52 protein-coding genes (1 of these 52 only partly in view) are annotated in these 56,157 nt (G+C 68.1%); 15 read left to right on the top strand and 37 right to left on the bottom strand.

The window, feature by feature from the left end:
• Positions 1-375: the 3' portion of an enoyl-CoA hydratase/isomerase family protein gene (locus tag KY572_RS44275; protein ID WP_224249828.1), read on the top strand. It extends 696 nt beyond the left edge of the window; only the last 375 of its 1,071 coding nucleotides appear in the window; the start codon falls outside the window, past its left edge; it ends in the stop codon at positions 373-375.
• Positions 376-381: 6 nt separating this feature from the next.
• On the opposite strand, the gene KY572_RS44270 is transcribed toward KY572_RS44275, so the two are convergent.
• Positions 382-1,326 carry a hypothetical protein gene (locus KY572_RS44270; protein WP_224249827.1) on the bottom strand — a complete coding sequence of 315 codons (945 nt, stop codon included), beginning with the start codon at positions 1,324-1,326 and terminating at the stop codon, positions 382-384.
• 243 nt (positions 1,327-1,569) lie between these two features.
• The gene (guaA, locus tag KY572_RS44265; protein WP_317987982.1) at positions 1,570-3,123 is read right to left on the bottom strand and encodes a glutamine-hydrolyzing GMP synthase; all 1,554 of its coding nucleotides are present in this window, start codon (positions 3,121-3,123) and stop codon (positions 1,570-1,572) included.
• 108 nt (positions 3,124-3,231) lie between these two features.
• Between guaA and KY572_RS44260 the strand changes: the two genes are divergently transcribed.
• Positions 3,232-3,849 (top strand): hypothetical protein, encoded by a 618-nt coding sequence (locus KY572_RS44260; protein WP_224249825.1) that lies wholly within the window; start codon positions 3,232-3,234, stop codon positions 3,847-3,849.
• A 48-nt stretch (positions 3,850-3,897) separates the two neighbouring features.
• Here KY572_RS44260 and guaB read toward each other — a convergent pair whose 3' ends face one another.
• A complete protein-coding gene (gene guaB, locus KY572_RS44255) occupies positions 3,898-5,355 on the bottom strand; it encodes an IMP dehydrogenase (protein WP_224249824.1) in 1,458 nt (485 codons plus the stop codon).
• Between the two features lie 170 nt (positions 5,356-5,525).
• Here guaB and KY572_RS44250 point away from each other — a divergent pair, with 170 nt between their 5' ends.
• Positions 5,526-8,162 (top strand): TIGR02266 family protein, encoded by a 2,637-nt coding sequence (locus KY572_RS44250; protein WP_224249823.1) that lies wholly within the window; start codon positions 5,526-5,528, stop codon positions 8,160-8,162.
• Between the two features lie 39 nt (positions 8,163-8,201).
• On the opposite strand, the gene KY572_RS44245 is transcribed toward KY572_RS44250, so the two are convergent.
• The 4 genes from KY572_RS44245 to miaB form a co-directional block, all read right to left on the bottom strand.
• A complete protein-coding gene (locus tag KY572_RS44245; protein ID WP_224249822.1) occupies positions 8,202-8,954 on the bottom strand; it encodes a DedA family protein in 753 nt (250 codons plus the stop codon).
• A gap of 20 nt (positions 8,955-8,974) precedes the next feature.
• A complete protein-coding gene (locus KY572_RS44240) occupies positions 8,975-9,967 on the bottom strand; it encodes a hypothetical protein (RefSeq protein ID WP_224249821.1) in 993 nt (330 codons plus the stop codon).
• Between the two features lie 28 nt (positions 9,968-9,995).
• The gene (locus tag KY572_RS44235) at positions 9,996-10,466 is read right to left on the bottom strand and encodes a Crp/Fnr family transcriptional regulator (RefSeq protein WP_224249820.1); all 471 of its coding nucleotides are present in this window, start codon (positions 10,464-10,466) and stop codon (positions 9,996-9,998) included.
• A gap of 73 nt (positions 10,467-10,539) precedes the next feature.
• The gene (miaB, locus tag KY572_RS44230; protein WP_224249819.1) at positions 10,540-11,937 is read right to left on the bottom strand and encodes a tRNA (N6-isopentenyl adenosine(37)-C2)-methylthiotransferase MiaB; all 1,398 of its coding nucleotides are present in this window, start codon (positions 11,935-11,937) and stop codon (positions 10,540-10,542) included.
• 327 nt (positions 11,938-12,264) lie between these two features.
• Between miaB and KY572_RS44225 the strand changes: the two genes are divergently transcribed.
• Entirely contained in the window at positions 12,265-13,539 is a 1,275-nt protein-coding gene (locus tag KY572_RS44225) for an alpha/beta fold hydrolase (RefSeq protein ID WP_224249818.1), read from the top strand.
• Between the two features lie 641 nt (positions 13,540-14,180).
• Here the strand turns inward: KY572_RS44225 and KY572_RS44220 are convergent.
• Genes KY572_RS44220 through KY572_RS44205 form a run of 4 tightly spaced genes read right to left on the bottom strand, consistent with a single transcriptional unit; the run spans position 14,181 to position 18,122 of the window.
• Positions 14,181-14,873 (bottom strand): hypothetical protein, encoded by a 693-nt coding sequence (locus tag KY572_RS44220; RefSeq protein ID WP_224249817.1) that lies wholly within the window; start codon positions 14,871-14,873, stop codon positions 14,181-14,183.
• Between the two features lie 45 nt (positions 14,874-14,918).
• The gene (locus KY572_RS44215) at positions 14,919-15,416 is read right to left on the bottom strand and encodes a hypothetical protein (protein ID WP_224249816.1); all 498 of its coding nucleotides are present in this window, start codon (positions 15,414-15,416) and stop codon (positions 14,919-14,921) included.
• Positions 15,417-15,427: 11 nt separating this feature from the next.
• Positions 15,428-16,825, bottom strand: coding sequence for a vWA domain-containing protein (locus tag KY572_RS44210; protein WP_224249815.1), 1,398 nt, complete (start codon positions 16,823-16,825; stop codon positions 15,428-15,430).
• A 10-nt stretch (positions 16,826-16,835) separates the two neighbouring features.
• The gene (locus KY572_RS44205) at positions 16,836-18,122 is read right to left on the bottom strand and encodes a class I SAM-dependent RNA methyltransferase (protein WP_224249814.1); all 1,287 of its coding nucleotides are present in this window, start codon (positions 18,120-18,122) and stop codon (positions 16,836-16,838) included.
• 121 nt (positions 18,123-18,243) lie between these two features.
• On the opposite strand from KY572_RS44205, the gene KY572_RS44200 reads away from it, so the two are divergent.
• The gene (locus tag KY572_RS44200; protein ID WP_224249813.1) at positions 18,244-19,398 is read left to right on the top strand and encodes a DUF4185 domain-containing protein; all 1,155 of its coding nucleotides are present in this window, start codon (positions 18,244-18,246) and stop codon (positions 19,396-19,398) included.
• A gap of 1 nt (position 19,399) precedes the next feature.
• On the opposite strand, the gene KY572_RS44195 is transcribed toward KY572_RS44200, so the two are convergent.
• The 9 genes from KY572_RS44195 to KY572_RS44155 all read right to left on the bottom strand — a co-directional run bounded on the left by KY572_RS44195 (position 19,400) and on the right by KY572_RS44155 (position 30,209).
• Positions 19,400-21,355 (bottom strand): DUF7151 family protein, encoded by a 1,956-nt coding sequence (locus KY572_RS44195; RefSeq protein WP_224249812.1) that lies wholly within the window; start codon positions 21,353-21,355, stop codon positions 19,400-19,402.
• A 382-nt stretch (positions 21,356-21,737) separates the two neighbouring features.
• Positions 21,738-22,130, bottom strand: a complete 393-nt coding sequence (locus KY572_RS44190) for a DUF2379 family protein (RefSeq protein WP_224249811.1) — start codon at positions 22,128-22,130, stop codon at positions 21,738-21,740.
• Positions 22,131-22,737: 607 nt separating this feature from the next.
• Positions 22,738-23,118 carry a TIGR02266 family protein gene (locus tag KY572_RS44185; RefSeq protein WP_224249810.1) on the bottom strand — a complete coding sequence of 127 codons (381 nt, stop codon included), beginning with the start codon at positions 23,116-23,118 and terminating at the stop codon, positions 22,738-22,740.
• A gap of 58 nt (positions 23,119-23,176) precedes the next feature.
• Complete coding sequence (locus KY572_RS44180; RefSeq protein WP_224249809.1) at positions 23,177-23,833, bottom strand: CoA transferase subunit B; 657 nt, start codon at positions 23,831-23,833, stop codon at positions 23,177-23,179.
• Positions 23,834-23,841: 8 nt separating this feature from the next.
• On the bottom strand, positions 23,842-24,540 hold the full coding sequence (locus KY572_RS44175) for a CoA transferase subunit A (protein WP_224249808.1): 699 nt from the start codon (positions 24,538-24,540) through the stop codon (positions 23,842-23,844).
• Between the two features lie 77 nt (positions 24,541-24,617).
• Entirely contained in the window at positions 24,618-25,799 is a 1,182-nt protein-coding gene (locus tag KY572_RS44170; RefSeq protein ID WP_224249807.1) for a thiolase family protein, read from the bottom strand.
• A 210-nt stretch (positions 25,800-26,009) separates the two neighbouring features.
• Positions 26,010-26,774, bottom strand: coding sequence for a VOC family protein (locus tag KY572_RS44165; protein WP_224249806.1), 765 nt, complete (start codon positions 26,772-26,774; stop codon positions 26,010-26,012).
• A gap of 83 nt (positions 26,775-26,857) precedes the next feature.
• Complete coding sequence (locus KY572_RS44160) at positions 26,858-28,573, bottom strand: 30S ribosomal protein S1 (protein WP_224249805.1); 1,716 nt, start codon at positions 28,571-28,573, stop codon at positions 26,858-26,860.
• A 367-nt stretch (positions 28,574-28,940) separates the two neighbouring features.
• Complete coding sequence (locus KY572_RS44155) at positions 28,941-30,209, bottom strand: carbohydrate porin (RefSeq protein WP_224249804.1); 1,269 nt, start codon at positions 30,207-30,209, stop codon at positions 28,941-28,943.
• A 383-nt stretch (positions 30,210-30,592) separates the two neighbouring features.
• Here KY572_RS44155 and KY572_RS44150 point away from each other — a divergent pair, with 383 nt between their 5' ends.
• Genes KY572_RS44150 through KY572_RS44140 form a run of 3 tightly spaced genes read left to right on the top strand, consistent with a single transcriptional unit; the run spans position 30,593 to position 33,642 of the window.
• Positions 30,593-31,858 carry an ABC transporter substrate-binding protein gene (locus KY572_RS44150; protein ID WP_224249803.1) on the top strand — a complete coding sequence of 422 codons (1,266 nt, stop codon included), beginning with the start codon at positions 30,593-30,595 and terminating at the stop codon, positions 31,856-31,858.
• A gap of 11 nt (positions 31,859-31,869) precedes the next feature.
• Positions 31,870-32,814 carry a carbohydrate ABC transporter permease gene (locus KY572_RS44145; RefSeq protein ID WP_224249802.1) on the top strand — a complete coding sequence of 315 codons (945 nt, stop codon included), beginning with the start codon at positions 31,870-31,872 and terminating at the stop codon, positions 32,812-32,814.
• A gap of 3 nt (positions 32,815-32,817) precedes the next feature.
• Positions 32,818-33,642 carry a carbohydrate ABC transporter permease gene (locus tag KY572_RS44140; protein WP_224249801.1) on the top strand — a complete coding sequence of 275 codons (825 nt, stop codon included), beginning with the start codon at positions 32,818-32,820 and terminating at the stop codon, positions 33,640-33,642.
• A gap of 9 nt (positions 33,643-33,651) precedes the next feature.
• Here KY572_RS44140 and KY572_RS44135 read toward each other — a convergent pair whose 3' ends face one another.
• The 13 genes from KY572_RS44135 to KY572_RS44075 form a co-directional block, all read right to left on the bottom strand.
• Entirely contained in the window at positions 33,652-34,797 is a 1,146-nt protein-coding gene (locus KY572_RS44135; protein ID WP_224249800.1) for an acyl-CoA dehydrogenase family protein, read from the bottom strand.
• A gap of 10 nt (positions 34,798-34,807) precedes the next feature.
• Positions 34,808-35,245, bottom strand: a complete 438-nt coding sequence (locus KY572_RS44130) for an AgmX/PglI C-terminal domain-containing protein (RefSeq protein WP_224249799.1) — start codon at positions 35,243-35,245, stop codon at positions 34,808-34,810.
• 2 nt (positions 35,246-35,247) lie between these two features.
• Complete coding sequence (locus KY572_RS44125) at positions 35,248-36,390, bottom strand: acyl-CoA dehydrogenase (protein ID WP_224249798.1); 1,143 nt, start codon at positions 36,388-36,390, stop codon at positions 35,248-35,250.
• A gap of 160 nt (positions 36,391-36,550) precedes the next feature.
• Positions 36,551-37,324, bottom strand: coding sequence for an enoyl-CoA hydratase/isomerase family protein (locus tag KY572_RS44120; RefSeq protein WP_224249860.1), 774 nt, complete (start codon positions 37,322-37,324; stop codon positions 36,551-36,553).
• Between the two features lie 103 nt (positions 37,325-37,427).
• Positions 37,428-38,108, bottom strand: coding sequence for a Fe2+-dependent dioxygenase (locus KY572_RS44115; RefSeq protein WP_224249797.1), 681 nt, complete (start codon positions 38,106-38,108; stop codon positions 37,428-37,430).
• A 2-nt stretch (positions 38,109-38,110) separates the two neighbouring features.
• Complete coding sequence (locus tag KY572_RS44110; RefSeq protein WP_224249796.1) at positions 38,111-40,468, bottom strand: TonB-dependent receptor; 2,358 nt, start codon at positions 40,466-40,468, stop codon at positions 38,111-38,113.
• A 154-nt stretch (positions 40,469-40,622) separates the two neighbouring features.
• The gene (locus KY572_RS44105; protein WP_224249795.1) at positions 40,623-41,939 is read right to left on the bottom strand and encodes a PepSY-associated TM helix domain-containing protein; all 1,317 of its coding nucleotides are present in this window, start codon (positions 41,937-41,939) and stop codon (positions 40,623-40,625) included.
• A 23-nt stretch (positions 41,940-41,962) separates the two neighbouring features.
• Complete coding sequence (locus KY572_RS44100) at positions 41,963-42,730, bottom strand: energy transducer TonB (protein ID WP_224249794.1); 768 nt, start codon at positions 42,728-42,730, stop codon at positions 41,963-41,965.
• 186 nt (positions 42,731-42,916) lie between these two features.
• The gene (locus KY572_RS44095; protein ID WP_224249793.1) at positions 42,917-43,765 is read right to left on the bottom strand and encodes a 3-hydroxyacyl-CoA dehydrogenase family protein; all 849 of its coding nucleotides are present in this window, start codon (positions 43,763-43,765) and stop codon (positions 42,917-42,919) included.
• 61 nt (positions 43,766-43,826) lie between these two features.
• Complete coding sequence (locus tag KY572_RS44090; protein ID WP_224249792.1) at positions 43,827-44,189, bottom strand: hypothetical protein; 363 nt, start codon at positions 44,187-44,189, stop codon at positions 43,827-43,829.
• A gap of 41 nt (positions 44,190-44,230) precedes the next feature.
• Complete coding sequence (locus KY572_RS44085; RefSeq protein WP_224249791.1) at positions 44,231-44,719, bottom strand: hypothetical protein; 489 nt, start codon at positions 44,717-44,719, stop codon at positions 44,231-44,233.
• Positions 44,720-44,742: 23 nt separating this feature from the next.
• Positions 44,743-45,831 (bottom strand): iron-sulfur cluster carrier protein ApbC, encoded by a 1,089-nt coding sequence (apbC, locus tag KY572_RS44080; RefSeq protein WP_224249790.1) that lies wholly within the window; start codon positions 45,829-45,831, stop codon positions 44,743-44,745.
• A gap of 162 nt (positions 45,832-45,993) precedes the next feature.
• Positions 45,994-46,596: a hypothetical protein gene (locus KY572_RS44075; RefSeq protein WP_224249789.1), complete on the bottom strand. Its 603-nt coding sequence runs from the start codon at positions 46,594-46,596 to the stop codon at positions 45,994-45,996.
• 180 nt (positions 46,597-46,776) lie between these two features.
• Here KY572_RS44075 and KY572_RS44070 point away from each other — a divergent pair, with 180 nt between their 5' ends.
• Complete coding sequence (locus KY572_RS44070; protein ID WP_224249788.1) at positions 46,777-47,550, top strand: alpha/beta hydrolase; 774 nt, start codon at positions 46,777-46,779, stop codon at positions 47,548-47,550.
• A 3-nt stretch (positions 47,551-47,553) separates the two neighbouring features.
• Here the strand turns inward: KY572_RS44070 and KY572_RS44065 are convergent, their stop codons facing one another.
• Positions 47,554-48,714 (bottom strand): ATP-grasp domain-containing protein, encoded by a 1,161-nt coding sequence (locus tag KY572_RS44065; protein ID WP_224249787.1) that lies wholly within the window; start codon positions 48,712-48,714, stop codon positions 47,554-47,556.
• A 119-nt stretch (positions 48,715-48,833) separates the two neighbouring features.
• Positions 48,834-50,543, bottom strand: a complete 1,710-nt coding sequence (sppA, locus tag KY572_RS44060; protein ID WP_224249859.1) for a signal peptide peptidase SppA — start codon at positions 50,541-50,543, stop codon at positions 48,834-48,836.
• 215 nt (positions 50,544-50,758) lie between these two features.
• Here sppA and KY572_RS44055 point away from each other — a divergent pair, with 215 nt between their 5' ends.
• Entirely contained in the window at positions 50,759-51,100 is a 342-nt protein-coding gene (locus tag KY572_RS44055; protein WP_224249786.1) for a hypothetical protein, read from the top strand.
• A gap of 12 nt (positions 51,101-51,112) precedes the next feature.
• On the opposite strand, the gene rtcA is transcribed toward KY572_RS44055, so the two are convergent.
• Complete coding sequence (gene rtcA / locus KY572_RS44050) at positions 51,113-52,189, bottom strand: RNA 3'-terminal phosphate cyclase (RefSeq protein ID WP_224249785.1); 1,077 nt, start codon at positions 52,187-52,189, stop codon at positions 51,113-51,115.
• Between the two features lie 69 nt (positions 52,190-52,258).
• Here rtcA and KY572_RS44045 point away from each other — a divergent pair, with 69 nt between their 5' ends.
• The 3 genes from KY572_RS44045 to KY572_RS44035 are packed head-to-tail and all read left to right on the top strand — an operon-like array spanning position 52,259 to position 54,137.
• Complete coding sequence (locus KY572_RS44045) at positions 52,259-53,506, top strand: ArsB/NhaD family transporter (RefSeq protein WP_224249858.1); 1,248 nt, start codon at positions 52,259-52,261, stop codon at positions 53,504-53,506.
• Positions 53,493-53,774, top strand: coding sequence for a carboxymuconolactone decarboxylase family protein (locus KY572_RS44040; protein ID WP_224249784.1), 282 nt, complete (start codon positions 53,493-53,495; stop codon positions 53,772-53,774). Before KY572_RS44045 ends, KY572_RS44040 begins: the two co-directional genes overlap by 14 nt.
• 42 nt (positions 53,775-53,816) lie before the next feature.
• Complete coding sequence (locus KY572_RS44035; RefSeq protein WP_224249783.1) at positions 53,817-54,137, top strand: carboxymuconolactone decarboxylase family protein; 321 nt, start codon at positions 53,817-53,819, stop codon at positions 54,135-54,137.
• Positions 54,138-54,149: 12 nt separating this feature from the next.
• Here the strand turns inward: KY572_RS44035 and KY572_RS44030 are convergent, their stop codons facing one another.
• On the bottom strand, positions 54,150-54,980 hold the full coding sequence (locus tag KY572_RS44030) for a hypothetical protein (RefSeq protein WP_224249782.1): 831 nt from the start codon (positions 54,978-54,980) through the stop codon (positions 54,150-54,152).
• An 86-nt stretch (positions 54,981-55,066) separates the two neighbouring features.
• Here KY572_RS44030 and KY572_RS44025 point away from each other — a divergent pair, with 86 nt between their 5' ends.
• Positions 55,067-55,801 (top strand): GspE/PulE/PilB domain-containing protein, encoded by a 735-nt coding sequence (locus KY572_RS44025; protein ID WP_224249781.1) that lies wholly within the window; start codon positions 55,067-55,069, stop codon positions 55,799-55,801.
• A gap of 162 nt (positions 55,802-55,963) precedes the next feature.
• Positions 55,964-56,157 (top strand): hypothetical protein (locus KY572_RS44020; protein WP_224249780.1); only part of this gene is annotated, 194 nt, incomplete at its 3' end.

The following is a 56,157-nucleotide window of genomic DNA, read 5'->3' as shown; positions in this document are numbered from 1 at the left end:
GCCCAACAGGAGGCCATCGATCGCTGCTTCGCGGCGGACCGGATGGAGGACATCCTCTCCGCCCTGGCCGCCGAGGGTACCGCGTGGGCCGAGGAGACCCGGGCCACCCTGGCGCGCATGTCTCCCACCAGCCTGAAGGTGACGCTGCGCCAGCTGCGGCGGTGCCGCTCCCTTCCTTATACGGAGGTCGCCGCGCTCGAGTACCGGCTCAGCCAGTCCGTCACCGCGCACCCGGACTTCCGCGAGGGCATCCGGGCGGTGCTCGTGGACAAGGACCAGCGCCCCCGCTGGAACCCCGCCACCCTGGCCGGGCTCCGCGACGAGGACGTGGAGGCGTTCTTCGCTCCCCTCCCCTTCGGCGAGTGGAGCCCCTGAAGCGCCTCACCTCGCCGCGACTTCGCGGCCCCACTGGTGGAGGGCGAGCTCGATCTCCACGATGCCCGAGTGGGTGTAGCGCTGCTTGAACTCGGTGAAGAGCCCGTCCACCGCCTCGGAGAAGCGCTCCGGGTTGCCGCGATAGTCCGTGTAGCGGGGCAGCGTGGTGGCGAAGGTGAACGCCCTCACCGTCTCCAGGAAGGCCTCGTGGAAGGTGAGCCCCCTCGGGTTCCGGTCCGTCTCCTCCAGGATCGCGAGCAGCGCGGAGTAGGACCGGAGCTCTCGCCCCACCGCCTCCGTGCCCTCGGCATCGGCGAGCCGCGAGCGCAGCTTCGGCATCCACTCCAGGGTGAGGTGGCTGTAGAGCCGGGTCGCCCAGTAGAGCTTGCGCGTCAGCGCCCAGTCCCGGAGCCCCTCGAGCTTCGACAGGAGCGCATCGAACCTCACGGTGCGCTCGGAGTCACGCGCCGCCTCCTGCTGCGCGCGCAGGTGCACCTGGAGCCGATCGAAGGCGGCGTAGAGCTCCTGGGAGCGATCGACGGCGCGCTGATCCTCGAGGTAGCTGTTGAGCACGGGCCACTTCTTCTTCCAGTGCAGCGCATGAAGGGCTCGGGCGTGGCGCCGGAAGACGTCGCTGCTCGCGCAGAGCTCCTCGAGCTGCTTGCGCGCCGTCGCCCCATCCAGCAGCTTCGCCGAGGGCTGCCGGGCCCCAGAGAGGACCGCCGTCAGGTAGGGCACCTGCAGTTCCTGGTAGAACGCCGCGTTCTCCAGCGGCTGATCCTGGGCAATCCGGCGCACCTCGGGCTGCAGCTCCCCCGAGGCCGTGGGAGTGAAGGTGGCTCGCAGCTCCGGATCCATGTAGCTGATGAGGATCTTGTAGAAGTCCTCCACCGCCGAGGCGGCGACCACATCGCGCGATCCACCGCTCGCGTCCTGAACCAAGGCATTCATGCCAAGCAGCGCTGGGATGTCCAAGCTGGCCCCCTCCTGAGGACTCGTGACAGGGGAAGGCCAGCAAGGCATGTACCAGACCGGCTTCCCAGGAGCGCTCGTGAGGAGCGCTCGGGGGGCCAAGCTGCGTGTCCCCCCCCACCCCGGCAAGCCACCCGCGCAAGGATTGCGTCCGAGTGCGCATTCCTTGCATTCATGTGCAAACACTTGCACGGCGGCCGGGCGCGGGCCGCGTTCTCTTCTCTACTCCCACTCGATGGTGGCGGGAGGCTTCGAGGAGATGTCGTAGACCACGCGGTTGATGCCGCGCACCTCGTTGGTGATGCGCGTGGAGATGCGCTCCAGCACCGGGAAGGGCAGCCGCGCCCAGTCCGCCGTCATCCCGTCCACACTCGTGACGGCGCGCAGCACGCACGTGGACTCATAGGTGCGCTCGTCTCCCATCACCCCCACGCTCTGCACCGGCAGCAGCACCGCGAAGGCCTGCCACAGCTCCGTGTAGAGCCCCGCCTGGCGGATCTCCTCCTGGACGATGGCATCCGCGCGGCGCACCAGCTCCAGCCGAGCATCCGTCACCTCGCCCAGCACGCGGATGGCCAGCCCTGGCCCCGGGAACGGCTGCCGGCTCACCATCTCGTCCGGCAGGCCCAGCTCGCGGCCCAGCACGCGCACCTCGTCCTTGAAGAGCTCGCGCAACGGCTCCACCAGCTTGAGCTTCATCTGCTCCGGCAGGCCGCCCACGTTGTGGTGGCTCTTGATGGTGACGGACGGGCCCTTGTACGAGACGGACTCGATCACGTCCGGGTAGAGCGTGCCCTGCGCCAGGAACTCGGCGTCGTGCACCTCGCGCGCCGCCTCCTCGAACACCGCGATGAACTCGCGGCCGATGATCTTCCGCTTCTTCTCCGGGTCCGTGACACCGGCCAGCTTCTCCAGGAAGCGCGCCCGGGCATCCACCGTCTTCAGCGGCACGTGGAAGCGATCCACGAAGAGCGCCTCCACCTGCGCGCGCTCGCCCTGCCGCAGCAGCCCGTTGTCCACGAAGATGCACTGCAGCCGCGGCCCGATCGCCCGGTGCAGCAGCAGCGCCGCCACCGAGCTGTCCACCCCGCCCGACAGGCCGCAGATGACGCGCCCGTGCTCGCCCACCTGCTGGCGGATGGCCGCCTCGGCCTCCTGGATGAAGCCCTTCATCGTCCACGAGCCGCTCACCTTGCAGTCGCCGAACATGAAGGCCCGCAACATCTGCTTGCCCGCCGGGGTGTGCACCACCTCCGGGTGGAACTGCAGCCCGTACACCGGCTTGGAGGTGTGCGCCGCCGCCGCGAAGGGCGAGTTGCCGCTGCGCCCGATGGCCTCGAACCCCGGCGGCAGCGCGTCCACGCGATCGCCGTGGCTCATCCACACCTTCACCCGATCGCCCGGGTTGAACTCCAGCAGCGGTCCTCGCGCGGCCAGCACCTCCACCTCCGCCGGGCCGTACTCGCGATGGGCCGACCGGTCCACACGGCCTCCCAGCAGCTTGGCCAGCAGTTGCAGGCCATAGCAGATGCCGAGCACTGGCACGCCCGCCTGGAAGACGTAGGGATCGCACCGGGGCGAGCCCTCCGCCTCCACCGAGGCCGGACCGCCCGAGAGGACAATGCCGCGCGGAGCGAAGCGGCGGATGTGTTCCTCGGACAGGTCGGGTCGGTGGATCTCGCAGTACACACCCAGCTCGCGCACGCGTCGGGCGATGAGCTGCGTGTACTGGCTGCCGAAGTCGAGGATCAGGATCTTCTCAGCATGGATATCCACGAGGTTCTCCCCGGGCGTCGTTGACGGAGGCCGGCCCATACCGCTACAAACTTTGGAAGATCAACCGTTAAAACCCCACCTGTTCGTTCCGCCCCTGTCGAGGTCCTGATGCATCGCCTGTCCGCCGCCGCCACTGTTTTCTTCCTGTCCGTCACCGGTTGTGCGGCACGGGAAATCACCTCGGATGAACGGCTCGACCGCGAGACCACCAGCGTCGCGGTGAAGGACACTCCGAACGCGGGCGAGCTGGGCAAGCTCACCTGCGACAACACCGCCGAGGAGCTCAACAAGGCGCGCAACGTCAACCGTCCCGAGACGGACCGGCTCCAGGACTACATCAACCTGTACGAGACGCTGCGCCAGCGCACGCAGACCTTCGAGGAGGCCATGACGCGCAACCCGGACCTGCAGTACCGGGAGGGCGCCGACGCCATCGTCAGCGCCAAGGAGGCCTGCATCCAGCAGACCGCCGATGTGCGCGTGGAGTTCGAGACCTACATGCGCGAGCTGGTGAGCGTACCCACCGTGCAGGAGATCAAGGGCGGCAACACCGTCACCATCGCCCGCCTGGACTTCAACACCCTGCGGCAGGCCATCGAGACGCTGGCTCCGGACGACAAGGACGCGTTGCTCAGCCGCGTGGCCACCGCGGAGAAGAAGGTGGCGGACGTCGGCGCTCCGGCCGAGGACTCCGGCACCGGCGGCGGCAAGCGCCGCGGCAAGTAGCACCTCTGGGAAGTCGGGGAGCGCTCCGCCGACTTCTCCCCCGGCGCCCTACTCCACCCGGTAGTTGGGCGCCTCCTCGGTGATGATGACGTCGTGCACGTGGCTCTCCTTGAGCCCCGCCGAGGTGATGCGCACGAACTGGGCCTTGGTCCTCAGCTCCTCGATGGTGCGGCAGCCCACGTAGCCCATGCCGCTGCGGATGCCGCCCAGCATCTGGTGGATGTTCATCGCCAGGGTGCCCTTGTACGGCACGCGGCCCTCGATGCCTTCGGGCACCAGCTTCACCGCGTCCACGTCCGCCTGGAAGTAGCGGTCCTTGGCGCCCTGCTTCATCGCTCCCAGCGAGCCCATGCCCCGGTAGCTCTTGTAGCTGCGGCCCTGGTACAGGATGACGTCGCCCGGCGCCTCCTCGGTGCCCGCGAAGAGCGAGCCGATCATCACCGAGCTGGCCCCTGCGGCGATCGCCTTCACGATGTCGCCCGAGTACTTGATGCCGCCATCCGAGATGATGGGGATGTCGTGCTTGGCGGCCTCGCGGGCGCAGTCATCCACGGCGGTGACCTGCGGCACGCCCACGCCGGCCACCACGCGCGTGGTGCAGATGGAGCCCGGCCCGATGCCCACCTTCACCGCGTCCACCCCGGCCTCGATCAGCGCGCGGGTGCCCTCGGCGGTGGCCACGTTGCCGGCGATCAGCTCGAAGCCCTTGAAGTTCTTGCGCGTGTCGCGCACCCCGTCGAGCACGCCTCGGGAGTGGCCGTGCGCCGTGTCCACGACGATCACGTCCACGCCGGCCTTCACCAGCGCGTCGATGCGGGCCTCGCGGTCCGCGGAGACACCCACGGCGGCGGCGCACAGCAGGCGCCCCTTGGCGTCCTTGGCCGCGTTGGGGTGCGTGCGCCGCTTCTCGATGTCCTTGATGGTGATGAGCCCCTTGAGCTCGAACTCCTCGTTGACGATGAGGAGCTTCTCGATGCGGTGCTGGTGCAGCAGCTGCTGGGCCTCGGCCTGGTGGATGCCCTCGCGCCCGGTGACCAGCTTGCGCGTCATCACCTGCTCCACCTTCTGGGACAGGTTCGTCTCGAAGCGTACGTCCCGGCTGGTGACGATGCCCACCAGCCGCTTGCCCTTCACCACGGGGATGCCGGACACGCCGTGCTGGCGCATCAGCTCGATGGCGCGAGCCAGCGGCGCCTCGGGCTCGGTGGTGACGGGGTCCACCACCATGCCGCTCTCGAACTTCTTCACCTTGAGCACCTCGAGCGCCTGCTGCTCGGGGGTCATGTTCTTGTGGATGACGCCGATACCGCCTTCCTGCGCCATCGCGATGGCCGTGCGGGCCTCGGTGACGGTGTCCATGGCCGCCGACAAGAGCGGCATGTTCAGGCGCAGGTTGCGGGTCAGCCGCGTGGACAGCTCGACATCCCGGGGGATGACGGCGCTCTCGGCGGGCTGCAGCAGGACGTCATCGAAGGTGAGCGCGAGCCGGATTTCGGGGTTCAGCATGAGGGCTCCCGGAGCGCCGCGGGGCATCATCGCCCGGCGGGGCCGCTTCCATACGCGCCTGGACGCGGGCTCGCAACGGTCCAGAGCGCCCTTCTGTCGGCTGTTTTGATGCCCGTTCCCCGTGGGTTCAGGCGATACTCTCCCCTACCCCTCACGTTCGGGATGAGGCTTTGACGGAATCCAATCAGGGACCGATCGGGCTGGCGGTCAAGCTGCCCTTCGCCACCCCGGAAGAGTTCCTCGCGAAGTACGGCGCCAACATCACTCGGGGCGGCATCTACCTGCGCTCCAGGACGGTGAAGCCGCCGGGTACGCCTGTCACCCTGGATCTCAAGCTCTCCACCGGAGCGCGCATCATCTATGCGTCCGCGGTGGTGCACTTCGTCACCGGGCAGCAGGGCCACGGTGTCTCCGGCATGGGGTTGCGCTTCCTCACCCTGGATCCGGAGACCAAGCGCTTCCTCGAGACGGCTGTCGCTCCCCTGCCTCATGGGCAGGCGCTGACGCCGCCCGTGCCCCTGGGTGTCGGAGAGGCTGACTACACCATCCCTCCTACGCCTACAATCGCGCAGCCGGCGGCTCCTCCGGCTCCTGCCCCCGGGCAGCCCGAGGCGCCAGTCTCGGCGGCGCCTCCCCCTGCCCCGCCCGCGACGCCTGCTCCAACGCCTCCCCTGCGGCTCAGCCCGGCGACTCCTGTCCCGGTGGCGGCCTCCGCCGCGAGGCCCGCGGCTCCCATCCCGACGGCACCTGTCCCCGCGCAACCTGCGCCCCCGGAGCCGGTGGCTGCTGCCCCGGCGCAGCCCGCGCCTCAGGCTCCAGTGGCTGCTGCCTCGGAGGCAGAGGTCGCGGAAGAGGCCATCCTGGACGCGGAGGAGCTCGCTCCCGAGCCCCCGGAGCCTCCCGCCCCCGCTCCGCCCGAGCCTCCGGCGTCGGCAGCTCAGCCGCCCGAGCCGCCCGAGCCCCCAGCCCCGCCTCCTGCTCCTCCCGAGGCTCCCGCCCCGGCTGCTCCCCCGCCTCCGGCTCCGCCAGCCCCGCCGGCCTCGCAGCGCCCCAGCGGCAGCTTCGCTCCGGTTGTCACGGCCAATGCCTCCACGGTCCCCAACGCGCCTCCCTTCGAGCCTCCCAAGGAGGAGCCGAAGCGCGAAGGGCCGATCATCGGCATCGATCTGGGTACGACGAACTCGTGCGCCGGCTACGTGCGCCACGGCAAGCCCGAGGTGCTGCGCAGCCGCGAGGGCCACAACACCGTGCCCTCCATCCTGGCGCTCAACACGCGCGGGAAGATGATCATCGGGCACCCGGCCAAGGGGCAGATGCTCACCAACCCCCGGCAGACGGTGTACGGGGCCAAGCGGCTGGTGGGCCGCGCGTACGACTCGCCCATCGTCCAGCACATCAAGGATCGCTTCCACTACGAGGTCGCCGAGGGAGAGAACGGCGAGGCGGCGGTGAAGCTGGGCAACCGCGTCTTCTCGCTGCAGCAGATCTCCGCGCTGATCCTGCGCGAGGTGCGCGAGGTGGCGCAGAACCACATCGGGCACGCGGTGTCGCGGGCGGTGATCACCGTGCCCGCGTACTACAACGACAACCAGCGCCAGGCGGTGCGCGAGGCCGGGCGGCTGGCCGGGCTCCACGTGGAGCGCATCCTCAACGAGCCCACCGCGGCGGCGCTCGCGTACGGCTACGGGCGCAAGCTCACCCAGCGCATCCTCGTCTACGATCTGGGCGGCGGCACCTTCGACGCGTCCGTGCTGGAGCTGCACGACACCGTCTACGAGGTGATCTCCACCGGCGGCGACACCTTCCTGGGCGGCATCGACTTCGACAACGCCATCGTCGAGTACCTGCTGGAGGAGTTCCAGAAGCAGACGGGCAAGGTGTTCCAGGGCGACCGGGTGGCGATGCAGCGCATCCACGACGCGGCCGAGCGGGCCAAGTGCGCGCTGTCGGAGCGCTCGGACATCCGCATCCACGTGGCGTTCGTGACGATGATCGACAACACGCCGTACGACATCGACGTCACGCTCACGCGCAAGAAGCTCATCGAGCTGACCGAGTCGCTGGTGGATCGCACCCTGGAGGTCTGCGACGAGGTGCTCAAGGCCAAGGGCCTGACGCCGCAGGACATCCAGGAGGTGGTGCTGGTGGGAGGCCAGAGCCGCTTCCCGCTGGTGCACGAGAAGATCACGAAGTTCTTCGGCAAGCCGCCCACCAAGAACGTGCACCCGGACGAGGCGGTGGCGCTGGGCGCGGCGCTGCTGGCGCACAGCCTGGGGCAGAAGGAGGGTGTCACCCTCATCGACGTGCTGCCGATGGCCATCGGCGTGGGGCTGCCGGGTGGACGCTTCAAGGCGGTGATGGAGCGGAACTCGGCGCTGCCGGCGTCCAAGTCGTACACGCTGTCCACCAGCCGCGATCAACAGGCGGAGCTCGAGCTGAGCATCTTCCAGGGAGACTCGGATCGCACGCTGGAGAACGAGTTCCTGGGCACGCTGAAGCTCACGGGCCTGCCCAAGCGCCCCCGCGGCGAGGTGAAGGTGACGATCACCTTCGAGGTGAACAGCGAGTCGCTGCTGACGGTGACGGCGAAGGAGAACTCCACGGGGCGCGAGGTCTCCAGCTCCTTCAACACCCGCGACACGCCCGAGGCCGTGAAGGCGCGGATGCAGGAGCACTCCGCGGCCAACCCTCCGCCCGCGGCGGCGGGCTCGGCGCGGGGTGGGCCCGCGGCGGCCATGGCCGCTCCCCCGCCCGAGAAGAAGGCGGGAGTGGTGGGCTGGCTCAAGGGCCTGTTCGGGCGACGCTGAGCACGGGGCGTGGGGCGCGCAGGTGATGCGCCCCGGGGCCTACTGCTCGGAGGTGCGGGAGGCGACGACCTGGTTCTCCCCGGCGTCCAGGAACGGCGCGCGGGCCCCGGCCGAGCCGCCCTCCTGGGGAATGACGGGAACCACCGCGGCCTGCTGCAGGGCCTGCGCCGCCGCCGCTCGAGCGGCCGCCGTCTTCCGGCGGTGCCACACGAACCAGATGGCGCCGATGACGGCCAGGGCAATGAGCACCGCGGTCTGGCTCCGCTTGAGCTGGCCGATCAGGTAGTCCAGCTCGCTGCCGAAGTGGAAGCCCAGGAAGACGAACACCGGCGCGGACAGCAGCGCGGCCAGGCCGTCCCAGAAGATGAAGCGCCAGTAGGACATGCCCACCGAGCCCGCGGTGAAGTACGTCACCGCGCGCACGCCCGGCATGAAGCGGGCGATCATGACGATCTTCTGCCCGTGCTTCTGGAACAGGCCCTCGACCTTGGCGCGCTTCTCGGGGGTGATGATGCGGGCGAAGAAGCCGCCGGGTTTGCGCCCCACGTTCTTCCCCAGCTTGCGGCCGAAGTAGAAGATGAGGCTGTCTCCCGCGAGGATGCCCGCGAAGCCGACCACCATCATCACCGGCAGGCTGGCGGCGCCCTTGTGCGCCAGGAAGCCGCCGAGGATGAGCGAGATGTCCTCGGGAAGCGGAACACCGAGCCCACAGGCCAGCAGGATCAAGAAGACCGTTGCGTAGGCAAAGATGCCCTGGGTGTCGCTCAGCAGATGGGTGAGTAAATCTTCCACGCTTCGTCCTTGGCTCTCGTTCACTTCCGGAGGGGACGGCCGGTACCTACCCGAGCCAGCCCCTCCAGCGCCCACGCATCAACCGGGCGCGCGTCTCCAAAACTCCCCGCCAACGCCTTCAGCCCGAAGTACCCCTGCCGGCCGGCCGCTTCGTAGGCCGAGTCCGGGGCCTCCAGGGCAGCGAGCGCCAGCGCACGGCTGAGCAGCGCCACCGCGTACTCCCCCACCGTCGCCTCCCGAGCCCCCAGGCCCTGCGCCTCCTTCAAGAGCGCTGGCCCGGCCGTCCACCGAGCCTGGGCCTGCTCGCCCACCCGGGCGGGGAGCATCAGTCGGGCGTACTCCCACATCAGGAGTTCCAACTCAGGGGCCTTACCTGGACCTACCACCACCACCACACCCTTCCCGGTGCGAAAACCGCGCACCCACCCTTCCTCGGCGAGCAGATTAACCACAACCCGGACGCCCGGCCCGCTTTCCGGCAGCCGCAGCAGACGCGAGGCACGTTGGAGCGGCGCGTCCAGAACGGCAAGGTAGGAACGCATGACCGATCGGTAGTCGTCGAAGGTCTCCGTCCTGAGGACAGGCAGTGGCCACCGCTCCTCGACGAGATCGAGCAGGGTCTCGAGCCCCTCCAGCTCCCGGAACTCGGCGGGGATGTCCGTCTCGTCCTCGATGCGGACGGTGAGGGCCAGGTAGCGCTCCAGGGGCAGCGGATGGGCGTCGAAGAACGCCTGGGCGCGCTGGAGCACGGCGGGGTCGGCGCTGGCCAGGGCCTCGCGGACGCGCACGCGGGCCGGGGGATAGCGGTAGGCGGGAACGGGGTGCTCGCGCCGCAGCGGGCCCGCGTCGTAGCCGGCGCGGTTGAGCAGGCAGAAGAGCGCGAAGACGCGGGCGTCGGCTCGAACTTCGACGCCAGCGGGCGTGTAGACGCTGGCGAACCAGTCGGTCTCGGCGCGCGCCAGGGGGGCCCCGAGGGCCAGCAGCACCGCTATCACCGGAGCGCACGCACGCATGAGCGGCGAGCAGGCTACCACGCGCCACTCAGGCGGCAGGCGCCTTTCCGACGAGCGTGCGGAGCATCTCTCGGTTGTCGCGGGCCTTCTGGCCGAAGTACGTGACGATGCCCATCAGCAGCTTCACGCAGGCCTGGGGCTTCTGGATGAGGAGCTTCTGGAAGTCCGCGTGGCGGATCTCCAGCGCGGACACGTCGTTCATGGCCGTGGCGGTGCACAGCCGCTCGCCGATCTGCACGAGGGCCAGCTCACCCAGCGGCTCTCCGGAGCCCACATCCCCGAGAGAGATCTCCTCGCCCGCCTGGTTCTTCGCGCTGAGACGCACGGTGCCCTCGCCGACGATGAGCAGCGACTCGCCCTTCTTGCCCTCGGCGAAGAGCTGGGTGCCCTTGGGGAAGGCGCGCGGGACGGCGATGCTGGCGAAGATCGCGATGCCAGTGTCGGTGAACCCCTTGAAGATGGGGCACGCCTTCAGCACTGTCTCGGGCACGATGGCCATGGGAGTGCTCCTACCACGTCCTACCGCCTCGCGTCAGTTTTGGAACGGCCCCCCGGCGGCGAAACCGCCCCCCTTACGACACCACGAGAGGAAACCGGTCAGGTTGGACCCCCGCCAGGGCCTCGGCCGGAGGGGGGACGACGGTAGGAGCCATCACCACCCGGGTCTGCTTGCCCATGAGCTGGTTGGGGGTGGCGCGCTCGATGAGGACCCTCACCAGGGCGCCGGCGGGGGCATCCCCGTCGAAGTTGACGGTGCGGTTCTCGGGGGTGCGACCGAAGCGCTTGGCGGCGTCGTACTTGGAGTGTCCCTCCACGAGCACCTCCACCTCGAGGCCCACCTGGGTGGCGGCGATCTCGCCGCAGATCTTCCGCTGGAGCTTCTGCAGGCGCTCCAGGCGGGCGATCTTCACCTCGTGGGGCACCGGGCCCCAGTCCTTCTCGCGCAGGGCGGCGCCCGTCTTGGGCCGAGGGCTGTAGATGAAGGAGAACTGGTTCTCGTAGCGGACCTTCTCGGTGAGCTGCAGGGTCAGCTCGAACTCCTCGTCCGTCTCGCCGGGGAAGCCGACGATGATGTCGGTGGTGACGGCGATGCCGGGCCGGGCCGCGCGCAGCTTCTCGAGTCGCTCCAGGTACTGCTCCACGGTGTAGTCGCGGCGCATCATCTTGAGGATGCGGTCGGCGCCGCTCTGCACGGGCAGGTGGAAGTGGGGAGCGATCTTCGGCTGGGTGCGGAAGGCTTCGATCAGCTCGTCGGAGAGATCGTGCGGGTGGCTGGTGGTGAAGCGCACGCGCTCGATACCGGGCACCTCGGCGGTGCGCAGCAGGAGCTGGGCGAAGCTGATGCCGCCCTTGTACGAGTTGACGTTCTGGCCGATGAGGGTGACTTCGCGCAGGCCGACGCTGGCCAGCTCCGCCACCTCGGTGAGCACGTCCGGGAAGGCGCGGCTGACCTCGCGGCCGCGGGTGTGGGGCACCACGCAGAAGGAGCAGACGTTGTCGCAGCCCTTCATGACGGTGACGAACTCGGTCACCTTGCCGCGTGAGGTCTCGGCGCTGGCGCGGGGGAAGACGTACTCCTCGGAGTCGACGAAGGCGGTCTCGACGACGCGCTCGCGCTCCTGCTCCACGCGGGAGATGATCTCCGGCAGCTTGCCGATGTTGTCGGGGCCGAAGACGAAGTCCACGTAGGGGACCTTCTTGATGAGGCGGTCCTTCTCCTGCTGGGCCACGCAGCCGCCCACGCCGATGAGGGCGCCGCGGCTGACCTTGACGGGCCGGTAGCGCCCCAGGGCCGACAGCATCTTGTCCTCGGCCTTCTCGCGGATGGCGCAGGTGTTGAGGATGATGAGGTCGGCATCATCCGGCGTCGGCGTCGGCGTGTACGAGAGCTTCGCCAGCACCTCGCTCATGCGGAGCGAGTCGTTGACGTTCATCTGGCAGCCGAAGGTGTGGATGAAGTAGCGCTTCATGAACTTTTCCCGTTGAAAAACAGATTCTTATGCGACGCCGGGCGCCGGAATGCAATCCGCAATCGGCGGGAGGGGGTTCGTTGCCGAGGTACGGTGCGACTCATGCCTCGCAAGCCCGCCCGCCTACCCCTCGCCTTCCCTGCCCTGCTGCTCCTGCTCTCCAGCGCCTGGGGGTGCGGAGACGATGACGCACCGAGCAAACCCGGCTTTACGCCGGTCTTCGAGGGGGCGGACTGCTCCTTTCCGCTGCAAGGCGTCCGCTGTGGCTGGGTGGAGGTTCCCGAGCGCCATGCTCAGCCCGAGGGCCAGAGGATCCGCCTTTCCGTCATGCATGTGCTCAGTACGGGCGCGGAGCCGGCTGCTGATCCGCTGCTGATGCTGACGGGGGGAGCCGGCGCCTCGGCCATCGGCGCCTTCCGGGAGCTGATGCTGGGGCCGGCGGGAGCGGCCATCCGGGCCCGGCGGGACATCATCCTGTTCGACCAGCGCGGGGCGGGAGCCTCGACGCCGTCCCTGAAGTGCCCGGAGCTGGGGGCGATGGTGGCGCAGCAGCTCGGCAAGCCCCTGAGCACCGAGCAGCAGCGGGCGCTGACGGCGCAGGCGCTCCAGCAGTGCCACGATCGGTGGGTGGCCGCGGGAGTGGAGCTGTCGGCGTACAACAGCGTCGAGAGCGCCTCGGACGTGGCCGCCGTGATGAAGGCGCTCGGGTTCGGCACCTACAACATCTACGCGCTCTCGTACGGGACGTACCTGACGCAGCACGTGCTGAGGGACCACCCGGAGGGGATCCGCGGCGTCACGCTGGACAGCACCGGGCCGCTGGAGCGGAACATCCTCGCGAGCGCGCCGAAGAGCGGTGACCGGGCCCTGCGCTTGCTGTTCTCCACCTGTGCCGCGGACCCGGCCTGCGCCCAGGCCTACCCGGGCCTGGAGGCGACCACGCTGCAGCTGATGCAGACGCTGGCGGTCACTCCGGCGACCATCCAGGCCACGCACCCCACCACGGGACAGCCGATCACCTGGGCGCTCACGCAGGAGGAGCTGATCGGTGGGCTGTTGAACTCGTTCAGCGCCTCGTCGATCCCGATCCTGCCCCTGCTCATCAGCTCGATGACGAAGGGGGACTTCACGCCGCTGAACGGCCTCCTGCCCACGTGGGCGCAGCGGGATGATTCATTCGCGGACCTTCGGGAGTACACCTTCCGGTGCACGGAGGCGGCGGGCTTCTCCGTGGACGAGGTGGGGCAGCAGGGGCTCTACCCTCCTGTCGCGGCGTTCTTCACCCAGGTGCTGGAGGACATCCGGGACACATGCGCGGCCTGGGCCCTGGAGCCCGTGGACGAGTCGGCCCTGGAGCCGGTGAGGCGGGACACGCCGGCCCTGGTGATGTCGGGGCAGTTCGACATCACGACGCCGCCCGAGCTGGGGATGCAGGTGCACCAGAACCTGGCGAATAGCTTCTTCATCGAGTTTCCCGCCACGGGCCACGTGGTGCTGGGGCCCTGCGCGCTGGGTCTGCTGGGAGCCTTCCTGGAGGATCCAGCGGCGAAGCCGGATGACGCCTGTGTCCGGGCGCTCGAGCTCACGTTCGTGACGCCGTAGCCGTTTGCGGACCTTCATTCAAGACTATGGTGCTCCGCCTCCATCAGTAGAGAGGGGACTCCCCCCGTCAGCCCAGAGGCTCACCCCGCCATCTTCTTCTCCTTGGGGCACGGAGTGTGACGGTTTGTTCCAGATGGAATCGTAGGCAGGAGTCACCCCGGGTCTGGAGGGAACCCTCCGGGGGCCAGCATCCACTGCTTCCAAGCTTGCGTTCCCCTCGGGTTGACCATCCAGCACACGCCGAAGGATGCGACCATCGATGCTGATCGCGTACTTCGCACCTGAGTCCAGAGCGAGATACGAGGCGCCACAATACGCCTCATTCTCGTAGATGTAGACAAAGATGATGTTCCCTTGACGAGTGACCCGATAGGACTGTGCTTCGGGCCTATCGGGACAGGACGCCTTGGCGCTGTAAGGCAGGAAATCATTGACGGCGATCATGACGGCGCGAAGCATCACTCCATCCACGTCATACAATTCGCCTTCGACCCCTACCACTCCAGCAGGCCGGTCAAAGAAATGGGGAAACACGATCGTCTTGTCATCCTCCACCGGCACCACGGGAGGAGAAGGAGGCCGGACACAGCCCGTGAGAATAATAACGAGCGCCAGTGGGACGACTCTCAATTGGCGACTCATTATTCCGCCCGATAGATCGTGCCATTCAACTTGTAGGTCGTTTGATCGATCCAAGTGATGAGCCCCATGTCTTCCCGAAACCACTCCCCTTGGGTCTTGGTGAACTTGATCAACTCGCGGCTCTCCGGTGTGTACTGAAAGAAGCCATCACATCTGGCGTTCTCTCCGCCCGAGTTCGAGAAGAATGCCACCATGGACAGAGGAACCTTTCCGTCCCTCGTGTCCACGACCCACTCATGAGTCTTGGCGAACGCAATGATTTGCTTCAGGTCGGAAAAGGAAAGCGGCCCGCCAAATGGGTGGTTGTGAAGAGCAAAGATGTACTTGATGCTCCAAGCGGGGAAGCGTGGGTCATCCACGAAGGCAGGCAGCCTGCATGTCTTCCTAGGCGTCAGGACTTCATCACCGTCCGACTGGTTCGTCAGCATGCTCATGTGGTACTTCTCATCCGGGGCGTAATAGAGCCAGGCGCAATATTCATCCGCGACTCGCAGAGCCAGCACAGGGTCTGGGATGTCGACGACGCTTGCGTGTGGCTTTGAGAGGATCAAGTCACAAGCCCTGTCCACCGCATCCATGAAGGTGTCGTACGGGCCGAAATCCCCCAAAGGAGGAAGACTCTCCAGGAAGCCTTCATTGGGCTTGGGGAGGACATCCTTGATGGGAGCAGGAGTGCACGCCACTCCCATCATCAGCGCAACAGCGACGTTTCTAGAACTCCATTGCGGGAGCAAGAATCAACCCCGGCTGAGGGCCCGGGTCATCCGGGTGTGGAGCTCCAGCAGCTTCTGCTCGTGCTTCATGAGGAGCGCGATGGGCTCCTCGCCGTAGCGCCGGGCGAAGGTGTCGGTCCGCTCCAGCCGGACCAGCTCGTCGCGAATCCGGCCGCGCAGCTCGTCCGCCTCGGGACCACGGGATTCGATCTGCTTGAGCTTGTCCCGGAGCTTGCTCACGGCCCAGCGCTGGCCGCAGAAGGCTCGAAGGAGCGCACTGCCCTGCTCCACGAACTTGGAGTCCTCCAGTCCTGCCGCCTTCATCGCCTCCGAGTGGGCGCGAGCGAGCACCTCGGTGCCCGGCGAGGCCTCGGCGATGGCCAGGAAGGCGTCCTGGTAGCGGATGAGCGAGGTGAGCTCCTGCTCGGTCAGGGGATGCGCGGCGAGCCGCAGGGTCCTGTCGTCGGCGGCCTGGACGCCCGGGTCCGCGGAGCCGTTGGTGAGATCGAAGATGGAAGGCATGGGTGTCTCCTTCAGGCGGGAACGAGCTGGTCGGCGATGCGGGCGAGATCGTTGACGGAGTTGACCACCACGGACTGGTGGCAGTGCTTCTCGTAGGTGAGCATCTCGCTGTCGCCGATGCCCCAGTTGCCACGGTCCTCGGGGCAGATCCACAGCACACGCTTCGCCTTGCGCTGGAGGTCCTTCAGCGCCCAGGCGTTGTTCGGGTTGTAGTTGTTGCGGCCGTCTCCAATGATCATGACCGTGGTGCGCCGCGTGATGCTGCCCAGGTGGTCGCGGACGAACTCGGCCAGCGCCCGGCCGTAGTTGGAGTTGGCGCTGAGGGACACGGCCTTGCCGGCGGTGGCCAGATCGATGGCCTGGTCCACGTCCAGGTCCTTGAAGTACGGGGTCACCTCGCCCACGTCCGAGACGAAGACGAAGGAGCGCACGCGCACGAACAGCTCCTGCAGCGTGTACGTGAAGAGGAGCATCATCCGAGCCGCGTTGCGGACCGAGTCCGAGACATCGCAGAGGACGACGACCTCGGGGCGCTCGGGGCGGCGGGTGCGGAACTGGGGCACCATGGGCACCCCACCCCACGGGAGGTTGCGGCGCAGGGTGCGGCGGACGTGGAGGGCTCCGCGCCGGTGGGAGCGCTGCTTGCGGATGAGCCGGCTCTTGAGCTTCTCGGCCAGGGTGCGCACGGCGGCCTGCATCTGATCCACCTCGGCCTGGGTGAGCAGGTGCAGCGGCTTCTCGGTGACGGAATCCGTGCGGCGGCGGATGCGAGCCTCTGCCTGGCGCTTCACCTCCTGGCGGGCGGCGTCCTCGATCTTGCGCATCGCGTCCGCGACGTACCGGGAGACGATCTCGATGCCATCGGGAGACAGCCCTCGAGCGGCCAGCTCCGCCTCCAGGGACTTCAGGTCCGAGCGAGCCCGCTCCATGCCGGCGCCCGCGAGCAGCCGGCGGGCGAAGAACCCGGCCTGGAGGCCAGTCTCCATCCGGGACAGATCGAGCTGGAGCATGGCGGACCGGAAGATCTGCGCCAGCCGGGCCCGGTCTCCGTCCACGATGGCCTTGGCCAGCGGCGACATCTCGGGGAAGAGCAGGTTCATCTGGTACAGCACCATCTTGAGCTCGTCGCCCTGGAGGTAGCCCTCCTCCTCGATCTGCTTCGCGAGCGACTTGTCGAGGGCCTCGAACGTGCTGGCCGCACCCGAGAAGTAGAAGTCGAACGCGCGGTTGAACACGTCCACGTCCAGCTCGCGCTTGACGAGGGTGGTGCGCAGGACGGACCGGAAGACGGTGCGCTCCTTCAGACCCACCTCCGAGGCGGCGCGCAGGGCGTCCTGCACTTCGGACGTGCTCACGCGAACGCCGTTCTGGCGGAGTACCTCGGCGAACTCGACGATGCGGGCGTCCACGGGGTCTCCTTCAGCGCTCGAACGACATCACGGCTTCCACGTGATGGGTCTGCGGGAACATGTCCACCACCTGGAGCGCCAGGGGCATGTACCCCTCCTCCACCAGCCCCGCCGCATCCCGAGCGAGCGAGGCCGGGTCGCATGCCACATAAACGACTCTCTTCACTCCCAGTGATGATACCTGGAGTGCGAGTCCGGGAGCCCCCGCTCGGGGTGGGTCGGCCAGGCAGAGGTCGAACCGCTTCCCCTCTCCGAGGAGCCCCTGGCACACCTTGCGGGCATCGCCCTGGATGAAGCGGACATTGGCCACCCCGCCCTCCCGGGCGCTGCGCTGGGCCAACTCCACCCCCACGGGGGAGGACTCCACGCCCAGAACGGAGCCCGCGGTGGCGGCCAGCGGGAAGGTGAAGTTGCCGTTGCCCGAGTACAGCTCCAGCACGGAGTCCGTCTCACGGGGGGCCAGCTCATAGAGGGCGGCGGTGACGAGACCCACGTTGGCCTCGGCATGAGCCTGGGCGAAGGAGTCCGGGCGCAGGAACAGGGGCACCTCGGGGCGCAGCGGGGACAGCGACCGCAGCGCGGGTTTGCCGAGGACGCGAGGCGAACCCTCCTTCGGTACCAGCACGGCCCCCTCGAGCCGCAGCGTCCGCACCGCAGCCTCGGTGGCCTCGACATGCCGGGCCGTCACGGGCCCCGTCAGCATGACGGCAAAGGCGGCCTTGCCTCCCTCGGCCAGCAGGTGGACCTCCTCGGCGTCCTTGGAGAGCGGCTTGAGCAGCGGCGAGAGCTTTCCGGGGAGCGTGGCGAGCACGGGGGTGAGCGCGCCACACTCGGACACTGGCACCTTCTCGTGGCTCCGCCGACCAAAGTAGGCCAGCGAGCCCTTGGCGAAGTGCAGCACCGCCCGTCGACGGTACCCGAAGTCCCTAGGCGCTACGAGCAGCGGCCGGACGGTGAACCGATCCCTCGGCAGGCGGCCCAGGTGCTCCAGGGTGGAGAGGACGATCTCCTGCTTCGCGGCACGCTGGGCGGGCTCGGCCAGCTCCAGCCAGTCACAGCCGCCGCACTCGAGGCTGAGGGTGCATGGCGAGGGGCGTCGATCCTTGCTGGGGGTCACCACCTGCCGCAGCAGTCCTCGGAGCACCTTGCCCTGCTGCTCCAGGCTGACGCTGACGACATCCCCCGGGAACGCCCCTGGAACGAAGACGGTGCGCCCCTGCCAGGAGGCCACGCCCTCGCCCAGCTGCCCGAGGCGTTCGATGTTCAGTTCGATGGGGTTCTCAGGGAGCGGAAGCATGAAAGGTTCGGAGGGGGTGGCCAGCCGCGAAGGAAACTAACAAGCTCCCGCCAGGAAAGCGTGGAGACAGCGACGGGGCGTGTCCCGTCCAGGCCTGGCTCCATATTCGGGAGGGGCTTTCATGCACCGGTCTTCACGTCCATCGCGGCTCGTGCCGCTCCTGCTCGCGGCAGGCTGCATGCTCGGGCTTCCAGCAGGCTGCGGAGGAGATCCCGCTTCCGAGATCTCGGGCAGCGGAGCCTCGTACCCCGAGGCCGACGGGCTCTTTCACCAGGATGCCCGGTGGCTCGGAGCTGACGGGGCCTACTCGATCGATCTCGGCGCCGAGCGCACCCTCTGGCTCTTTGGCGACACGTTCGTCGCGAAGACGCCCGCGAACGTCCGTAACCAGTCGGAGATGGTGCGCAACACCGTGGCCGTGCAGACCGGCAGGGATCCGCGCACCGCGACGATGACTTCCCACTGGCGGATGGACGCGGAGAACACCCCGGCGTCGTACTTTGGCGAGATCGGTGACACGTGGCACTGGCCAGGCCACGGGGTGCTCCTGCCGAATGGCCATCTCGTCGTGTTCCTGTCCGTGCTCGAGAGGAAGTCAGGCGGCCTGGGCTTCGATCATGCCGGGTGGCGCGTCGCGTTCATCACGAACCCCAGCGGCTCGCCAGACACATGGGACGTCCAGCTGGAGACGCCGGCGCGGACACCCTTCGACGCGGTCCCAGGGGCGGCGGTCGTGCTGAACGAGGGGTTCGTCGTCGCGGTCGCGCCACGCACGTCGAGGGATCATGACGCGTACCTCGTGCGCTGGCCCGTGGAGGCCTTCGAGAACGGCGAGCTCAGGGGAGCCCAATGGTGGGTGGGCGAGCAGCGGGGCTGGGTCTCCGAGGAGGCTCTCGACGACGAGCCGAGCGTGGTCATCCCGGAGGCCGGAACCGAGTGCTCGGTCCACTGGGACGCCCGCCTGGAACGCTGGATCCACGTGACGAGCCAGGGGTTCGGAGCAACGAAGATCGCCGTGCGAACGGCGAAGCGGCTCGAAGGACCGTGGACGGAGGCGGAGGCACTGTTCACTCCGCCCGAGTCAAAGGAGCGCGACGATCCGTTCGTCTATGCCGCGAAGGCGCACCCTCAACTCACTTCCGATGAGGAGGGGGCGCTGCTCGTCACGTACGCGACGAACAGCTTCGAGTTCAAGGATCTCTTCGAGCCACAGGGAGCGGACCTCTACTGGCCGCGTTTCGTGCGCCTCAGGCTCGAGCCCAAGGCCGAGCCGTAGCTCAAGGGAGTTCTTCCACCAGCAGCAGATTCTGGCCCCGGTTCCACCCGAAGTAGTTGGAACCACAAGTCGTGCCATCCCAGGTGTGTCTCGTCGAGGACCAGATAGCGAAGGTATGAGGGCTAGCTGTCAGTCCCTTCACCAAGCATACCTGATTGGTGGGGTGGTGGTGATCGTGAGCGCTGCTCCCAACGTTGTGCGCGTACTGGCCAGTGGTGCACCATGTGGGCTGTCCATCGACATACAGCTGAAAGTATCCCCAGCGGCCATTGCAATTGCCTGTCGCGCGGAATGTGTCCGAATAGGTCACACGTATCGTCTTCCCGATAGCACTGACCGTGTGCTGCACCTGGCGTGTGCCTACACCAGCCCAGTCTCCGCTGAGTTCGCCACTCGCGGAACGCCCGTTCGTGTAGGCGAGGTTCTGATTGGCGATCTCTTCGATCAGCAGCAGTGGATAAGAGCGCTCCCATCCCAGATAGGCTTGCGCACTGGTGCTGCTGGAGCGGATCCAGACATCAAAGGAGTGGGTTCCTGCGGGAACTCCTGGCAACACACAGGTCATGACGAAGGGATGATGAAAATTCCCACTGGTGCCTTGGGCATCATACTGTCCCGTGAAGCAGGATGTATCGCTGCCATCCATCCGGATCATGATGGTGCCTGCCTGCCCGTTGGAGTCGATCCGGAACGTATCCGCGAGCGTCACCTTGAGCAGTGTGCTCGCCGCCTGCTTCGTATAGCTGACGGTTCGTCCCGCAGCTTTCTGGAACGTCGTGCTCGTCGTCCCCGAGGGCCCACCCGCCATGGAGAACCCATACTTTGCGGTTGCGGGTATCTCCTCTACCAGCAGAAGCGGTTGCGACGAGGCTGAACCAACATTCGCCGTGCCTGCTGCCGAATATACCCAGGTCTCGAATTCATAAAGGCCTGGGGGCAACACATCCGTGAGGCACACCGTCGCGAAGGGGAAGTAGAAGCTATTGGCCCAACCGCTTGCATTCGAGATGTACTGCTGCTGCAGGCAATCGGGCGAAACATAGCCCCCGTTCATCCTGACCCTGTAGTAGGCATAGCCGCCATTCACGCCCGCGCCCGCTGCCAGGTTATCGGAGATGGTGATCTTGATCCTTGAAGAGGCGCTGGTCTTGACGATCCTCGCCTTCCGACCGGAGTTGAACCACAGAGAGGCAGGCACCTCCCCAGAATTGTCGGTTGGCGCGGAAGCGGCCCAACCTGTTGCGAAGACAGACAGGGTCGAGCAGACATACCGGGTCTGGGTGATTTCATTCGCCTCCAGGGTGCCATTGCGATTGATGTCCAATCCACTGAGCACCGCAGTGCCGCCCTGGGCGCAGTTGGCACCTGCGGGTTCCGGGTCCAACCGCACCAGCGCCTGGGCTCCCGGACTCCCCGCGGCTCCGTTGCAGATGTACGCGTTACTCGTCACCTCTCCCGCCTCCAGCGTGCCGTTGCCACTGGTGTCGAGCCCGCTCTGCACTCTCGTTCCTCCCTGGGCGCAATTGCTGCCCACGGGTTCGGGGACCGTCCGCACCAGAGCCTGCGCGCCCGTTGAATTGCCCGGTGCTCCATTGCAGATGTAGGAGGTACTCGTCACCTCGCCGGAGTCGAGCGTGCCGTTGCCGTTGCCGTCCAGCCCACTGCTCACCCGTGTGCCACCCTGGGCGCAGTTGGCACCGGCCTGTTCGGGGTCCAGTCTCACCAGCGCTCGCGAGGTCTCTCCACCAGTGGAGCCGTTGCATACATACGCCGTGCTCGTCACCTCGCCGTCATCCAGGTTCCTGTTGTTGTTGGTGTCGAGCCCGGATTTGACTCGAATGCCCCCATTCACGCAGTGAGGGCCTGGGGGTTCCTGTTCGGACCGCATCAGCGAATTCAGCCCGCTTTGACCATCACTCCCATCCGCTCCAGTCGAACCACACGCGACGAGCAGCATGCCCAGCATGCTCGCGCAGAACCGCACTCCTACTGTCATGGCTGAAAGCCCTCCCTGGACGCTCGCGCGTCCCCTGGGCCCCGAGCGGAGTTGCTCGAAAGGCCCGCACGCACCGAAGCGTCAGTACCCGCTCAAGGTACGCGGCGAGGGGAAGGAACCTCTGTACCGCTCAGGGAGTAAGAACGACGGGAGCCCGAGGGGCTCAGCCCCGCTCTTCCGGCGGGAGCGCCTTGCGCAGCCGCTCCACGAAGTCCTCGAGCCGGATGCGCTTGTCCTCATCCACGCCCACGAACTCGAAAGAGCGCCGTGCGAACGACAAAGTGGCTCGTAGGCCCGTGGAACCAAGGCGGAGGCCCGCTTCTGGAGCAGCGCTGCGAAGTCCCTATGACAGCTCGTTGAGCTTCTCGATCTCGCCCTCGGCAATCTCCCGATAGAGCGGCACAACCTCGATGGCGAGTACGTCGTGCATCTGCTGCCGTGCTCCCTTGAGATCCCCGGCATCCTGGAGTGCATACATTCGCACAAGCGCATCGTTGATTCGGTTCGAGCCCTCGCGGATCCGTTTCCGAATCTCCAGCAGAAGGGCGGTGGCACTCTCGGTCGTGGCGAGGGCTGCTTCCGCTTCGGCACTTCTGATCGCCACAGTGGGAGCGGCAGAGAGCAGGAGATCGCGCATCCTCGCGGAGAGTTCCAGGGTCTCGCCGTGGTTGATCCGGTCTTCGAGTCCCCACAGATGATCCCAGAGCGCATCCAGCTCCGCATCCTGGAATGTCATGACGTCACCTCGCGCGGGGGCGGGGTCTACACATGGACGTAGGCCATTCTCGTTGCCCTTCGCAACGCCGCAGACAGTCGTCGCATTTGCCCGTCCAACCCTTGTCCTTGCACGCATAATAGGACTTGATGCATCGCTGCTTCCACTCTGGAAGGTCGGCAATGCTGGTCCAGTCTTCCGCCTGCTCTACCTCGGTTACGTCTGCGTCCGCTGCTTCCTTCGCCTCGGGATGCGCAGTCGTGTACAGCACCTCCAAGGTCCTGAGGATCTTCGCCGCTTCCAGCGGGTCAGCTCCGCAACTCTGCACCGGGGTGAGGGGATGGTTCTGGATACAGCAACTCATCGTGCTCCAGCAGGTCCCAGCAGCTTGGGCCACGGAGGTCGGCGGATTCGGGGCGCTCGTGGGGAGCAAGTTCGCGTCAGCCACGGAGAGCGGCGCGAGAGCACGAACAGTCGTCACGTGGGCTCCCGTGGAACAGCCCCCCATCAGACCCGCGAGGATGACCGGCAACCAGAGAGTCAGGACCCGATGCGGCGATTTCATCAATTCCACGATAGGGCGGTGAAGGACGACTGGAAGACCGACTCGTCGGGAGCCCCGAGGGGCTCAGCCCCGCTCGTCCGGCGGGAGCGCCTTGCGCAGCCGCTCCACGAAGTCCTCGAGCCGGATGCGCTTGTCCTCATCCACGCCCACGAACTCGATCGCCATGCCCGGCACCTGGTTCGGCGCCGAGTGCGTCTCGTTGATGCGCGTGACGCGCCCCGTCAAATCGAACGGAAACTCCGTCCCCGGCAGCGAGACGATGAGCTTCACGTGCGTGCCCACCGGCAGGGGCTTCTGCGTGTTGATGAAGAGCCCCCCGCGGGAGATGTTCACCGCCCAGTCCGTGACGAAGCCGGACACCGTCCGGTACGCCACGGGCAGCTCGTACTCGAGCCGGGGGGCGGTTCGCGGCCCAGGGCTGGGCTTCTGAGGGGGTTCGGCCATGAGCGCTCCGCTGCGAGAGGTGGGAATGCTCGCAGCGGACTGGCGGACCGTCAACCCTTCAGACCTTCATCTCCCGCACGTCCGGGGCCACCTTCAGCTTCGGCTCCGTGATGCGCTGCACCTGCTCCACTGTCACTCCGGGTGCAAGCTCGCGCAGGACGAGCCCCTCGGGCGTCACGTCCAGGAACGCGTGGTCCGTGACGATGTGGTGCACGCACTTGAGGCCCGTGATCGGCAGCGCGCACTTCTTCAGGATCTTCGGCTGCCCTTCCTTGTTGGCGTGCTCCATGGCCACGTAGATGCGCTTGGCACCCACCGCCAGGTCCATCGCCCCGCCCGGGCCCTTCATCATCTTCCCGGGAATGGTCCAGTTGGCCAGGTCGCCCTGCTCGCTCACCTCCATGGCTCCCAGCACCGCCATGTCGATGTGGCCGCCGCGGATCATCCCAAACGACAGCGCCGAGTCGAAGAACGCCGAGCCCTTCAGCGCCGTCACCGTCTCCTTGCCGGCGTTGATGAGATCCGGATCCTCCTGCCCCTCCACCGGCCAGGGCCCGATGCCCAGTAGCCCGTTCTCCGACTGGAGGATGATGTCGATCCCCGGCGGAACGTAGTTGGCCACCAGGGTGGGCATGCCGATACCCAGGTTCACGTAGAAGCCGTCCTTCAGCTCCTGGGCGATGCGCTGCGCGATCTGCTCACGGGTCAATGGCATGGGAGTCCTCAGGCCTGCTTGCGGACGGTGCGCCGCTCGATCCACTTCTTGAGGTTCTTCGCCTGGACGATGCGGTGCACGAAGATGCTCGGCACGTGGACGAGGTCGCCGTCGATCTCCCCCGGCTCCACGATGTGCTCGGCCTCGACGATCGTCACCTTCGCCGCCATGCACATCATCGGCGAGAAGTTCCGCGCCGTCTTGCGGAACACCAGGTTGCCCCACCGGTCCGCCTTCCACGCGTGGATGATGGCGAAGTCCGCCTTGAGCGGCGTCTCCAGCACGTGCAGGCGCCCGTCGATCATCCGCGTCTCCTTGCCCTCGGTGAGCTGCGTGCCCGCACCGGTGGGGGTGAAGAAGCCGCCAATGCCGCAGCCGCCCGCGCGGATGCGCTCGGCCAGCGTGCCCTGCGGGTTGAGCTCCACCTGCAGCTCGCCCGAGAAGATCTGCCGCTCGAACTCCTTGTTCTCTCCCACGTAGCTGGACACCATCTTCTTCACCTGCTTGTTGGCCAGCAGGATCCCCAGCCCCAGCTCGGTGGTGCCGCAGTTGTTGGAGATGATCGTGAGGTTCTTCACGTTCTTGCGGTGAAGCGCCTCGATCAGGTTCTCCGGGTTGCCGCACAGCCCGAAGCCGCCGCTCATCAGCGTGCAGCCGTCCGGGATGTCGGCGACCGCCTCGTCCGCGCTCGCGTAGACCTTGTTCATCCGCCCTCCACTACATGGAAAAGGGGCGAGGGAACCGCTCTCCCCCACCCCTGCGCTCCCCACTCAGGACAGGACGCTCAGCGCTCCACCATCAGCGCGATGCCCTCGCCGCCGCCGATGCACAGCGACGCCACGCCCCGCTTCTTGTCCTGGTCCTTCATGGTGTGCAGCAGCGTCACCAGCACGCGCGCGCCCGAGGCGCCGATCGGGTGCCCCAGCACCACCGCGCCGCCGCGCACGTTCACCTTGGACGGGTCCAGCTTGAGGATGCGGTTGTTGGCGATGGACACCACCGCGAACGCCTCGTTGATCTCCCAGAGATCCACCGCCTCCGTCTTCAGGCCCTTCTTCTCCAGCAGCTTGTTGATGGCGTCCGCCGGGGCGATGGTGAACTCCACCGGCTTGCGCGCCGCCTGGGCATAACCAGTAATCCGGCCCAGGATGGTGCGGCCCTCCGCCTTGGCGCGCTCCTCGCTCATGAGCACCAGCGCCGCGGCGCCGTCGTTGATGGACGAGGCGTTGGCCGCCGTCACCGTGCCGTCCTTCTTGAACACCGGCTTCAGGCCCTGGATCTTCTCCGGCTTCGCGTTCCGGGGGCCCTCGTCCTCGGCGACGATGATGGTGTCCTCCGGCTTCTTGCCGGGGATGGGCACCGGGACGATCTCCGCGGTGAACAGGCCCTCCTTCTGGGCCCGGATGGCGCGGTGCGTGGACTCGAGCGCGTACTCATCCTGCTGCGAGCGGCTCACGCTCTGCGAGGTGGCGCACTCCTCGGCGCAGATGCCCATGTGGACGTTGTCGTAGGGATCCCACAGGCCGTCGAGGATCATCGCGTCCTTGAACTCGACGTTGCCCATGCGGGCGCCGCCGCGCATGGAGTGGCTCACGTAGGGCGCGTTGGACATGGACTCCATGCCGCCCACCACCACCACGTCAGCGTCGCCCAGCGCGATGGCCTGCGCGCCGGCGATGACGGCCTTCAGGCCCGAGCCGCACACCTTGTTCACGGTGGTGGCCGGCACGGCGTCCGGGACGCCCGCGGCCCGCATGGCCTGCCGCGCCGGGGCCTGGCCCACGCCGGCCTGCAGCACGCAGCCCATGATGACCTCCTGCACCGCCTCCGGCTTCACGCCCGCCCGCTCCAGCGCCGCCTTGATGGCGATGGCGCCGAGCTGGGGCGCGGTGAGCTTGGACAGAGAGCCCTGGAAGGCCCCGATGGGAGTACGGGCCGCGCCCACGATGACGACTTCACGAGCCATGAAAACTGCCTCCTTGGAGACCGGGGATACGAACAGGTGAGCCCTTATCACCACCCCTTCCGTAGGGGTCAAGCGTGTCTGGCTCCCCCCCGCCCCAGCCCCCCGGAGGCATGAGTTCTGCGGTGGGATCCCAACACTTGGGCTGACAATGGATAACACCCTGCCCACCCCCCGGCATGCCCACATGGGCACACCGCGCGCCCCGTGCGCTCACTTCCGGGCGGGCTCGAAGAGGGCCAGGTGGCCGCCCGTGGGGTCCCCGATCACCGCGATGCGCCCCACCCCCGGCACCGCGATGAGCGGCGCGGGGATCTGCCCGCCCAGCTCGCCCACCCGATCGCAGGTGGGCATGAGCTTCTCCACCATGACGTGGGGGAGCCAGGCCGGGGTGAACTCCTTGTTCTCCTGGATGTCGGCCACCTGGCCGCGCGCGCTGTCGTCCGTGGTGAACACCGGGGCGGTGCCGCCCAGGCCCTTGATCGTCGTCCACCCGAAGAGCTTCCCGTAGAAGGCCTTGGCCCCGGCCAGGTCCGGCGTGCCCAGCGTCTCCCAGCAGAACTCGCCGGGCTTCGCTGGCTCCACCGGCGGATCTCCCCTCGAGTCCCGGTACGCGACGATCACCGCCCCCGAGGCGTCCTGCACCGCCACGAAGCGCCCGATGTCGGGGATGTCCGTCGGCGTCTTCGCCAGCCGGCCGCCCAGCTCCGTCGCGAGCCGCGCCGTGGCGTCCACATCCGGCACCGACACGTAGCTCAGCCAGAAGGACGGCGCGCGCTGGCCCGCCTGGAACTGCATGAGCCCGCCGATCTGCTTCCCGCCGGCGTTGATGAGCGTGTAGCTGCTCCCGGACAGGTGGGGAGCGTCCTCGAACGTCCAGCCGAAGAGCGCGCCATAGAACGCGCGGGCCTTCGCCGCGTCCGTGGTCATCAGCTCGCGCCACACCACCCTGCCATGCGTGTATCCGTTCGTGCTCATCTGCCCTCCGCTTGAATGCGAACGGCCGGGCCCCCCGAAGGGAACCCGGCCGCCGAGACATGCCTCCCTCAGGAGGAACGAGCCTACTTCTTCAGCTTGCTCGCCATCACGTCGCCGAGGCGCGCCTTGCTGCCCTCGGCCTGCTTGCGGAGGTACTCGCGGTAGTCATCCGAGCCCTCGCCGATGAGCGCCTTGATCGACAGCGCCACCTTCCGGTCCTGGGTGTTGATGTCGATGATCTTCACATCGACCTCCTGGGCCTCCTGCACGACGTCGCGCGGGTTCTCCACGCGCTCCTCGCGCAGCTCGGACACGTGCACCAGACCCTCGATGCCCGGCTCGATCTCCACGAACGCGCCGAAGTCGGTGACCTTGGTGACCTTGCCCTTCACGCGGCTGCCCACCGGGGTGCGCTCGGACAGCGTCTCCCAGGGATCCGGCGTGAGCTGCTTGATGCCCAGGCTGAAGCGCTCGTTCTCGACGTCGATGTTGAGCACCACCGCCTCGACCTCGTCGCCCTTCTTGTAGAGCTCGCCCGGGTGCTTGATGCGCTGGGTCCAGGAGATGTCGGACACGTGCACCAGGCCGTCCACGCCCTCCTCGACGCCGACGAAGATGCCGAAGTCGGTGACGTTGCGGATCTGGCCCTTGATGACGGAGCCGATCGGGTACTTGTCCTCCAGCAGCGTCCAGGGGTTCTGCTCGATCTGCTTCATGCCGAGCGCGATGCGCTTGGCCTTCGGATCGATGTCCAGGACGACGGCCTCCACCTCCTGGCCGACCTCCAGGATCTTGGACGGGTGCTTGAGGCGCTTGGTCCAGGACATCTCGGACACGTGCACCAGACCCTCGACGCCCTGCTCGATCTCGATGAAGGCGCCGTAGTCCGTGATGGAGACGACCTTGCCGCGCACGCGGGTGCCGACCGGGTACTTCTCGTCGGCGCGGTGCCACGGATCCTCCTGGATCTGCTTGAGGCCCAGGCTGACGCGCTCCTGCGTCGGGTCGAACTTGAGGACGACGACGCGGACCTCGTCACCCACATTGAACATCTCGCTGGGGTGACCGATGCGGCCCCAGGACATGTCGGTGATGTGGAGCAGGCCGTCGATGCCGCCCAGGTCGATGAAGGCGCCGTAGTCGGTGAGGTTCTTGACCACGCCCTTGAGGACCGCACCCTCCTTGAGGTTCTTGAGGGTCTCCTTCTTCATCTCCTCGCGCTGCTTCTCCAGCAGCACGCGGCGGCTCAGCACGATGTTGCCGCGCTTCTTGTTGAACTTGATGACCTTGAACTCGAACTCCTTCGAGATGTACTGGTCCAAGTTCCGAACGGGGCGGATGTCCACCTGGGAGCCGGGCAGGAACGCCTTCACGCCGATATCGACGGAGAGGCCACCCTTCACGCGGCCCACGATGGTGCCCTTGACGATCTCGTCGCGCTCGCAGGCGGCGCTGATCTCGTCCCAGATGCGCATCTTGTCGGCCTTCTCCTTGGAGAGGACGACCATGCCGGTGTCGTTCTCGCGGCTCTCCAGGAGCACTTCCACGGCGTCACCGGCCTTGACGGTGAGCTCGCCGCGCGGGCTGGTGAACTCGGCGATCGGAACCTGGCCCTCGGACTTGTAGCCGATGTCGACGATTGCGAAGTCCTTCGTCACCTGAACGACGGTGCCCTTGACGATCTCACCCTCCTTGAGGATGCCGTCACCACCGCGCTCCTTGAGCGACGCCTCGAACATCGCGGCAAAATCCTCGTCGCCTGCCTCCGGTCCGATCTGCTGGTTCACATTCTGCTGCATGAATTGAAAGTCCTTGGATAACGGTACAGCTGCCCCTGTTCGTCACGAGAGCCGTCCGCGGGGCGCGACGGAAGCCTCGTGTGTCCCCACCTTGGGGACGCTGAAGCCGCGCACCCTAGACACCGGTTATTCCGGCAGTCAAGCGAGCACGCGGTTCATGTGCTGAAAGGCCGATAGGGCACGCCCGAAGCCAGGCTGGCTCCCGAGGTGCCCGAGGGCCACTCCTCGTCGGGTCGGACGCACTTCCCGGCCCGTACCAAGGGGTCTCCTCCTGTTTATGAACGCCTGCCCCCGGGCGCAACATCTCCGGGGGAATGAACCGGACAGGTGGGATGCTCACCCGCCCGCCCGGGAGGCGTGAGGGCGGCTAGAACCACCACTCGGAGCGCACGCCCAGGTAGTGGCCGAAGGTGCGCGGGCCGAACTGGTTGAAGTAGGTGGTGCGGCCGGCCAGCGGGCCGGAGGTGTAGGCCTCGCGAGCCCCCTCGCTGTAGTACGCCAGGGTGTAGATGAAGCGCAGGTGCGGGCGCGCCCACGCCGAGCGCTCGCCCGAGGGCACCAGCGTGGGGGCGATGGAGAACTTGGCCTGCCAGGGCAGCGGCGGCGTCTCGGCGTCCTCGGGCAGGCCGAAGGTGACGGCCTGGAACGAGGCCTCGTTGATGAGGTGGAAGCGGTCGGTGAAGTACACGAAGCTGCGCACGCCGGTGGCGAAGTTCGCGGACCAGTCGGTGGACTCGCCGCTGGCGCCCGCGCTGCGCTGGAAGAGCGCGTAGGCGTTGAGGGTGAGCATCGGGTTCACGTTGTAGAGGAAGTGATCGACGAACTCGAGGCCCAGCGCGCCGCCGTACTTGCCGTCCTCGTCGGGCCGGCCCTGGGTGTCCCAGGTGGAAGAGGCGCCGAAGGCGCCGTTGGCGATGCCGCCGCCCACGCGCGCCGACAGCTCGTTGAAGCTGCCGTTGCCCAGATCGAGGCGGCCCTTGACGCCCGCCACGTAGCCGATGTCGGACGGCTGGAGCGCCTCGCCGCCGATGTTGGCGCGGTTGGCCGGCAGCAGGTGGAACTCACCCAGGAAGTGCACCGAGTGCTTCTCCATCACCGGCAGCACGTACTGGCCGACGAGCACCGTGCGCTGGCGCGCGACGGTCCGGTTCGAGTCGTCCACGGTGGTGGAGTACTGCCCGCCGCCCGTCTTCAGCAGCACGGCGACATCCAGCGCCTTGTACTTGAGTCCAAAGCCCTGCGAGTTGAGCTGGTTGAAGAAGAAGTAGTCCGCGATGTGCACGTCGCTGCCGCGGTAGAAGCGCTGGCCCACCCAGAGCTTCAGATCCGGCAGCAGGTTGCCCGTCTCCAGGTACGCCTGGAACAGCTCGATGCGCAGCTGGTTGGTGAAGTTGTTGGCGAAGGCGCCGATGAACGAGCCGTTGTTGGAGAACATCGACGGCGTGATCACGAACTGGAACCACGGCTTGGTGGGATCCTCCGCCGAGGGCTTGACGATGTTCAGCTTGAGCGTGGGCTCGAGGTAGTCACCCTCCTCGAGACGGCCGCCGAGCGCGTTGCCCAGCAGGTTGAGGTACTGGCCGTGCACGTAGCGGCCATTCTGCGGATTCCAGGCCACGCCAACGCGGCCGTACATACCGAATTCGAACGGCCCGGCCTCGAGACCTGCCAGCGCCGTGGAGGGGACCGCGAACAGCGCCAGCACAGCAATGCATGACGAGACACACGACCGCATTCTTCGAGCAAATCGCACGATGCAGCTCCCAGGTGAACAGGATGTGATGTGAGAAGTTCTCCGAGGAGAGGAGGCTCCCCTCGGTAGGGCCCCGACCGAGCCGCGCCCCTCATACGGTCTGATAGTTGTTAGAATCAAGCCTCCTGATCTGAGGGAAAACGTGCTACGGATGCGCCGCCCACGCGCGAGTGGCGGACGCCCGCGAGGTTGACTGGTTGCGTCATGCCGCATGGCTCGTGGGGACGCGTCCCAAGCACGGGACGCCTCCAGGGAGGAGACACGCAATGAAGAAGGTACTGGCAGGTCTCGCGGCCGCGGCGACGTTCATCGCTCCGAGCCTCGCGCTGGCTGAGAAGCTCGTCATCGCATGCGGCTCCGTGGGTCAGGAGGCGGATGTCTGCAAGCAGGGCGCGGAGGCCTGGGCGAAGAAGACCGGGAACACCGTGGAGCTGATGAGCGTGCCGCAGGACGCTGGGCAGCAGCTGGCGCAGTTCCAGCAACTGCTGGCGGCGGGCTCGGCGGACGTGGATGTGATCCGTATCGACGTGGTGTGGCCGGGTTTGATGGCCAACAATTTCATCGATCTGAAGCCTTACTTCGGCGACGACGTGCTCAAGGAGCACTTCCAGCCCATCGTGAAGAACAACACGGTGAACGGCAAGCTGATCGCCATCCCCTGGTTCACCGACGCGGGCCTGCTCTACTACCGCCAGGATCTGCTGGAGAAGCACGGCCAGAAGCCGCCCACCACGTGGCAGGAGCTGGCGCAGTCGGCCAAGGTGGTGCTGGAGGCCGAGAAGAAGGCGGGCGACAGCAAGCTGGTGGGCTTCGTCTTCCAGGGCAAGGCGTACGAGGGCCTGACGTGCAACGCGCTGGAGTGGATCGACTCGTTCAACGGCGGGACGATCGTGGACTCCACGGGCAAGGTGACGGTGAACAACCCGAAGGCGGTCGAGGCGGTCGACTTCTTCGCGGGGCTGGTGGGCAACGTGGTGCCCAAGGGCGTGCTGAACTACCAGGAGGAGGAGGCGCGCAATGCCTTCCAGGCGGGCAACGCGGTGTTCATGCGCAACTGGCCGTACGCCTGGGCGCTGGTGAATGGCAAGGACAGCCCGGTGGCCGGCAAGGTGGGCGTGATGGCGCTGCCCAAGGGCGGCGCGGACGGCAAGGCCACCGGTACGCTGGGCGGCTGGCAGCTGGGGGTGTCGAAGTTCTCCAAGAACCAGAAGCTGGCGGCGGACCTGGTGAAGTACCTGACGAGCCCCGAGGAGCAGAAGCGCCGCGCGCTGGTGGCCTCGTTCAACCCCACCATCATGAGCCTCTACAAGGACGCGGAGCTGCTCAAGGCCAACCCCTTCATGGGCAAGCTCTACGAGACGTTCGTGAACGCGGTGCCGCGTCCGACGATCACCGGCACCAAGTACAACCAGGTGAGCACGGAGTTCCGCAACGCCGTGTACTCCACGCTCACGGGCAAGGGGAAGGCGGCCGACAACCTGAAGAAGGTCGAGGGCAAGCTCAACAACCTGGGCAAGGGCGGTAAGTGGTGAGGGAGGCCTGAATGACCAGCCCCACGACTCCGATTGCCGCCAGTGCGGTCACGGGTGCTCCCGAGCCCCCTCCTTCCGCGCTGATTCGCCAGCGCACCCGCGCGGCCTGGATCTTCCTGACGCCCACGCTCATCGCGATGGCGTTGGTGGCGGGCTGGCCCCTGGCTCGCACCTTCTGGTTCGCGTTCACGGACGCGAACCTGACGGACCTGGGGGCCTCGCAGTTCGTGGGGCTGGAGAGCCTCAAGTACGTGCTGGAGGATCCGGACTGGTGGACCACGGTGTGGACCACCTTCCGGTTCGCCTTCGTCTCCGTGTTCCTGGAGACGCTGCTGGGGCTGATCATCGCCCTGTCGCTCAACGCCCACTTCCGCGGCCGGGCGGTGCTCCGCGCCGCGGTGCTGGTGCCGTGGGCCATTCCCACCGTCGTGTCCGCCAGGATGTGGGCGTGGATGTTCAATGACATCTACGGCGTCATCAACGCCATCTTCCTGAAGCTGGGCCTCATCAACGAGGCGCTGGCGTGGACGGCGGAGCCGGGGCTGTCGTTCGTGGCGGTGGTCGCCGTGGACGTCTGGAAGACGACGCCCTTCATGGCGCTGCTCATCCTGGCGGCGCTGCAGATGCTGCCAGGCGACATCTACGAGGCGGCGAAGATCGACGGGGCGGGGCCCATCCGCTCCTTCTTCCAGGTGACGCTGCCGCTGCTGCGGGGGCCGCTGATGGTGGCCATCATCTTCCGCATGCTGGACGCGCTGCGCGTGTTCGACGTGTTCTTCGTCCTGACGGGCGGGAGCACGGACACCATGCCCATGGCCGGCTACGCGCGCCAGCGCATGTTCGAGTACCAGGAGATCGGGGTGGGCTCGGCCTCCGCGTCACTGCTGTTCGCGATCATCGCCTTGTTCACCGCCGTCTACATGGTGGTGGGCCGGGTGAAGCTGACGGGAGACTAGACCATGCGCTGGATCAAGAAGATCGCGTTCTGGCTGCTGCTGGCGGTCATCACCGTCTACACGCTGTTCCCGTTCTACTGGGCGATCGTCTCGTCGCTGAAGACGGGCAGCTCGCTGTTCGAGGTGGACCCGTGGCCCAAGGAGGCCGCGTGGAGCAACTACTCGGCCGTCTTCACGGCGCAGCCCTTCGGGCAGAACATCCTCAACTCGGTCATCGTCGCCACGGCGGTGGTGGTGCTGTCGCTGCTGCTGGGGCTGACGGCGTCCTTCGCGCTGGCGCGCATCGAGTTCCGCGGCCGCAGCCTGCTGCTGCTGATGGTGCTCGGCGTGTCCATGTTCCCGCAGATCGCCGTGCTGTCGGGCATGTTCGAGCTGGTGCGGTGGCTGGGCTTCTACAACAAGCTGCCGGCGCTCATCGTCTCCAACCTGATCCTCACCCTGCCCTTCACCGTCTGGGTGTTGACGACGTTCATGCGCGAGCTGCCCAAGGAGCTGGAGGAGGCGGCCATCGTGGACGGGGCCACGCCGGCGACGATCGTCTTCCGCGTGTTCCTGCCGCTGCTGGGGCCCGCCATGGCGACGACGGGCCTGCTGGCCTTCATCTCCGCGTGGAACGAGTTCCTCTTCGCGCTCACGTTCACCCAGTCCGACAGCGTGCGGACGGTGCCGGTGGCCATCGCCCTGTTCAGCGGTGGCAGTGCGTTCGAGACGCCCTGGGGCCTCATCATGGCCGCCTCGGTGATCGTCACCGTGCCGCTGGTGGTGCTGGTGCTGATCTTCCAGCGGAAGATCGTCTCGGGCCTCACCGCTGGCGCGGTGAAGGGCTGAGCGGACGGGCTAGCTGAAGAGCTTGAACGTCTCGCGGGCGATGACCATCCGCTGCACCTCGCTGGTGCCCTCGTAGATGGTCTGGACCCGCGCGTCGCGGAAGTAGCGCTCCACGGGGAACTCGTCGATGTAGCCGTAGCCTCCGTGGAGCTGCACCGCCTTGTCACACACGCGGTTGGACATCTCGCTGGCGTACAGCTTCGCCATGGAGGCCTCGCGGGTGAAGGGCTTGCCCGTCTCCTTCAGGGAGGCCGCCCGCAGCGTCAGCAGCTCCGCCGCCGCGAGCTGCACCTTCATGTCCGCCATCATGAAGCGCGGCCCCTGGAACTCGGCGACAGGCTGCTGGAAGGCCTTGCGGTCCTTCGTGTAGCGCACCGAGGCCTCCAGCGCCGCCCGCGCCACGCCACACGCCTGCGAGGCGATGCCGATGCGCCCGCCGTCCAGCGCCGTCATGGCCAGCTTGAACCCCTCCCCTTCCTTGCCCAGGAGGTGGTCGGCCGGAACGACGCAGTCCTCGAAGGTGAGGCTCACCGTGTTCGAGGAGCGCAGGCCCATCTTGTCCTCGTGCTTGCCGATGATGAGGCCCTGGGTGCCGCCCTCGACGATGAAGCAGGACAGGCCCTTGTTGCCCGCCTGGGACGTGCGCGCCCACACCACCATCACCCCCGCGTGCGCGCCCGAGGTGATCCACTGCTTGCTGCCGTTGAGCACCCAGGTGTCGCCCTTGCGCACCGCCGTGGTGCGCATGGCGCCCGGATCCGAGCCCGCGTGCGGCTCGGACAGCGCGAACGAGCCCACCACCGCCTCGCCGGAGGTCAGCTTCGTGACGAACCGCTCCCGCTGGGCCTCCGTGCCGAAGGTGTGGATCAGCTCCGCGCACATGTTCGTCACGGACATGGCCACCGAGGTGGAGGCGCACGCCGCGGCGATCTCCATCATCGCCAGCGCGTAGGCCACCACGCCCGCCTCGGCCCCGCCGTAGCGCGCCGGGAGGTTCACCCCCATCAGCCCCAGCTCCGCCAGCTCCTTGAAGAGCGCGGTGGGGAACGTCTCCTGGCGATCGAGGGTGCGCGCCTGCGGGGCGACCCGCTCCCTGGCGAACTTGCGCGCGGTGTCGCGGATGAGCGTCTGGGTCTCGGTGAGCTCGAGGTTCACGGGCGGCGTCCTACTCGATGGCCTTGAGGTTGAACGGGTACTCGATGGGGTGATCCTTGCCATCCGGCGGCTTGGGGAAGCTCATCGCCGTCAGCACCGCCACCACGCAGTCATGCAGCCCCTCGTCCTTCAGCGTGGTGCCCTTCTTCATCACCCGCGCGTCTCGCACCAGGCCCTGGTCGGTGATGACGAAGGACGTCATCAGCTTGCCCTCCACCTTCTTCGACCTGGTGGCCATGGTGTCCTCGTAGCACTCCTGGATCTTCCCCTTGTGGTGGAGGATCACCTGCTGCACGGAGTCCGGGGTGAAGGGCAGCCGGCTCACGTCCAGCTCCGCCGGGGCCTGCTTCCCTCCCGCCGGAGCCTTGGAGGACTTCCCGGCCGGCACGCCCTGCGCGAGCGCCACCGTGGAGGCCAGGAACATCATCGCGACGAAGGTCCGCTTCATGCCTACTCCTTCAGCACGTTGGCCGAGATGACGATGCGCTGGATCTCGCTCGTCCCCTCGTAGATCTCGGTGATGCGCGCGTCGCGCACGTGGCGCTCGGCGTCCATCTCCTTGCTGTAGCCCATGCCGCCGTGGATCTGCAGGGCCTTGTTGGCCACGCGGCTGGCCATCTCGCTGGCGAACAGCTTCGCCATGGCGCTCTCCATGGAGTGGCGCACGCCCTTGTCCTTGAGCAGGGCCGCCTGGTGCACCAGCAGCCGGGCCGCGTCGATCTCCGTGGCCATGTCCGCCAGCATGAACTGGATGGCCTGGTGGTCGCGGATGGGCTTGCCGAACGTCTTGCGCTCGCCCGAGTAGCGCACCGCCTCCTCGAAGGCCGCCCGGGCGATGCCCAGCGCCTGCGCCGCGATGCCGATGCGCCCGCCATCCAGGGTGCTCATGGCGACCTTGAAGCCGTCACCCTCCTTGCCCAGGATGTTCCTGGCCGGCACGCGCATGTCCTCGAAGAACATGGAGCACGAGTGCGCCGCGCTGATGCCCATCTTCTTGTCCGGCTCGGCGCGGATGAAGCCCGGGGTGTTGGTGGGCACCAGGAAGGCGGTGATGCCCTTGTTGCCCGCCTCCTTGTTCGTCATCGTGAACAGGACGATGGCGTCCGCCTTGGGGCCGTTGGTGATCCAGTTCTTCGAGCCGTTGATGACGAACTCGTCACCCCGGCGCACGGCCACCGTCTTCTGCGCCGCCGCGTCGCTGCCGGCCTCGGGCTCGGTGAGGCCGAAGCAGCCCAGCTTCTCGCCGCGGGCGAAGGGGGTGAGGAACTCCTTCTTCTGCTCCTCGGTGCCGAACTTCATCACCGGATCGCAGTAGAGCGAGTTGTTCACGCTCATGATGACGCCGGTGGAGGCGCAGCCGCGGCTGATCTCCTCCATGGCGATGGCGTAGCAGACATTGTCCAGCCCGGCGCCGCCGTACTGCTCGGGCACCGCCACGCCCAGCAGCGAGAGCTCCGCGAGCTTCTGCACCGCCTCGGTGGGCCACGCGTGGGTCTCATCCCACTTGCGGGCGTTGGGGATGAGCTCCTTGGCGGCGAACTCTCGGCATACCCGCTGGATGTCGCGCTGGATGTCGGTCAGCTCGAAGTTCATGGCACTCCTGGGGGAAGGTGGCCGTCTCCATAGTATGTAGCGCGGCTCGGGGGAATACCGACCCACGGTCGGAGCCCCCCGAGTCCGGGTTGACGCGCCCATTAGAGACCGACCGGTAGAGACCGACCGGTCGGAAGGTCCGAGGGCTCCGGTCAGGCGCTCACCTGCCCGTGAAGGCAGCGGGGCGCTTCTCGAGGAAGGCCTTCATGCCCTCGCGCTGGTCCTCCGAGCCGAAGAGGGCCGCGAAGCCCTGGCGCTCCAGCTCGTTGGCGGCGCGCAGGTCCTGGTCCGCGCCGAACTCGATGATGCGCTTGGCCTGCGAGATGGCGAGCGGGCCGTTCTTGAGCATCTTCTCGGCCACGGCGCGGCAGTGCTCCAGCAGCTTGTCGGCGGGCAGCACGTCCAGCACCAGGCCGTACTCCTTGGCCTGGGCCGCCGTCACGTGGGCACCGGTGAAGATGAACTCCTTGGCGCGCATCTTCCCCACCAGGCGGGTGAGGCGCTGCGTGCCGCCGAAGCCCGGGATGATGCCCAGGGACACCTCGGGCAGGCCCAGCTTCGCCTTCTCCGAGGCGTAGATGAGGTCGCACGCCAGGGCCAGCTCGCAGCCGCCGCCCAGGGCGAAGCCGTTGACGGCCGCGATCGTCGGAATCGGCAGGGACTCGAGCATGCCCAGGACGCGGTGGCCCTGCGCGGCGAACTCGCGCGCCTGTCCCGCGGTGATGCCGGACATCTCCGCGATGTCCGCGCCGGCCACGAAGGCCTTCTCCCCTCCTCCGGTGAGGATGAGCACGCGCGTCTCCGAGAGGGACTGGAGCGCGGACTCGATCTCCTGGAGCGTCTTGCTGTTGAGGGCGTTGAGCGCCTTGGGCCGGTCGATCGTCAGCGTCGTGATGACGCCCTGGGTCTCCAGCCGGATGTTCTCGTAGGCCATGGCCATGTGAGGTCCTCGGGGGTGTGAGGGCGGAAACGGGAGCTTCCGTCCGGGGGTACATACCACTCCCGGCACGCGCACCAAGGACCGATCGCGGGGAGTGTCAGGGCTCGGCCCACTGCCGGAGCAGGTTGTGGTACACGCCCGTCAGCATGACCAGGGAGGGGCTCTTCGGCACCTCCTGGTTGAGCTGCATGATCGCCGTGTCGAGATCGAAGAGCACCGCGCGCTGGCTCACGTCCCGGATCATGCTCTGCACCCAGAAGAAGGACGCCAGCCGCACGCCCCGCGTCACCGGGGTGACGTGGTGCAGGCTCGACGCCGGGTAGACGATGAGGTCCCCCGCCGGCAGCTTCACCGCGTGGCTGCCGTAGGTGTCCTCCACGACGAGCTCTCCGCCGTCATAGCTGTCGGGCTCGGAGAGGAAGAGCGTGGCCGAGACGTCGGTGCGGATGCGCAGCGGCGTCCCGGTGATGGGGCGGATGGCGTTGTCCACGTGCGAGCCGAACGTCATCCCGCCCTCGTAGCGGTTGAAGAGCGGAGGGAACACCCGCTGCGGCAGCACGGCGGAGATGAACAGGGCGCTGCGCTCCAGCGCCCCGAGCACCAGGTCCCCCAACTCCCGTGCCGCCGGGCCGTTCTCCGGCAGCTGGAGGTTCTTCTTCACCTGCGCGGACTGGTGGCCGGCGGTGCCGCGGCCGTCCTCCCAGTCCGCCCTGCCGAGGACCTCCCGGCAGTGGCCCACCTGCTCGGCGGTGAGGACGTTGGGGATGTGAAGCATCATGGTTAGAACCGGTACTTGCCCGCCAGGGTGACGGTGCGCCCTTCCGCGGGGACAGCGTGCCCCGAGTAGTACTGTCCGTAGAAGAGCTTGTTGGTGAGGTTGTTCAGGTTGAGCTGAACCTCCGCCTTGCCCCACGCGTAGCCAGCGTAGGCGTCGAAGCGCCAGAAGTTGGGCACCTTGTTGAAGGCCTGCGCCTCGGACGTCGGGTTGTTGACCGTCGTCACGCTCTGGTAGATGGCGCCGCCGCCCAGCGTGAGGTTCTCGATGACCTGGTACGTCGTCCAGAGCGAGAGGCTGTTCTTCGGCGTGTTCGGCAGCGGCTGGCCCTCGAGGTAGTCGTTGGGGTGCTCGAGGATCGCCGAGTAGATGTGGGTGAAGTTGGCGAACAGCCTCCAGCGCTCGGTGAGCGTGCCCGCCGCGCCGAGGTTGTAGCCCTCCGCGCGCTGCTTGCCCTCCAGGATCTGCGGCGGGCCCTGCGGATCGCTGTTCGGCACGCGCCCGTTCTTCTTGTCGATGCGGAACACCGCCGCGCTCAGGCCCAGCCGGTCCGACAGGAGGTCCGCCTTGGCGCCGAACTCGAGGATCTGGTTGCGCTCCGGCTCCAGGCTCACGGTGTCCGCGGTGAGCGAGCCCGCCTCCGCCGACGGGTTCGCGGAGGTGCCGTACATCCCGTAGACGCTCGTCTTCTCCACCGGGTGCAGGACGGCGCCCGCGCGCCAGTTGGCGAACTTGTCGCGGTTCTTCAGCGAGGTGACCACCCCCGCGTTGTTCGTGGCCGAGTAGTTCGTGCCGAACATGTCGTAGCGGAGTGAGCCGACCAGCTCCACGTACTTCGTGATCTCCAGTTGCTCCGAGGCGTAGAACGCCACCGTCCGCTGCAGGCTCGTGTTGGAGTTGGAGAAGTTCCTGTTCACCACGGACAGGTCCGGCGAGTGATCCGGATCGCGCAGATCGGCGGGCAGGTTCGGCCCGGTGGGCAGGCCGGCCGCCTCCAGGTTGTGGCGCGTCTGATCGCGCGTCTCACGGGACAGCTCCACGCCGACGTTCGCGGTGTGCTTGAGGAAGCCCGTCTCGAACTCGCCCCGCAGATCCAGCTGGTTGACCAGGTAGGAGTTGTCCGTCCCCGTCTCGAAGCGCTGCCGCCCCACCGTCGTGGGCTCTCCGGAGGGCGTGAGCCCGCGCGGCGCCGTGGGCCTGGCGAACCGGTCCACCACGCCGTAGCGCAGCGTGTCCGTCAGGGTCAGGGTGTCGCCGATCCGGTGCTGGATGCGCCCCGTCACGATGTTGGCGTTGACCCGCTCGATGTCCGAGCCCTCCACGCCGTAGAATGCGTCACGCGGGACGCCGATGCTGCTCGAGACCGGGTACCCGTTGAAGTAGGGCTGGCCATAGTCCGGGACGCTGTCCTCGTGCTGGTAGAGGTAGTCGGCGTCGATGGTGGTGTTCTCTCCCAGCTCGTAGCGCAGCGAGGGCGCGACGCCGAGGCGGTTTGCCTCCACCGTGCTGCGCCCCGCCACTCCGGACAGCTGTCCCGCCGCGTTGATGCGGGCCTGGAAGCGATCCGTGATGGCCTCGTTGACGTCGATGCCCACGCGGCCCGAGGGCGCCGTGCCACCGAGCACCGACACCTCCTGGAAGGACCTGCCCACCGGCTTCTTCGTGGAGAGGTTGATCGCGCCTCCCGTCGAGCCCCTTCCGAAGAGCACCGCCGAGGGGCCGAAGAAGACCTCGACTCCCCCGACGTTGAAGGTGTCTCGCGTGTACCAGCCGATGTCGCGCACGCCGTCGCGGCTCACGTCGGTCTGCGCCGAGAAGCCACGGAGGATGAAGCTGTCACCCTGGCGGCCACCCTCGCCCGCGGTGACCGTGATGCCCGAGACGTTGCGCAGCGCCTCGCGCACCGTCGTCGCCTTCTGCTCCTCGATCACCTTCTCCGGAACCACGGTGACGGTCTGCGGCGTGTCGACGAGCGCCTTCGGCAGGCGCGTGAGGGTGCTCTCCTCCGCGCGGTAGGGCTCGGCCTCGCCCTGCACCTGCACCGTCGGGAGGGTGAACTGACCCTCGGTGCCCGCGGCGTCCTGGGTGGGAGCGGCGGTGGTCGCCGGGGCCGAGCCTTCGGGGGCGGGCGCGGCCTCACCGGTGAGCGGGTGCGGCGGGGGCGTGGGACGGCTCTCCTCCGTCACCTGCGCCGCCGGGGTGTCCGTGGGAGCCGCCGGCTCCTGCGCCACCGCGCCGCTGGCGGCCAGCGCGGAGGCGAGCCCCACGGCCGCCGGGCCCCAGGGCCTCAGTGAGCCGCGCAGGCCTCCCGCGTGGCCCTTCATCGCGCGAACCCCTGCTCTTCCGCTCTTCGACGACGACATGTGTACCCCTCCTGTCTCTGGAACCCGGTGCCGCTCCGCGGAGGGCTTCCGGGGTTTCTCGGTTGGTTGAATGTGATTTTGATTCTCAAAGTCCGTGCGCAGCGAGGCGCTACCCCGGGGCCGCGCGGCGACTCACGCGCGGGCCGGGCTCACCTCAGGCGGGAGTTTCTGGCTGGACCGGGGACGCGGTGGGCTCGGAGGCCGACGCGCGAGAGCCGCGGCGGAAGAACCGTCTCCAGGACAGACTGAAGCCGGTCCAGACGAGGAAGCCTCCGCCCAGCGAGGCGAGCGCGGCGACGAGCTGGCCCACCCATCCGAGCGCCTCTCCCGTGTGCAGGAAGCGCAGCCAGGTCCTGATCTTCCGGCCGCTGTTGTAGTCCGCGAAGGTCTCCCGGCGGAGCACCTGGCCGGTGAAGGGATCCAGCGACACCTGAGCCGAAGCGAAGAGCGGCCAGGCCTCCTGCTCCTTGATGGAGAAGGTCGTTGCCTGACGGCCTCCACCGCGTGCCTCGTTCCCACCCGGGCGTCCGCGACCTTCTCCGCCGCCAGGACCGCCCGCGCGGGCCCCTTCCCCACCGGGAGCACCGCCAGGCTGCGGCCCGCGCTGAGCGTTGCCGCGAGGCCCGCCTCCCATGCGAAGCGAGATGCTCTCCCAGGCGGCCGACTGCTTCCGGGCCTCGGCGAAGAGGGCGTCCATGGCGAGCGGGCTGGCCCCCGCAGGCGGCTCGGGGACCTGGACCGGCGCCTGGGCGATCGGGCCCTGGGTGGCGGGAGGCTCATTCCCCGTGAGCTTGAAGACGAGATCCGACGCCCACTTGTAGGAGATGACCATGCCCGACGCCGTCAGGACGATGATCACGGGCAGGAACCAGAAGCCCGTCACGTTGTGCCAGTTGAAGTCTCGCGCCTTGCCCTGGAGCCCGCGCCTGAACCAGAACGTGGGGCGCACCGTCTTCCACGTCCACTTCCGCGGCCACCACAGGTACAGGCCGGTGATGGCGAGCAGGAGGAACGCCGCGTTGCTCACGCCGGTGATGGCCTTACCCACCGCGCGATTGTCATCCTTGGCTCCGAGCCAGCGGTGCCACTCCTCCATCTGGTGGAGGAACGCGCGCAGCCCCTGGGCGCCCATCTCCCGGACTTCGCCGGTGTAGGGGTTCACGTAGACGCCACTGCCACGGCCAGTGTTCACGAGCACCGCCGAGGTCGGCTCGGAGTACACCGTCACGCCGGAGACTTGCGCCTCTGGCTTCGCGGCGCGGACACGGGCCACCAGCTCATCCACCGGGAGCCTGGGCGCATCCGGAGTCGCGGGCCGCACCTGCCGCGCCTCGCGGTCCGCCTGGTCCAGGAGCTGCGGCTCGAAGGCGATCAGCGCCCCCGTGATGGACATGACGGCGATGACGAGCCCCGCGACGAGCCCCGCGACCAGGTGGATCCAGAAGATGATCGTGCGAAAGGTGCTTTTCATGAACCGCTTCCTGGGGGCTGCGCTCACTTCAGGGAGAACTGGACCGGGACCTCGATGATCACGCGCACGGGCCGGCCCTGACGCCCGAGGGCCGGAGTGAAGCGCCACTGGCTCACGGCGGACACGGCCGCCGCGTCGAGCGCGGGGACGGAGCGGATGACGCGCGTGTGCTCGGGCTCGACGCGCCCGTTGGCCCCGATGATGACTCGCACCAGGACCAGTCCCTCGATGCCTCGCTTCCGAGCCGCCCGGGGATATTGCGGCTGGACCTGCTCGAGCACCGTCGGAGGGCGGGCCACCAGCTTCACGTCGACGGCCTCTCCTCCCGAGACTCCCAGCGTGGAGCCACCCGGGGTGCTCACGGCGGAGCTCACCACCCCCGCGACGAGGCCCGTCACCAGCTCGGGGCCCGGTGCTGCCTCCGCGACCTCGTCGTCGGCGGGGGGCTCGGGGGTGTCCTGCACGGCCTGCTGGGGCTCCGGGGCCTTCTCCGAAAGAGGCGCGGGGATCTCCCTCGGCGCGACGAGCGGGCGCGGCGGCCGGGCCCGAGCCTTGGGCTGGACCCGCTCAGGCACCGCCGCGGGAGCCACCGCGGCCTGCGGAGCCGCGGCCTTCGGCGCCATGAAGGTGAGCATGACCAGCTCTGGCTCGGCGGGCGGCGGAGGCGCCTTGGGGGCCGCCTGCGGGACCGAGAGCCCGAGGACGATCGCGCCGACATGGATGAACGCGGCGACGAGGAGCGCCGAGCCCCATCGCTCCCACTCCCCTGCCCCGGCAGCGGCCTCTCCCATGAGGAAGAGCCCTCCAGGGGGCCGGACCTTCTCCCTCCGGGGCGGAGCCTCTTGCTGGGGAGCCATGAGGTCGATATTGAGAATCGTTCTCAACTTCACGACCTACGGATACCCTGTAGGGAGCAGACGCGTCAACCCACGGGCAGGCGGAAACCACACGCACTGCCCGAGGAAAAATCCAAAGGTTCAGTACTTGTAGAAGCCCCGCCCGCTCTTCTTCCCGTACCAGCCGGCGTCCACGTACTGGCGCAGCAGCGGGCACGGGCGGTACTTGGGATCGCCCAGGCCCTTGTGGAGCACCTCGGCGATGTAGAGGCAGGTGTCCAGGCCGATGAAGTCGGCCAGCTGCAGCGGGCCCATGGGCTGGTTGGTGCCCAGCTTCATCGCCGTGTCGATGTCCTCGGCGGTGCCCAGGCCCTCCATCAGCGCGAAGCAGGCCTCGTTCAGCATGGGGATGAGGATGCGGTTGACGATGAAGCCCGGCATGTCCTTGGACACCACCGTCGTCTTGCCCATCTTCTCGGCCAGCGCGCGCGTCTTCTGGTACGTCTCGTCCGACGTCGCCGCGCCCCGGATCAGCTCCACCAGCTGCATCAGCGGCACCGGGTTCATGAAGTGCATCCCGATCACCGCCTCGGGGCGCTTCGTGGAGGCGGCGATGCGGGTGATGGGGATGGAGGAGGTGTTCGTCGCCAGCACCCCGCCCGGCTTCACCACCGCGTCCAGGTCCTGGAAGATGCGGCGCTTGAGGTCCTCGTTCTCCGTCACCGCCTCGACGGCGAAGTCCACGTCCTTCACGTCGGCGGCGGAGGTGGAGGTGGCCAGGTTCGCCTCGGCCGCCTTGCGCTTCGCGTCGTCCAGCTTGCCCTTCTCCACCAGCTTCGCCAGGCCCGCGCGGATGCGGTCCGCGCCCTTGGCGAGCCCCTCCTTCGAGACGTCCACCAGCGTGACGCGCAGCCCCGCCTGCAGCGACACCTGCGCGATGCCCGCGCCCATCTGCCCTGCCCCGACGACGATGATGTGCTCCGATGCCATGGCGACTCCTGCTCCGGCCGAGAGTGAAGTGCGGGCGCTATAGCCCCCGCCTCCGGACGGGTCAACGGCTCGCGGGCAGCCGCAGCGTCCGCAGGACGTACTTCTCCTCGCCGATCGTCAGCGGCTCCACCAACGGCGGGCGCGTGGGGCGGCCCTCCTCCTTCACGAAGATGAGCGCGCGGTAGGTGCCCTCGGGCAGCGCCACCTCGAGCTTCACCTCGTGCGGCGGGGCCGTGGCGAAGAAGCGCTCCTCGCGCTTGAGGATCTTCCCGTCCTCGGCCGTCACCTGGAAGTCCAGGGCGCGCACGGCGCTCCAGCCCGAGCCGTCGAGCTGCCACACCAGCTCGCGCTCGGGAGTGCCCGTCAGCTCCCACAGCCACACGCCCAGCGCCACCATCACCAGCAGCGGCAGTCGCTTCATCATCGGGTGGCTGCGCCAGCCCGGTCGCGCTTCAGCCTCCAACGTCACTCCTTCTTGGACCGCTTGTTGCCCTGGCGCGCGTTCAGCTCGGAGATGACGACGCGAGGCGGCTTGCCGGAGCCCTCTTCCGTCTTGGAGGAAGGCTTCTTCTCCTCCTCCTTCTCCTCGTCGGCGGGCACCAGGCGGATCTGCGCCCGGACGTCCAGCGTCATCCCGGACATCAGCTTCACGAACTCCTCGCGCAGCTTCTCCGACTGGAGGAAGCGGCGCAGTTCGTCGGTCAGCACGCGGCCGACCTCGTCCTTGGTCTTCTCGGCCTGGGAGAGGATGAAGCCCAGCACCTCCTTGGGCAGCTTGAGCTGCCCGGCGAGGTTGCGGATGCCCTCCTCCGTCATGAAGATGGCGCCCAGCCCGGCCACCGCCACCTTGCGAACGAACTCCGGCACGAAGCCTGGGCGGCCCTCACGGTTCCCGTGGGGTGGCTGGTCGTCGTCGAGCGGATCCGGCGGATAGTCTTCGCTGTCACCAGCCATGAGGACCTCGTGGACTGCGGGGCTCAGCGCGCCTGCATCACCGGCAGCCGGACCGCCCGAGCGCTCTCGGTGGACACCCGGCCAGCGACATTGCGGGCCACCTCCATGAAGGCCCGCGCCTCCGGGCTGTCCGGTGCGCCCGCCACCACCGGCACCCCCGAGTCTCCCGACTCGCGTACCTTGAGGTCCAGCGGAACCTCACCCAGGAAGGCGATGTTGAACATCTCCGCGGCCTTGCGGCCTCCGCCGTGGTTGAAGATGTGGGTCGTCTGGGAGCAGTGCGGGCAGACGAACTGGCTCATGTTCTCCACGATGCCGAGCACCGGGATGTGGACCTTGTCGAACATCTGCTTGGCGCGCACCACGTCCGCCAGCGCCACGTCCTGCGGCGTGGTGACGAGCACCGCCCCGGCCGCCCGCACGCTCTGCGAGAGGGACAGCGCCACGTCACCGGTGCCCGGCGGCAGGTCGAGGATGAGGTAGTCCAGCTCGCCCCACTTCACGTCGCGCACCAGCTGCATGAGGGCGCCGTGCAGCATGGGCCCGCGCCAGATGAGCGCCTGATCGGCCTCCACCAGGAAGCCGATGGACATCACCTTCAGCCCGAACTTCATCATCGGGTTGAGCGTCTTGCCGTCCGGGCTGGTGGGGCGCTCGGTGATGCCCGTCATGAGTGGAACGGACGGGCCGTAGAAGTCCGCGTCCAGCAGGCCCACCTGGGCGCCGTGCTTCGCCAGCGCCACGGCGAGGTTCACCGCCACGGTGCTCTTGCCCACCCCGCCCTTGCCCGCGCCCACGAGGATGATGTTCTTCACGCCCGGCAGCAGGGCCTGGCCCTGGCCCGGCGCCGCGCCGCCCGTGGCGCGCACCTGGGCGCCCCACTCGATGTCGAAGGACTTCAGGCCCGGCACCGCCTTGAGGGCCGCCTCGGCGTCCGCCTGGATCTTCCCCTTCAAGGGGCAGGCGGGCGTGGTCAGCTCGATCTTCAGCTTCACGGTGTCGCCGCTCAGGCGGATGTCCTTCACCATCCCCGCCTTCACCAGATCCACGTGCAGCTCGGGATCCATCACCTTCGACATCGCCGCGAGGATGTCGCGCTCGGAAACGCTCATCGGGACACCTGAAACCTTTTGGAAATCGGGCAGTTGCGAGCCCGGAAGGGCGCGGAGGATGGCCAGCGCCCTGGGGGACTGTCAACGACGTTTAACGCGCCCTGCCCCCCGCCGCACGCTCCGGGCCTCCGCCCGCCTGCATGGCTCCGGTAAGGCCGACGCTCACTCGATGGCGGCCACGCGGTACTCGCCCTCCTCCAGCACCAGGCGCACGGCCCGGTCCGCGCCCAGCGGGAAGGAGGCATCGCTGTTGGTCACCTTCACATTGCCCCGGAGCGCCAGGCGGGCGCGCCTCATGCGCTCCTTGGCCAGGGGCTCGCGCTGGAAGTCCTCGCGGAAGCGCTCCGGCGTGTAGCGGGAGCGCAGCGGTCCGCTCAGCAGGCTCCAGGCCTTCTCCCAGTCCCGAGCCTCCACCGCGTTGAGGAAGCGCGTCAGGACGGCCTTCGCCTCGTCCGCGGGCCGGGTCTCCACCACGCGCCAGCTGTCCTGCCGGCGCTCGACGATCAGGTTCGGGCCACGGGCCTCGAGGTCCGCGGCGCTGGCGCGCACGGAGGCGGCCCGCTCGCGGCGCGCCGTGACGTCCGCGTAGCGCTCACGGAAGCCTGGCTCCCCCTCGGGCAGGCCGGTGGTGAGGGCGTAGGCCTTCGAGAGGTTGTTCTCCTCCAGCGCCTTCGCGTAGGCCTCGGCGACGACCGATGGGCCCTTCGGTGTGGCGCAGCCAGCGGTCAGGGCCAGGAGCAGGAACAGGCGGCGGACGGGCTTCATGGAGCGCGGCAGCGTAGCACCCGGTCCACACGGTCCGAAGGCGAACGCGCCTCGCGGCGGTCCACTCGCTCTCCAGGCAACGATCGGCGCTCGGGCACGCACGAAAACCCTGCGCCGTCAGCGACTGGACGTCACTTCTCAGAACCCGGCGCGCATCCTATCCTTTGCCTGCTGCCTCCCATGAGCACCATCCACATCCTTCGAGACTTCTACTCCCCGCAGGAAGGCATCACCCGCGCCGTGCGCATCTACACGCCGGACGGCTACGAGCCTTCCTCGGATCGGCGCTACCCCGTCCTCTACATGCACGACGGGCAGAACGTCTTCGCCCATTCGGAGTCGGCCATCTACGACACCTGGTGCGCGAACCGGGTGCTGGACGGGATGGTGCACGCGGGGCAGGTCGAGCCGTGGCTGGTCGTCGCCGTCGACTCCACCCCCAACCGCCTCTCCGAGTACTCGCCGTGGGACGAGCCCCGCAGCAACGTGAGCGCCCGGGGCGAGGCCTATACCCGCTTCATCGTCGAGACGCTCAAGCCGTTCGTCGACCGCCACCTGCGCACGCGGCAGGGCCCGGAGTGGACGGGCGTGATGGGCTCCTCGCTGGGCGGCCTCATGTCGCTCTACCTGGGGTGGACGCACCCGGAGCTGTTCGGCCGCATCGGCGGCATGTCCCCGTCGGTGATGTGGAGCTACGGGCGCCTCTTCCACCAGTGGACATCCCATACCCGCCGCTGGTCGCGCATCTACCTGGACGCGGGCACCCACGAGAACGTCGATCCCGTGGGCTGGCCGATGCTCTATGGCCAGGCGACGCGGGACTTCTACTTCCACCTCAAGGGGCTGGGGTACCACGACCACGAGCTGGCACTCTTCCTGGAGCCGGAGGGCAACCACCACGAGCTGGACTGGCAGCGCCGGCTGCCCACCGCCCTGCGCTGGCTGCTGAGCTGAGCTTCAGGCCGGCGCCTGGATGAAGCGGACGGCCTCGCGCATCGCGTCGAGCTCCTGGTGGCGGCTCAGGTAGATCTCGTTGCCCAGCGCGCTGTGGAAGACGGCGGGCAGCTCCCGGTGCTCGAGCAGCGCCGTGCCCAGGCGTGACACCACCTGCGAGTGGGGATGCTTGTACGAGCGGCCCGCCCGGCGCGAGGTGTGACAGACGTAGTACTTGCGCGTGTAGTGGAAGTCGCTGACCGGATCGCCCGTGAGCATGCGCGCCCACAGCCGATACACGTCGATGTCGCACGCGTAGTTCATCATGTCCGTCAGCACGCTGCCGGGCGGACGCAGGTTGGCCTCGAGCGCGACGAAGCTGCCGTCCTCGAGCCGGAAGAACTCCAGGTGGAACCACCGCTCGCGCAGGCCGAGCGCCGCCACCGTCTTGCGCCCCAGCGCATCGAGCTCCGGCGGCAGCTCGCGCAGGCTCCAGATGACCAGCTCGCGCTGCTCGAGCACCGACTCCATGATGCCGTTGCTGTACTCGTGGCTGAAGGCGCAGATGATCCGGCCGTCCCCGTCCACCATGCCGTCGTAGGTGACGATGGTGCCCTTCACGAACTTCTGCGCCGCATAGCCGGGCAGCGGCTGGGCGAAGGCGCTGTCCACCTCGGCGTCGCTCTTGACGGTGAAGGTGTGGGCGGCGCCCACGCCCACGTCCGGCTTGAGGACGAGCGGGTAGCCCACGCGCCTGGCGAAGGCCTTCACCTCGGCGGCGTCCCTGGCGGCGATGGCGTCCGGGTGCGCAATGCCGGCCTGCTTGAAGAGATCATGCATGCCCAGCTTGGAGCGCAGCTGGCGCAGATCCGCGGGCCGCAGGCCGGGCACGTGGAAGTCCTCGCGCAGGCGGGCCTCGCTCTCCAGCCAGGTCTCGTTCAGCGAGTCGATGCGGTGGATGCGGCCATAGCGCCAGGTGAAGTACCCGACGGCGCGCAGCATGGACTCCGCGTCGTCCAGATTGGGCGTGAAGAAGTATTCGCTCAGCGAGTTCTTCAGCTCCTGCCGCAAGGTGTCATACGGCGCGTCACCAATCCCCAGGACGTTGACCCCTCGCTCGCGGAGTGCTGTCACAAAGTGAACGAAGTGGCTTGGGAAGTGGGGAGAGATGAAGACGACGTTCATGGTTTCGCGGGCACCCTCCGGCTCCGCAGGATAGCGAATTTCCTGGGACAAGGAGTATCCCTTTTGCGCAGTGCGTCGAGCGGCCGCCCGGCGGGCCGGGCGTACCGCACGGCTGGGGCCTACCCGTCGCGGCGCATCGAGGACCGGCCGAGGGACCAGGAGGTTGGACAGAGCGCGTACAGGTGGGTGCTCGACATGCTCAGCAGCAGCTGGAGCAGCGAGCGGCGGCGCTCTCCCACGCTGTAGAGGGCGAGCTCGAACTTCCCCGCCGGTACCTTGGCCAGATCCATGGCGTGGCGGCAGGCCTCCTCGAAGCTGCCGGCGCGGTCCACCAGCCCCGCGGCCAGCGCCCGGGTGCCCGAGTACACACGGCCCTCGGCGCGCTCGTGGATCTCCTCCTTGGTCCGGCCGCGCGCCTTGGCCACGTGGGCCAGGAAGGCCTGGTACGTCTCCTCCACCTCCGCCTCGAGCGAGGCGCGCTCGTGCGGGGTGAAGCCCCGGGACGTCGAGAAGATGCCCGAGTTCTCCCCGCGGGCGATGATCGTCCTGCGCACGCCCAGGCGCTCCATCAGCCCGGAGGCCTCGAACTTCCCGGCGAAGACGCCGATGGAGCCGATGATGGCGTGCGGCGTCGTCCAGATCTCCTTGGCTCCCAGCGCGGCCATGTACCCGCCGCTGGCGCAGACCTGATCCACGAAGGCGATCACCGGCTTCTTGCGCCCCACGCGCTGCACGGCCTCCAGGATCAGCTCCGAGGCCAGCGCCGAGCCGCCCGGGCTGTCGATGTAGAGCACCACCGCCTTGGCCCGCTTGTCCCGCCCCGCCTGGCGCAGCGCCTTCACCACCGACTCCGCGCCGGCCGTCTTCGGGCCCATGCCTCCGGAGCCCTTCCCCGGGATGATCATCCCCGACACCTTCACCAGCCCGAGCTTCGGCCGCCGCCGCATCGGCCTCCACTTCACCTGGGGGAAGGGCTGGGTGGAGAACCAGTGGGACATCGGCTCGATCGGCTCCTCGGCGTCGTCCGGGTCCTTCTCCTGGCGACGGCGCTCGTCCAGCCGTGCCGGCAGGTCGGCCTCGCCGCAGACCCCATCCACCAGCCCCGCCGCCACCGCGCGCTGGGCGCTGTAGGGCCCCGAGTCGATGAGCGCCCGGACCTCCTCGGGCGTCTTCTTGCGGCCCCGGGCCACCGTGTCCACCAGGTCCGCGTAGCGCTCGTCGAGGAAGGCCTCGAGCGTCTGCCGCTGGATGTCCGAGACGTGGGCGTGGGTGAACAGCTCCGGGGCCGTCTTGTAGTCGCCGCGCCGCACGAAGTGGGCCTGGATGCCCACCCGGGAGAGGCCCTCGCCCAGCGCGGTGGCCTCGGCGGCATAGCCCACCAGCTCGAGCCGGCCCGCGGGCGCCAGGAGCACCTCGTCCGCGGCGCACAGCACCTGGTAGCCCAGGTTGTCCAGGCTCACGGCCCAGCCCACCACGCGCTTGCCCGCCGCCCGGAAGTCCGTGAGCAGCTTCACCAGCACGTCCTTCTTCGCGGAGGCGACCTCCAGCCCCTCGAGCTCCAGGAGGATGCCCTTCACGTGCGCGTCCCGGGCCAGCAGCCCGAGCGCCTCCTGGAAGGACTCCAGTGAGGAGACGGTGCCGGGCTCCGGGCTCGAGCCGCCCAGCTTGAAGCGGCTCTTTCGCTGCTCGCGGTAGGGCGGATCTCCGGCGAGCCGGAAGCGGACGTAGGTGGGGCGGTGTCGCGAGGCCAGCAGGCGGAACGGCAGCCCGAGCAGGGTCCGCACCAGCAGCAGCAGGTTGGCGATGGCGACGAAGACGAGGCGCAGCATGGAGGCCCGAGGGAAGGAGTCGTCCCCGAGCGTCATGGACGGCCGGGGCGGACGCAAGCCTTGTTCCACGGGGATGTGCGCGGGGTGATGGAGGCTCCGGAGGGGCTCTGAAGAGGCTCCGGAAGCTCCCCTGCCCGCTCCGGGAGCCCTCGCCGCGGGCTTCCCATAGCCTGGGGTGGCTCTCCGCTGGCCTACCCGTGGTAGCATGGCTGGCCATGCGTACGCTCTCGCGCCTCATCGTCCTGTCCGCCCTGCTCTCCGGGGGTGCCGTCCTGGCCGGCCGTCCCGTGCAGGAGTTCAAGCCGCCTCCCGCCATGACCGAGGAGGAGCGGGCCGCCCTCAAGGCCAAGCAGCTCGGCGGCAACATGAACGCCTACGGCAAGGACATCCAGATCAAGGAGACACCGGTGCCCTGGGCCGCCATCGGCCTGGCCGGCATCGTGTTCCTCGTCGCCACGCCGTTCGCGCTGCGCGCGTACCGCAACACGACGAAGGAGATCGCCGACGTGAACACCTTCGGCGCCTCGGGCAAGGCGAGCGCCGAGGACGAGGCCTAGGCCGCTGACGCCTCAGGCCGGGCGGACCTCCACCGCGCCGCCCGGCTCGACGGCTACCTTCACGGGCAGGAAGCGCTCGATGACGCGGGCATGCGTCGTCAGGTGCTCCGTCACCCGTGAGGCCGTGAAGCGCGTGGTGCCTGGCGTGGACGGGCCCAGCCTCCCCGCGGCCAGCAGCGCCGCCGGGAGCAGGAGCTGATCCCCCAGGTGCTCGTCGATGGCGCCGGCGGACTCCATGAAGCGAGCCACCGCCTCGGCGGCCTCGCGCCCCACCTCCTCCGCCGGCCGTCCCCGCTCTCCGAGCGCGGTGAAGCCCGCGAAGGTGTTCTCGAACTCCGCCAGGATGAAGGTGACGGTGCCCGCCGAGCGCGTCACGGGCAGCGCCCGGTTCTGCGAGTGGCAGTAGAGCCCCCGCTCGCGCAGCGCGGCCTCGGCGGCGCGGGACTGGCGATCGGCGATGGAGAAGGGCAGCCCGCCCACGAAGGAGCTGACGGTGATGTCCTGCAGCGTGCCGCGCGCGGGCAGATCCACCAGCCGCGGGGGCTCGGCCGGAGCGGAGAGCTCCGCCTGGAACTCGCCGCCGCCCTCCGGGTAGAAGCCCGCGTGCGTGAGGCTCAGGGAGGCGTGCAGCCCGTAGGCGTGCATCACCGGGAGCCAGACGTTGACGAGGTAGTGGTAGCTGGGGCTGTGCGGCAGGTGGGTGCCTCCGCGCAGCGTGAGCTGCCCGCCTCCGGCCAGAGCCAGGGGGAAGAAGAGGCACTGGAAGAGCAGCGGGGTGCTGCCGGCGGTGCCCACCTCCAGCAGGTAGTCGCCTGGGCGCACGGGGCCCGGGGTGAAGGAGAGCTCCGAGGCCCCCACGGTGGCCCCCTCGCTGGTGCTGGAGCTGAGGGCCTCGGCGCCGCGCACGCAGGCCAGGTGCTGGGGGCGCAGGCCCGAGGGATCCCGGCGCTGGCGCAGGCGGGTGATGTGGAAGGGCCGGCCGGTGATGAGCGACAGGGAGAGCGCCGAGCGGAGGATCTGCCCTCCCCCCTCGCCTTCGCTGCCATCGAGCTGCACCGGCCCCTCTTCGGGCCGGCTGGTGCCGGTCATGGTGTCCCTGTGCCGCGATGCATGAGCAATGCAGCGTAGCAGAAGCGCTTGGGGTACTGTCCGCGCTTCGTGGCCCTCGCCATCTTCCTGCTGACGTACGTCTTCATCGCCGGGGCGCGCCTGCCCTTCCTCAAGCTGGACCGCCCGGGCGGCGCGCTGCTGGGCGCCGTGCTCATGGTGGTGCTGGGGGTGGTCACCCCGGCCGAGGTCTTCAACCACAGCGAGGATCCCTCCCGCCACGCGGTGGACCTGGACACGATCATCCTGTTGCTGGGGATGATGCTGCTGGCGGCGTACCTGGCGCAGGCGGCCTTCTTCCGGACGGCGGGGGCCTTCACGGTGCGTATGGCCCACACGCCTCGGCTGCTGCTGGCGGCGGTGACGGGCATCAGCGCGCTGCTGTCCGCCTTCCTCGTCAATGACACGGTGTGCCTGATGCTGACACCGCTGGTGCTGGCCGTGGTGGAGGACGCTCGCCTGCCTCCGGTGCCGTACCTGCTGGCGGTGTGCATGGGCTCGAACAGCGGCTCGGTGGCCACCTTCACGGGCAACCCGCAGAACATGCTCATCCAGGGGGCCTCGAAGCTGTCCTACGCGAGCTTCGCCGCGTACATGGCGCTGCCGGCGATTCTGTCCACGGGCATCGTGATCGCGATGCTGCTGTACCTGTTCCGCAAGGAGCTGCCCGCGAAGCGCTTCGATCCGCAGCCGCCTCCGCCTCCGGTGGATCGGCCGCTGCTGGCGCTGACGCTGGCGGTGATGGTGGCGGTGGTGGTGGCCTTCTTCCTGGGCTTCCCCATGAGCTGGAGCGCGCTGACGGGAGCCGCGGTGGTGATGGCCATGGCTCGCCGCGAGCCGCGCTCCATCATGGAGCGGGTGGACTTCGTGCTGCTGCTGTTCTTCGCCAGCCTGTTCATCGTGGTGTACGGGGTGAACAAGCACGGCTGGGCGGAGGAGATCCGGACGATCTTCGCTCCGCTGATGGCGGGGCCGCCGTGGCGGGAGACGCTGGGGTTCGCGGCGCTGACGCTGGTGGCGTCGAACCTGTTCAGCAACGTGCCGTTCGTGATGCTGGCGCGCACGTGGGTGCCGACGCTTCAGAACCCGGAGCTGGGGTGGCACGTGCTGGCGCTGTGCTCGACGCTGGCGGGGAACCTGACCTTGATCGGGAGCGTGGCCAACCTGATAGTGTTCGAGGCCGCGCGCGACAAGGTGAAGATGTCCTTCATGGACTACCTGCGGATCGGCGTACCGGTGACGCTCTTGAGCTTCATCGTGGGGCTCGCGGTGCTCCTTGCCGAGCATGCGCTCTTCTGATCGGGAGATCATCATCATGGACCCGATGTTCCTGAAGGACGTCGAGGCGCATCAAGGCGTCGGCCACTACTCCTCGCTCATCCAGCGGTGCCGCGAGACGGGCAGGCCCTTCCCTCGCATCTGGCACCTGTTCGCGTTCAAGCCGCAGGTGACCGACCCGCTGTCCGCCCTCACCGAGGGTATCATGCGCGGCCCTTCTCCCCTGCCCGCGGGGATGCGCGAGCTGATCGCCGCCTTCACCTCCCGCGGCAATCACTGCTTGTTTTGACTTCACTCCCACGCCGCGGTCGCGGCGAATCTGCTGGGTGATGTGAAGAAGGTCGAAGCCGTCCTCGAGAACCACCACACGGCCCCCATCTCCGAGGCCGAGAAGGCTCTGTTCACCTATATCGAGAAGGTCAACCTGGCCCCCGCGAGGATCCGCCAGGAGGACGTGGATGCCCTCAAGGCCGTGGGCTGGTCGGACGAGGCCATCTACGACGCCGTCAACGTCTGCGCGCTCTTCAACTTCTACAACCGCTGGATCGACGCCAACGGCGTGGGCCACCACTCCGCCGAGATCTATGCCCGCAACGGCGTGCGGCTGGCCCAGAGCGGCTACGTCGACGCTCCCGCGGCAAAGCCGGGCTGAAGGACGGCCCGCTCAGGGATCCGGATCCGGCAGCTCGCCCGCGGGCAGCTCCGGCTCCGGCTTCGGCGGCGGCTGCTGGTTCTCACGACCGGTGCGGTTCGTGCTGTCCGGCGCCGTCAGCTCCGGCCCCTCCGGCAGCGGCGGCCCTCCCCGGCGATCCTTGGGCGTCAGATCCTGCGCGAACTGCTCCGCCACGCCGTCCAGCAGCGACGTGATCGCCTGCCGGAACAGGTCCGGATCCTTGCCCACCCTGAACGGATCCAGGTGCGGAGCCCCCGCCTCGAGCTGGTCCACCTCGAACGGTCGGCGCCACTGCTCGGAGCGGCCATCCAGCCGGAACATGCGCCCGTAGCCCTTCAGGTACGCGCCCGCGTGCCCCTTGTCGCTGCGCATGCCGTAGTCCTGGATGACGAACTCCACCACGACATCCGAGCCCAGCGGCGTGAGCAGATCGTAGTCCGGCGCGTTCGCCGGTACCTCCTCCACCAGGAAGCTCTCCAGCGCCGAGGCCACTCGCGCCGGATCCACGATGTTCGTCCAGGGCCGCTCCCGCGGCAGCTGGTTGATCGTGCTCACCCGCAGGCGCTCGGAGATCTCGAAGCGCGTCACCGCCTTGCTCAGCTTCGCCTGCAGCCGGCGATCGGCCTCCTTCGGCTCGAGCTTCTTCAGCTTCTCGCCGTACGCGTCATCCTCGCGGAAGACGCGGGCCTTGGGCCCGGCGCCATCCTCGATCCGGGAGATGAAGGCCGGCTGCGTCACGCGGTCCAGATCCGCGCCCGCCAGCCGCGTGGTGGCACACCCCGACAGAAACGCCATCAAGACCAGGAACGTGCATCGCGCCATTCCCCACACATACCTCAATGCGCGGCCTGGGGCCCATTCTCGTCACCGGGTGTTGCCGTCCCTACGGTCGCTGCTACCCTGGTGCGGTGAGCCCTCCTTCCTCGCCCCCTCCCCCCACGCGCAAGAAGCGGCTCGGCGAGATCCTCATGGACGCCGGCCTCCTCACCGAGACCCAGCTGCGCTCGGCCCTGGCCGAGCAGCGCAAGTGGGGCGGCAAGCTCGGCCTCACCCTGGTGCAGATGGGCTTCGTGGACGAGAGCTCCATGGTCCACGCCCTCTCGCGCCAGCTGCACATCCCCGTCGTGGAGCTGGATGGGCTCAACCCGCCCGAGTACCTGCTCAAGCTCTTCCGCGTGGACCTCGCCGAGCGCTACACCGTCTTCCCCGTCGCCGCGGACACCGCTCACAAGACGATCACCCTGGCCAGCGCGGACCCCACCAACGTGGAGGCGCTCCAGGAGCTGGCCTTCCACACCGAGCAGAAGGTCCAGGTCGTGGTCAGCAGCGCCTCGGCCATCGAGCGCGCCATCCGCAAGCATTACTACGGGGGCATGGCCACCACGACCGCCAGCCCGGATCAGTTCGGTATCAGCGAGCCCGTGTACGAGTTCTCCCCGCCCGCGCCGCACCGGCTCTCATCGGCCCGCGAGGCCGACCTGCAGCAGCGCCTGGAGGTCCTCACCCAGCAGGTGGCGGATCTACAGCAGATGGTCGCCAACCAGGCCCGCTCGCTCAGCGCGCTCATCGAGGTGCTGGATACCCGAGGCGTCCTCTCGCGCGAGGAGTACTTCTCCAAGCTGCGCGGCTCCTCGCGCTCCTGATCGGTTTCAGGGAAGTCCGGTAGGACACAAGCGGGCCCGTGTCGGGCGAGAATGCCGCCGACTGGTCCGCTTGTGAGCCTGTCGAAATAAGCTGTAGGGTAACGTAGGAGGTAGGTGACAAGGGGATCGACTTGGAAGGTAGGGCGTGGTTGGAAGGCAGGTGTGAACGAGCCGAGCAAGACGCCGAAGCGAGCCCGAGGGGTGCCGGAGACGCAGCAGAGGGGATTTGGCTTCGAGGTGGAAGCCAGCCAGCGGCCGCAGCCTGCAGGCGCCGGGGGGGTGAGGTTCCAGCAGGGCCAGAGGCGGATGTTCATTGGAGAAGAGCCGCTGGAGCAGTACCTGGAGCGCAGTGGGCT

The organism is Hyalangium gracile (assembly GCF_020103725.1).
Classification (GTDB): Bacteria; Myxococcota; Myxococcia; order Myxococcales; family Myxococcaceae; genus Hyalangium; species Hyalangium gracile.
Note: the sequence above shows the minus strand (reverse complement) of the source record. Positions and strands in the feature narration are given on the sequence as shown.

What these genes read in the sequence shown, in the direction of transcription:
- KY572_RS44270 (WP_224249827.1), bottom strand. Translation starts at nt 1,326, where the DNA reads ATGAATGCCTTGGTTCAGGACGCGAGCGGTGGATCGCGCGATGTGGTC.
- KY572_RS44260 (WP_224249825.1), top strand. Translation starts at nt 3,232, where the DNA reads ATGCATCGCCTGTCCGCCGCCGCCACTGTTTTCTTCCTGTCCGTCACC.
- guaB (WP_224249824.1), bottom strand. Translation starts at nt 5,355, where the DNA reads ATGCTGAACCCCGAAATCCGGCTCGCGCTCACCTTCGATGACGTCCTG.
- KY572_RS44240 (WP_224249821.1), bottom strand. Translation starts at nt 9,967, where the DNA reads ATGCGTGCGTGCGCTCCGGTGATAGCGGTGCTGCTGGCCCTCGGGGCC.
- KY572_RS44235 (WP_224249820.1), bottom strand. Translation starts at nt 10,466, where the DNA reads ATGGCCATCGTGCCCGAGACAGTGCTGAAGGCGTGCCCCATCTTCAAG.
- miaB (WP_224249819.1), bottom strand. Translation starts at nt 11,937, where the DNA reads ATGAAGCGCTACTTCATCCACACCTTCGGCTGCCAGATGAACGTCAAC.
- KY572_RS44225 (WP_224249818.1), top strand. Translation starts at nt 12,265, where the DNA reads ATGCATGTGCTCAGTACGGGCGCGGAGCCGGCTGCTGATCCGCTGCTG.
- KY572_RS44220 (WP_224249817.1), bottom strand. Translation starts at nt 14,873, where the DNA reads ATGATGGGAGTGGCGTGCACTCCTGCTCCCATCAAGGATGTCCTCCCC.
- KY572_RS44215 (WP_224249816.1), bottom strand. Translation starts at nt 15,416, where the DNA reads ATGCCTTCCATCTTCGATCTCACCAACGGCTCCGCGGACCCGGGCGTC.
- KY572_RS44205 (WP_224249814.1), bottom strand. Translation starts at nt 18,122, where the DNA reads ATGCTTCCGCTCCCTGAGAACCCCATCGAACTGAACATCGAACGCCTC.
- KY572_RS44200 (WP_224249813.1), top strand. Translation starts at nt 18,244, where the DNA reads ATGCACCGGTCTTCACGTCCATCGCGGCTCGTGCCGCTCCTGCTCGCG.
- KY572_RS44195 (WP_224249812.1), bottom strand. Translation starts at nt 21,355, where the DNA reads ATGCTGCTCGTCGCGTGTGGTTCGACTGGAGCGGATGGGAGTGATGGT.
- KY572_RS44190 (WP_224249811.1), bottom strand. Translation starts at nt 22,130, where the DNA reads ATGACATTCCAGGATGCGGAGCTGGATGCGCTCTGGGATCATCTGTGG.
- KY572_RS44185 (WP_224249810.1), bottom strand. Translation starts at nt 23,118, where the DNA reads ATGGCCGAACCCCCTCAGAAGCCCAGCCCTGGGCCGCGAACCGCCCCC.
- KY572_RS44180 (WP_224249809.1), bottom strand. Translation starts at nt 23,833, where the DNA reads ATGCCATTGACCCGTGAGCAGATCGCGCAGCGCATCGCCCAGGAGCTG.
- KY572_RS44175 (WP_224249808.1), bottom strand. Translation starts at nt 24,540, where the DNA reads ATGAACAAGGTCTACGCGAGCGCGGACGAGGCGGTCGCCGACATCCCG.
- KY572_RS44170 (WP_224249807.1), bottom strand. Translation starts at nt 25,799, where the DNA reads ATGGCTCGTGAAGTCGTCATCGTGGGCGCGGCCCGTACTCCCATCGGG.
- KY572_RS44165 (WP_224249806.1), bottom strand. Translation starts at nt 26,774, where the DNA reads ATGAGCACGAACGGATACACGCATGGCAGGGTGGTGTGGCGCGAGCTG.
- KY572_RS44160 (WP_224249805.1), bottom strand. Translation starts at nt 28,573, where the DNA reads ATGCAGCAGAATGTGAACCAGCAGATCGGACCGGAGGCAGGCGACGAG.
- KY572_RS44155 (WP_224249804.1), bottom strand. Translation starts at nt 30,209, where the DNA reads ATGTACGGCCGCGTTGGCGTGGCCTGGAATCCGCAGAATGGCCGCTAC.
- KY572_RS44150 (WP_224249803.1), top strand. Translation starts at nt 30,593, where the DNA reads ATGAAGAAGGTACTGGCAGGTCTCGCGGCCGCGGCGACGTTCATCGCT.
- KY572_RS44145 (WP_224249802.1), top strand. Translation starts at nt 31,870, where the DNA reads ATGACCAGCCCCACGACTCCGATTGCCGCCAGTGCGGTCACGGGTGCT.
- KY572_RS44140 (WP_224249801.1), top strand. Translation starts at nt 32,818, where the DNA reads ATGCGCTGGATCAAGAAGATCGCGTTCTGGCTGCTGCTGGCGGTCATC.
- KY572_RS44130 (WP_224249799.1), bottom strand. Translation starts at nt 35,245, where the DNA reads ATGAAGCGGACCTTCGTCGCGATGATGTTCCTGGCCTCCACGGTGGCG.
- KY572_RS44125 (WP_224249798.1), bottom strand. Translation starts at nt 36,390, where the DNA reads ATGAACTTCGAGCTGACCGACATCCAGCGCGACATCCAGCGGGTATGC.
- KY572_RS44120 (WP_224249860.1), bottom strand. Translation starts at nt 37,324, where the DNA reads ATGGCCTACGAGAACATCCGGCTGGAGACCCAGGGCGTCATCACGACG.
- KY572_RS44115 (WP_224249797.1), bottom strand. Translation starts at nt 38,108, where the DNA reads ATGATGCTTCACATCCCCAACGTCCTCACCGCCGAGCAGGTGGGCCAC.
- KY572_RS44110 (WP_224249796.1), bottom strand. Translation starts at nt 40,468, where the DNA reads ATGTCGTCGTCGAAGAGCGGAAGAGCAGGGGTTCGCGCGATGAAGGGC.
- KY572_RS44105 (WP_224249795.1), bottom strand. Translation starts at nt 41,939, where the DNA reads ATGAAAAGCACCTTTCGCACGATCATCTTCTGGATCCACCTGGTCGCG.
- KY572_RS44100 (WP_224249794.1), bottom strand. Translation starts at nt 42,730, where the DNA reads ATGGGAGAGGCCGCTGCCGGGGCAGGGGAGTGGGAGCGATGGGGCTCG.
- KY572_RS44095 (WP_224249793.1), bottom strand. Translation starts at nt 43,765, where the DNA reads ATGGCATCGGAGCACATCATCGTCGTCGGGGCAGGGCAGATGGGCGCG.
- KY572_RS44090 (WP_224249792.1), bottom strand. Translation starts at nt 44,189, where the DNA reads ATGATGAAGCGACTGCCGCTGCTGGTGATGGTGGCGCTGGGCGTGTGG.
- KY572_RS44085 (WP_224249791.1), bottom strand. Translation starts at nt 44,719, where the DNA reads ATGGCTGGTGACAGCGAAGACTATCCGCCGGATCCGCTCGACGACGAC.
- apbC (WP_224249790.1), bottom strand. Translation starts at nt 45,831, where the DNA reads ATGAGCGTTTCCGAGCGCGACATCCTCGCGGCGATGTCGAAGGTGATG.
- KY572_RS44075 (WP_224249789.1), bottom strand. Translation starts at nt 46,596, where the DNA reads ATGAAGCCCGTCCGCCGCCTGTTCCTGCTCCTGGCCCTGACCGCTGGC.
- KY572_RS44070 (WP_224249788.1), top strand. Translation starts at nt 46,777, where the DNA reads ATGAGCACCATCCACATCCTTCGAGACTTCTACTCCCCGCAGGAAGGC.
- KY572_RS44065 (WP_224249787.1), bottom strand. Translation starts at nt 48,714, where the DNA reads ATGAACGTCGTCTTCATCTCTCCCCACTTCCCAAGCCACTTCGTTCAC.
- sppA (WP_224249859.1), bottom strand. Translation starts at nt 50,543, where the DNA reads ATGCTGCGCCTCGTCTTCGTCGCCATCGCCAACCTGCTGCTGCTGGTG.
- KY572_RS44055 (WP_224249786.1), top strand. Translation starts at nt 50,759, where the DNA reads ATGCGTACGCTCTCGCGCCTCATCGTCCTGTCCGCCCTGCTCTCCGGG.
- rtcA (WP_224249785.1), bottom strand. Translation starts at nt 52,189, where the DNA reads ATGACCGGCACCAGCCGGCCCGAAGAGGGGCCGGTGCAGCTCGATGGC.
- KY572_RS44040 (WP_224249784.1), top strand. Translation starts at nt 53,493, where the DNA reads ATGCGCTCTTCTGATCGGGAGATCATCATCATGGACCCGATGTTCCTG.
- KY572_RS44030 (WP_224249782.1), bottom strand. Translation starts at nt 54,980, where the DNA reads ATGGCGCGATGCACGTTCCTGGTCTTGATGGCGTTTCTGTCGGGGTGT.